This window comes from Janthinobacterium sp. JC611 (assembly GCF_018682595.1).
GTDB lineage: Bacteria > Pseudomonadota > Gammaproteobacteria > Burkholderiales > Burkholderiaceae_D > Janthinobacterium.
On the sequence record NZ_JAFLJN010000020.1, the window covers coordinates 282,268 to 339,362 of the forward strand.

Sequence of the window (57,095 nt, forward strand, 5' to 3'; positions counted from 1 at the left end):
CGCGCGCGCTGGGCACCACCCAGTTCGTCCAGTTCCGCGTCGATACGCTCGATTCGCCCGGTTTCCCCACGCGCGGCGCACTGCTCGACGCCACCTGGACGCGCGCCTCGACCACGGGTTCGGGCGAAGCGGCGCTGGGCCGCTCTTCGCTGACGGCATTGAAGGCCTTCGGTTATGGCAACTGGGCCGGCCACGTGTATGGCGAATGGGCGCGCGCGCAGCGCGGCGAGGCGCCGCTCAGCCTGGGCGGCTTCCTGCGCCTGTCCGGCACGGATTTCGAATCCGTGAGCGGGCGCAGCATCGCCCTGGCGCGGGTGGTGATGGCGCGCCGCATCGCGTCCCTGCCCAGCACCCTGGGCGGCGCCGTGCGGGCCGGCTTTTCGCTGGAAATGGGTGGCGGCTTCGACCAGAACGAGCGCTGGAAGAGCAGCAAATTCACGCAGGCCAGCAGCGCCTTCATCTCGGTCGATACCCGCTTCGGCCCCGTCTACATGGCGTCGGGCGCGTCCAAGGGCGGCGAGAGCACCTTCTATCTGTTCCTCGGGCCGGTCTGGTAGGGAGGCGCCGGAGCGGCGGCCGCAGAACTGCGGCGCAAGGCCGTGAAGGCGGCAAATTCCCATGAACGGAAACCCAGCAGCAGGGTGAAACCGTCGCGCTCCTGCGGCGCAAGGCGCCGGTCGTTCTGGTGCAGCCGCGCCAGTTCCTCGGCCAGCTGGCGGATTTTCTGCACCAGTTCCTGCGCGCTCGACAGCGACAGGCGCGCCGGGATGCACATCAGGGTTTCGCCGGCGCCGTCAAAATGCCCGCTGAAATAATCGGCCACCACGTGTTCGCGGAAGTACTGCTGCACCGGACCGTCGGCCAGCCAGTGGAAGGCGTTCGAGACGCGCAGGCTGTAGCGGTTCAGCGGCTTGAGTTCGATCAAGCCCAGGCGGTCCAGCTCCGCCAGGCAGCCGATGCATTCGGCCTGCGTCAGCGCATACGTTTCCACCACCTGCTCCAGGCTCCAGTGACCGAGGCAGCAGATCGCCACTAGCAGCAGGCGCGGATGCGCCACCAGCGACTTTTCCTGCACCAGGGTGAGCGTGTCGGCATGCGGCGTGATGTCGGCCGCGCCGCGCAGCACGTCTTCCATGGCGATGCCCGAGGCCTTGCAGATCAGGGCCAGGCGCGACAGCGACATGTCGTGCTGGCCAAACATGCGCTTGACGCTCGACTCGCTCATGGCGATGCGTTCTGCCAGCACTTTGTACGTGATGCCGGCGGCGCGCAGTTGGGTGCGCAGCACGCGCAAAACCAGTTCGGGTGAACTCACGGAATATCCCTTTTGATAAGATTGGTGGCGGATGACGGTACCGAATGTATCCCTGAATGGCACTTTGCACAAGGAGATAGTACTTTTCGGCAAAAACGATGACACTCCCGCTTGTGGCTCGCACGGCGCGCTACAACCAGGCAACTCATCCACTTGTAGAGGTTATCCATGTCCTTCCAATTACGTTTCCCCGCAGCGCTGCTGGCGCTGGCCGCCATCGCCCCCTTGCATGCGTCGGCTGCCGATCCGGCCAGCCCCATCTACATGGGCGCCAGCTATGGCTTTCGCGCCAGTACCGGCCTCGATTGCATCGCCGGCCAAAGCGATTGCGACAAAAGCAGCAAGCGCAATGGCAAGGCCTACGTGGGTTACAGTTTCGACGCGCTGCCGTTTCAGGGCGGCGTGGCCCTGCCTTCGATTGAACTGGTGGGGTATATGGGCGGCGAGGTGAAGTCCGGCTTCGACACGGGCGCCGGCAAGCGTGCCGGCCGCGGCAAGTTCACGGGCCTCGGCATACAGGGCGTGCTCGGCTACCAGTTCGACGCGTTCACCCTGAGCGGCCGCGCCGGTGCGGCATACACGCAGGGCAAGGTCGATTATCTGGGCGGCGGTTCGGACAAGAAGGACAAGATCGGCCTGACCTACGGCATCGGCGCGGCGTATGCCTTGAACCAGAACTGGTCGCTGCACCTCGACTGGGACCGCGTGCCCGTCAAGTACAGCAGCAAGCAGACGACCAAGGTCGACATGTTTTCGCTGGGCGCGTCCTACCGTTTCTAAGGCGACGCTGCCGCGGCACACAGTGGCCTGATGGCGGACGCCCCATGCAAGGGGTGTCCGCGGGCGGCCTATTTGTCTATTTCAACTTTCAACAGCAATTTCGCCAGCAGGCGTTTTTCCTGCTGGCGCTGGCCTGACACGGTTTTCACATGCGCCCCGGCGGCGCGCTGCAGGGCGGCGGTGGCGACCGGGTTGCGCGGTTTTTGCGAGGGTTCGACGCGGAACTGCATTTTCTGCCGCGTCGCTAAGGCCTTGTTTGCCATCGGTTTCCCCCTTCCTGCTTACAGCACGTAGCGCGACAGGTCCTCGTTGACCGACAGCGCTTCCAGCCGTTCGTTGACGTACGCGGCATCGATCACCAGCAGGTTTTCCGTGCCGCTGCTGTTTTCGCTGGCCGTAAACGACACTTCTTCCAGCAGTTTTTCCATCACCGTGTGCAGCCGGCGCGCGCCGATGTTTTCCGTGCGCTCGTTCACCGAATAGGCGATTTCCGCCAGGCGCGTGATGCCTTCCGGTGCGAATTTCAAGGTCAGGTTTTCCGTCGCCAGCAAGGCTTCGTACTGCATCGTCAGGCAGGCGTCGGTGCTGGTGAGAATGCGCTCGAAGTCCGCAATCGACAGCGATTCCAGTTCCACGCGGATGGGGAAACGCCCCTGCAGCTCGGGAATCAGGTCCGACGGCTTCGACAGGTGGAAGGCGCCCGAGGCGATGAACAGGATGTGGTCCGTGCGGATCATGCCGTACTTGGTGTTGACGGTCGTGCCCTCGACCAGCGGCAGCAGGTCGCGCTGCACGCCGGCGCGCGAGACGTCGGCGCCGCCCGATTCCGAACGCGAAGCGATCTTGTCGATCTCGTCGAGGAAGACGATGCCGTTCTGCTCGACGTTCTGGATGGCCTTCTGTTTCAGTTCATCCTCGTTGAGCAGCTTGGCCGCTTCCTCCTCGACCAGCAGTTTGAGCGCTTCGCGGATCTTGACCTTGCGCGCCTTCTTGCGCTGTCCGCCCACGCCCGAGAACATGGACTTGATCTGTTCCGTCATTTCCTCCATGCCCGGCGGCGCCATGATTTCCATCTGCGGGCCCGCCTCGGCCAGTTCGATCTCGATTTCCTTGTCATCGAGCTCGCCCTGGCGCAGACGCTTGCGGAAGGTCTGGCGCGTGCTGTCGCCGCCGCCGCTGTCGACGGACGCTGGCGTATTCGGCGTGAAGCCGAAGTCGCGCGCCGGCGGCACGAGGATGTCGATCACGCGGTCTTCCGCCGCGTCTTCGGCGCGCGCGCGCACCTTCTTCATTTCCAGCGCGCGCGTCTGCTTGATGCCGATGTCGATCAGGTCGCGGATGATGGTGTCGACGTCGCGCCCCACATAGCCCACTTCCGTAAACTTGGTCGCCTCGATCTTGATGAACGGCGCCTCGGCCAGCTTGGCCAGGCGGCGCGCGATTTCCGTCTTGCCGACGCCCGTGGGGCCGATCATGAGGATATTCTTGGGCGTGATTTCATGGCGCAGGGGCTCGGCCACCTGCTGGCGGCGCCAGCGGTTGCGCAGGGCGATGGCGACGGCGCGCTTGGCCTTGGCCTGGCCCACCACGTGTTTGTCGAGTTCGGTGACGATTTCCGACGGGGTCATGTTCATGATCATAATGGCTTTCTATCTTTCTTTTGCGTAGAGTGCCCGAAAAACGTTCAGGGCAAGGCGCTTGGCTTTTTGTATGCCCAGGCCAGGCAACGCAGCCATGGGCGTTTTCTCGGGGCCTCTTAGTCCAGGGTCTCGATGATGTGGGACATATTCGTGTAGATGCAGAGTTCCGCGGCGATGGTCAGCGATTTCTTGACCACGTCTGCCGGCGAGAGGTCCGTGTTTTCCTGCAGCGCCTTGGCGGCGGACTGGGCGTAGGTGCCGCCCGAGCCGATGGCGCCGATGCCGTCTTCCGGTTCCAGCACGTCGCCGTTGCCCGTGATCACCAGGGTCGACTCGCTGTCGGCCACCAGCAGCATCGCTTCCAGGCGGCGCAGCACGCGGTCCGTGCGCCAGTCCTTGGCCAGTTCGACGGAGGCGCGCAGCAAATTGCCCTGGTGTTTTTCCAGCTTGCCTTCGAAGCGGTCGAGCAGGGTGAAGGCGTCGGCGGTGCCGCCGGCAAAGCCGACCAGGACCTTGCCCTGATACAACTTACGCACTTTGCGGGCCGTGCCCTTCATGACGATGTTGCCCAGCGTGACCTGGCCGTCGCCGCCCAGGGCGACTTGCTTGCCGCGCCGGACGCAGAGGATGGTGGTGCCGTGAAATTGTTCCATAGTGACCTCAAAAAATTCGTGCCGATGCGTGCAAGGTCATGCGATTGCGCGCCCATGGCTCAAAAGTGGGGATGGAAAAGACAATTGCAAGCGGCAACTCCGCTGCCGCGTCTGCTTCAGTGTAGTCGGCGCGGGACGAAAAAAAAGCACGCAACCGCAGTTGTGTGCTTTTTTTTCGCCATCGCGGTGCCGCCGGGGCGGCCGCGCAAGGGGAGGGAGATCAGTCGCCGTACAGCTTTTGCTTCAGTTCGCGCCGTTGCTGGGCTTCCAGCGACAGGGTGGCGGTCGGACGGGCGATCAGGCGCGGGATGCCGATAGGCTCGCCCGTTTCTTCGCACCAGCCATAGTCGCCGGCGTCGATGCTGGCGATCGATTGCTGCACTTTCTTCAGCAATTTGCGCTCGCGGTCGCGCGTGCGCAGTTCCAGCGCATGCTCTTCCTCGATGGTGGCGCGGTCGGCAGGGTCCGGTACGAGCACGGTTTCACGCAAGTGTTCCGTGGTTTCGCCGGCGTTTTTCAGCAGGTCTTTTTCGAGCTGCTGCAGGCGCGCCTTGAAGAATGCCAGTTGTGCCGGATTCATGTAGTCATCTTCGCTCATGGCGCGAATTTGCTCTTCGCTGATGAGAGGGATGTCTTGGTTGGCGGCCGGGGTCGATTTATTAGTTTTGGTCATAACTTCGCTTACCTTCGATACGACAGAGTTTTCAAATTGATCAGTTGATGCGGCGATACCGAGCAACTGTACAGGTTCCGCTTGGCATTGCTGTCCCGCTGTACTGCGTGCGACCTTGGCTTGCCGGCGAAAGCCAGGACTACCGGCCGCTAAGGTGCCATGTTGATAACTTTTTACCGCTCTATGCCAGTCGCGCTATGCGCGCGTCAACGGGCGTGTTGGGTGGATCGCTTGCATGCCTGGCATGTGGCCAGCGGCAGTTTGCCAGCATTTCATGACAGGCGAACGACATGGGCCGTTTTCGTCGCTGATTTTGGCACGCTTTGCTTTATATTGCCATCCCGATTTGTTGACTAGCCGATCAGAGACGGCTACTTGTTGGTTTATGCCAGCAAGTTGGGTGTCGGACAGCGGGAAAGCGTGCTTAACTTTCCCTTTTGTTTCTGCTTTGCAAAGGATACTTTGCAAAACCCGGCTAGTTTATACCAAACATTGTTCGAGTCCGCGAATAAAAATGTCTTTTGGTAGATTCTTGCCAATAAACACCATTTTGCTGCCGCGCACTTCGTTTTCGTCCCATTTGGCGCCCAGGTCGCTGCCCATCAGCTGGTGCACGCCCTGGAACACCACCTTGCGTTCGGCGCCCTGCATCAGCAGCACGCCCTTGTAGCGCAGCATGCGCGGGCCATACACTTGCACCAGGCCGCCAAGGAACTCGTCGAGCTTGGCGCTGTCGAACGGTTGCGTGCTCTTGAAAACAAAGGCGGCGATATCGTCGCTGTGCCGCGCATGGTGGTGGTCGGCATGGCCGCAGTCGGTGGCGCAGGCATCGCTGTGCTCGTGTGCGTGCGCGTGCTCATGCGCATGGTCGTGCGCATGGTCATGATCATGCACGTGCGCCGTTTCGGTCGCCAGGAAATCCGGGTCCAGTTCCAGCTTTTCATTCAGGTTGAAGCCGCGGATGTCGAGCACCTCGGCCAGCGGCGCGCGGCCGAAATCGACCTTGGCGATGGGCGCGCGCGGGTTGATGCGTTTCAGGCGGCGCGTCAGCGTGGCCACGTCTTCTTCACTGACGAGGTCGGTTTTCGACAGCAGCAGCTTGTCGGCAAAGCCCACTTGCCGCTGGGCTTCCTCGTATTCATCGAGTTGCTTCATCGCGTGACGGGCATCGACCACCGTGAGAATGGCGTCGAGCATGTAGTGGCTGCCCACTTCCTCGTCGACAAAGAAGGTTTGCGCCACGGGGCCGGGATTGGCCAGGCCCGTCGTTTCGATGACGACGCGGTCGAACGCCAGCAGGCCGGCGTCGCGCTTGCGCGCCAGTTCCGTGAGGCCCACGATCAGGTCGCCGCGCACGGTGCAGCAGATGCAGCCGTTGTTCATCTCGATGATGTGCTCGTTGCTGTCCTGCACCAGGATTTCATTGTCGATGTTTTCCTGGCCAAACTCGTTTTCGATCACGGCGATGCGCATGCCATGCTCTTCCTGCAGTATGCGGTTGAGCAAGGTGGTTTTGCCGGCGCCGAGGAAACCGGTGAGGATGGTGGTGGGAATCAGTGCCATGAAGGATGCCTATGCTGTAATCGGTGGTGCCGCCGCGCAAGCGGAAGAATGCGGACGATTATGCCGGAATTTTGCAAAAGCTTGCAAATGCGCGCCCATCCGCTTGATATGGATCAGGCTGGCCCACTTACTTCACCTTGGCGCGCGGGTGCGCCTGGTCGTACACCTGGGCCAGGTGCTGGAAATCGAGGGCCGTGTAGACCTGGGTCGAGGTGATGCTGGAGTGGCCCAGCATTTCCTGCACGGCGCGCAGGTCGCCCGACGATTGCAGCACGTGCGAAGCGAACGAGTGGCGCAGCACGTGCGGGTGCACGTTGGCGGGAATCGCCGTCGCCAGCGCGTGCGCCTTCAGGCGCAGCTGCAGCACGCGGGGCGAGATGCGCGTGCCGCGCGTGCTGAGAAACAGGGCGGCGCTGCCATCGGCCGCCGGCGGGCGCACGGCCAGCCAGCTGGCCAGCGCCACGAGGGCCGCCTTGCCGACCGGCACCTTGCGCATCTTGCTGCCCTTGCCCGTGACGATGACTTCGAAGCTGGCCATGTCGAGCCAGCCCAGCGAGGCTTCCCGGCCGTCCTCGGCCTTGCAGTAATGGGTGTCCAGGCTGGTCAGTTCGGAGACGCGCAAGCCGCTCGAATACAGCAGCTCGAACATGGCGCGGTTGCACAGCTGCTCCGGTTCGGCGGCGCCTTGCTGGTGTTGCGCGGGCGCCACGAGGCGCACGGCGTCGTCCACCGACAGGGCTTTGGGTAAGGTCTTGGCCCGCTTGGGGGCGCGGATGCCGTCGACGGGATTGGCGTCGACGGCCGTTTCACCGCTGAGCCAATTGTAAAAGCCGCGCCACGACGACAGCTTGCGGGCGATCGAACGCGGGTCGAGGCCGCCGGCATGCAGCTTGGCCGTGTAGCGGCGCACGTCGTTGTGCGCCAGCGCCGTCCAGGGCGTATCGCCGCTCAGTTCCAGCAAGGCGCGCAGGTCGCGCCCGTAGGCGTCCAGCGTATGCGGCGACAGCTTGCGCTGCGTGGCCAGCTGCGCCAGGTAGGCGTCCAGCCACTCGGCCTTGCCGCGCGCCGCAGTCATGGCGTGTTCAGGCAGGCGAGCCGGCGCGCAGCGCGGCCAGGGCGGCGCTGGCCGTGGCGCCGATGTGCACGAGGAAGTCGGTGCCCATGCTCGAGGTAAAGCGTTCGCTGTCGGGCGAGCCGAGCACCAGCAAGCCGAAGGTACCCGTGGTGTTCGGCGCGCGCAGGGCGATCATGACGGTCGATTCGATCTTGTCGGCCTGCAGCCAGTGCACGGCTTCGAAATCGCGGTTGCTGCCGCAGTATGGCGCTTGCAGGCTGTTGGCGAACATGCGCACGTCGGCCGTGACATCTTCCGTGAACCAGCCGTCGGCGTGTTCCGGCAGCATTTGCCACAGGCGCAGGCTGACATAGGGCACGTCGAAATTGCTTTGCAAGGCGTCGACCAGCACGCGCGGCATGTCCGCATCGTTGCGCACTTGCAGCATGGCCTGGTTCCAGCCGTGGAATTTGCTGGCGATATCGCCATTTTCCTCGGCCAGGCGGCTCAGCTTGGACATGCGCAATTCCAGCGCCTTGTACTTGTCGCGCATCACTTCCATCTGCCGCTCCTGCAGCGAGATGGTGCGCCCCGTCAGCGGGCTGCTCAGCTTGACCTCACCGAGCAGGGCGGTATGCTCTTCGAAGAAATTCGGATGCTCGCTCAGGTACTGGGCGACGGTGCTGGAATCGAGTGTGGCGGTCATTGAGAATATCTGTCAGTGAAGGATGAACGCTTCATTCTAACCGAGAGTGCGGCGGCATAGGCGCAAAGGGAGGGGCGCCTATGCATTTTCCGCGCGCCCATGAAAAAAGCGGCATGGTTGCCCATGCCGCCTTGCATTTCTTGCTCAGCAATCACCCGTGGCGGGTGATTTGCGGGGCATTAGAAGTTGTGGTGTACGCCCAGACCGATGTAGTTGACCGAGGTGGTGTTGTTGTAGTTGGTGCTGCTGGCCGATTTCTTGTTCGAGATATCCGCGTACAGGTAGGTACGCTTCGACAGATTGTAGTCGTAGCCCAGCGATGCTTGCTTGGTCTTGGCGACGCCGTCCGGCGTTTTTTGACCGTAGCCGGCGCGGATTTTGCCTGGGCCGACGTCATAGTTGGCGCCCAGCACCCACGATTTGGTGTCCGTATTGACGATTTTGAAATCGCCGTCATCCTGGTGCTGGTACGTTGCCATCAGTTTCAATTCCGCGATCGGATTGAACGATGCGCCGACCGACCACAGCTTGGCTTGCAGGCCGTTACGCTCGTAGGCAGCCATGGCGGCGAACTGGGCGTTGTTGTACGTGGCCGATACCGAGTACGGGTTCGATGCTGGCGCCACGTTCGCTGGCACGGCGAAGTTGCCGGTGGCATTCGTCGTCAGGTTGCGCACGGTGGCTGCGACGGCCGCGTTGTTGTTCGCTTCCTTGGCGGCCACGGTGGCGTTGAACTGGAAGCCGCTGATGACTGGCGAGTTGTAGAACACGGCGTTCGAGAAGCGGTTACGCGAGTTGCCTGGCGCGCTCAACGGATCGCTGGTGTAGCCGGCGACGGTCAGGTCGGTCTGGAAACCGGCTGGTGTAGGCATGCCCGACCATGGTTCGAAACCGGTGCTCGTTTCCTGGAAGGCGGTCAGGCCACGGCCCAGGCGGACGGTACCGAAGTCGCCTTGCAGGCCGACGCGGCTTTGACCCTGGAACAGCGGACGCGAATTGGCGCCCGACGTGTTCTCGACGGTGCCCGTGTCGGATTCATAGCGAATTTCCAGTTGGAAAATAGCTTTCAAGCCATTACCCAGATCTTCCGTGCCCTTGAAGCCCAGTTTGTTGTTGTCGCGCTTGGTAACGGCGGTGGTCGAACCCGTCGTTTTGCCCAGACCTGCATCGATCGTGCCGTAGATTTGGACGGACGACTGCGCTTGTGCTGTGGCGGCAAAGGCGCCGAAGAGTGCGAGGGCAACGAGTGATTTTTTCATGTCTTATTCCCTATTAAAAGTGAGTTCCGTCCGAGATCCGAGCAGATTGAAATGCGCCAACTGCCGCGTTTCGATGAATGAACCTTAATTGTTCGGCGTGCCGGGCGCGTGGGATTGGTCAAATATGCGTGAAAAGATTGGTGAAAAGCGGCATAACCGCATGCCCCTGTTGTATTTTTGTAACGCGCGGTTTCTGCCGATCCCGCGCCGATGGCACGCTTTCTCCCATCGCCACGCCAGCGGCGCCTCGCCATCTTGGCGTGTCCGGGCCAGGACATTGTTGCGTTGAATCAAGTTCTTCAGCCGGCTTAGTCGGATTTATGACACAAGGACGTTACACTAAGGGAGGGCCTGCATGGATGAGCCTGGAGACGGCTCACTATTATTAGAATCATTGACTCAATATCGAGAATCGATGGCAAATCGCGAAACATTAGGATTGATCAAGGGCGCACGCGCGGGCGACGTCGCTTGCCAGCTGGCCTTGGGACGGCTGTATCTGTTTGGACAGGGCGTGCCGCAAAGCCTGCCGACCGCCTTGCACTGGCTGGCGCGGGCGGCCCAGGAAGATAGCGAGGAAGCGTGCTTGCTGATCGGTAGGCATGTGCCGTTCGAAGTGGCGCAACCGGCAGCCAAGGCGCTGATTCCCTATTACGCGCAGGCGTTCGATGCGGGCCTGGTACAGGCGGGCCTGGTGCTGGCGCAACTGGTGCTCGGTAATGCGGCCAGCCATGGTGAAGCCTTGCGCGCCAAGGCGCGCGTGGCGCTGGATGCGGCCGTAGGGGCCGGCTTGCCCGATGCACAATGGTTGTTGTCCATGCAAGAGGGATCGCCTGCCGCTGCCGGGCCGGATACCAGCCTTGCTGGCGAGCATGTTCTCGATGGCGATGCGCCGCTGTACGCCTGGCTGGAGCAGGCATGGAGCCAGGGCAACCATGCGGGCTTCCTGTCGCAAGGCTTGCCGCTGGCGCGCGAGTTGCTGCAGCGCCAGGCGGCGGCCGGGGCGCGCACGATCGCCCTCGAGGCGCAGCAGGTGCTGTTGCTGTCGCGTTGCGCCCAGGCCTTGGCGCCTGGCGGCGATGCCGAAGGATGGCAGTGTTGCGAACTGGCCGCGCATGGCGGCGACCGCACGGCGCAGCTGGAGCTGGGGCTGGGTTATGCGCGCATGGATGCGCAGGGCCAGCGGCTGGCCACGCGCACCGGCGCGGCCAATTTCAAGCGGGCCGTGCGCTGGCTGACGCAGGCTGGCGAGCAGGGACTGGCCGAAGCCTGGTTCGTGCTGTCGCGCATCTATACGAAACCGGAATTTTCCCAGCGCAATGTGGTCGAAGCCCATTCCTGCCTGGAGCGTGCCGCCGACCTGGGGCATGGCCCGGCCCAGCTCGAGTGCGGCATGCATGCCTGGCGCAATCGCCGCGACGGTGTCAACAACGACGTGCGGGCCGCGTACTGGCTGCTGCAGGCGTACGGGCAAGGCAGCCGTGAAGCGGAGGCGGCCCTGGCGAAGATCGCGCCGCAAGGCGAACCCGGCGACTGGGGCCAGTGCGCCGCGCTGCAGGCCGATGGGCATTTGCGGCAAGTGGGCCAGAGCCACCCCTTGCTGGCCGCGCGCCTGGCGCTGGCGCGCTGCTTTCACCTGTCGCGTGCCGAGGCGCTGCTGCTCGATATCCACGCGGCCGACCAGGGACATTGTCTGTTGATCGACATCAGCGCCACGCATGGGCGCGGCAAGCGGCGGCTCGTGCTGATCCGCACGGCGCAGGAGCGCCAGCTGCTCGATCAGGTCGTGCGCCTGTTCGAGCGCGTCGATTGCGGCGTGGCGGGGCCGGAAGGCAATTACCGGCAGCGCCTGTACCGCCTGAAGTGCTACCTGGCCGAACTTGATGTCGCGCAGGAACAGCAGTTCCTGGCGGCCTGACTTTGCATCGCTTACAGCTCGATCGTGCCTTCGAACACGGTCACGGCCGGGCCCGTCATCAGGACCGGGTGGCCCGGGCCTTGCCAGGCGATCGACAGTTCGCCGCCGCGCGCACTGATGCGCACGGGAGAATCGAGCAAGCCGCGCCGGATGCCGGCCACGGCGGCCGCGCAGGCGCCCGTGCCGCAGGCCAGGGTTTCGCCCGCGCCCCGTTCAAACACGCGCAGTTTCACGTGCTGGCGGTCGACGACCTGCATGTAGCCGGCGTTGACCCGGCGGGGAAAGCGCGGGTGATGCTCGATCAGCGGGCCCGAGGTTTCCAGGTCTTGCGCCTCGACATCGTCGACCACTTGCACGGCGTGCGGATTGCCCATCGAGACGACGGACACCAGCAGCGTGGCTGCCTGGCCCGGCAAGGCCAGGTCCAGCGGCCACAGCACATCGTTGCCCTCGGCCACGCCATCGAGGCCATGCGCATCGAACGGCACCAGCGCGGGTTCCAGCACGGGCGCGCCCATGTCGACCGTGATGCTGCCGTCGCGTTCGAGGCGCGGCGAAATAACGCCGGCCATGGTTTCCACGCGGATGCTGTCCTTGTTCGACAGCCCTTTTTCGCTGACGAACTTGACGAAGGCGCGCGCGCCGTTGCCGCATTGCTCGACTTCGCCGCCATCGTTGTTATAGATGCGGTAGCGGAAGTCGCAGCCGGGCAGGCGCGGCTTTTCCACCACGAGGATCTGGTCGGCGCCGATGCCGAAACGGCGGTCGGCCAGGCGCTGCCACTGGGCCGGCGTGAAGTCGATCTCTTGATGGATGGCGTCGATGACGATGAAGTCATTGCCGGCGCCATGCATTTTGGTAAATTGGAGTTTCATGGTGTGCCGTATCACTTGTGCTGGTTATAGAACGACGCTTCGCCTTCCGGACGCGTCTTGAAGCGTTTATGCGTCCAGAAATACTCGGCCGGCGCTTCGCGCACGCGCTCTTCGATGAATTCGTTCATGCGGCGCGTGGCGGCCGTGATGTCGTCGCCCGGGTAATCGTCCCAGGCCGGGTAATAGGTCACTTGCCAGCCCTGGTAATTGGGCAGGAAGGTGGCGATGACGGGAATGACCTGCGCCTTGGCGGCCAGCGCCAGGCGCGCCGTGGCCGTCAGGGTGGCGGCGGGCACGCCGAAGAAGGGCACGAATTCCGCATCCTTTTCGCCGAAATCCATGTCCGGCAGCATGAAATACGGCAAGCCGTCGCGCAGCGCGCGCAGGATCGTCTTGATGCCGTCCTGGCGCGTAAACAGCTTGGGCGGCTTGAAGCGCGAACGGCCGTTGCGCAAGGCCTGGTCGAAGGCGGCGTTCTTTTGCTGCACATACATCGACGAGGCGGAAATTTCCATGGCCGTGGCGGCGCCGGCCACGTCGAGGCAGACGAAGTGCGGGCACAGCAGGATGGTCGGCTTGGCCGCGATCTGCTGGCCCGGGAAGGCGGGCACTTTTTTGATCAGGCGGTTCAGGCGTTCTTCCGACGACCACCACAGGATGCTGCGTTCCCACACGCTGCGCGAATAGGCCTGGAAATGCTGGCGCGCCAGCGCCACGCGCTCGGCTTCCGACAATTGCGGCATGCACAGGCGCAGATTCGTCAGGGCGATCTTGCGCCGCGTGGGCATGGCGATGAACAGCAGGCTGCCGACGGCCACGCCGAAACGGCCGAGGATGGGCAAGGGCAGCCAGTGCAGCAGCCACATGAAGGCGATCAGCAGTCTCATGCCTGCTCCCCGGCGGCCTCGGGCGTGGCGGGCGAGGGCGGCGGCGCGCCGCGCGGCACTTTATAGCGGTTGTAGCTCCACAGGTATTGCGCCGGGCTGCGCGCGATCAACTGTTCCATGGCCGCATTGATGGTGCGCGCCTGCTCGGCCGAGGTGCTGTCGAGCGACTCGGTAAACGGCACGAAATGCACGACATAGCCGCGTCCGCCCGGCAGGCGTTCCGCGTAGGTGATGATGACTTCGGCGCCACCCATCTGCGCCAGCTTGGCGGGCAGGGTCATGGTGTAGGCGGGGCGGCCGAAGAAATCGGCCCACACGCCTTCGCCTTCCTGCGGCACCTGATCGGGCAGCAGGCCGATGGGCTGGCCCTTTTTGAGGCATTTGGCGAAGATGCGCACGCCCGACATATTGGCTGGCGCCAGCATCAGGTTCTCGCGCGCGCGGGCCCCTTCGATCAGCGGTTTTAATGCGGCGCGCTTGGGCGGGCGGTACATCACGGTGAGCGGCGTGCGCAGCGCGATTTGCTGGGCGACGATTTCAAAGCAGCCCAGGTGCGGCGTCAGGAAGACGATGCCGCGGCCGTGCTGCAGCGCTTTTTCCACCAGCTCCCAGTTTTCCACCGTCGCATGGCGCGCCACGCGTGCGGCTGGCGCGCACCAGATGAACGGCAATTCCAGCACGCTTTTGCCCGCTTCGGCCACGGCCGTGTGCAAGTGTTGCGAAAACCCCGCACCTTGCATGTTCTCGCGCATGCGGCAACGGTAGGACGGGGAAATGGCGTAAATCACCCAGCCGAGCGCAGCGCCCAGGCCATGCAGGACGGGCAGGGGAAAGATGGATAAGAAGCGGAAAATTGGGACTAACATGTATAAGCTGTTTCCAGGAATGGCGTGTTGCCGTGCCAAAATTTTTTAAGAAGCGTAAAATACCACGTATGCAGTAACCGCTGAGTTAATAGACAACTTGCGATGCGGAATATAAATCTCGCTAAAGCGTCGCAGGCAAAATCCTCTTTACTGCGACAGAACATTCACATAGTAAACAGGAGCTTGCAATGTCAAACGACTATCTCTTCACTTCCGAATCCGTCTCGGAAGGCCATCCCGACAAGGTTGCCGATCAAATTTCCGACGCCATCCTTGACGCCATCCTGACCCAGGACCCGACCGCCCGCGTGGCAGCCGAAACCCTGTGCAACACGGGTCTGGTGGTGCTGGCTGGCGAGATCACCACCCACGCCAATGTGGATTATATTCAAGTTGCGCGCGAAACCATCAAACGTATCGGCTACGACAACACGGAATACGGCATCGACTACAAGGGTTGCGCCGTGCTGGTGGCCTACGACAAGCAGTCTCCCGACATCGCGCAAGGCGTCGATGAAGGTGCGGGCATTGACCTGGATCAAGGCGCTGGCGACCAGGGCCTGATGTTTGGCTACGCCTGCGATGAAACGGCCGAGCTGATGCCTGCCGCCATCCACTACGCGCACCGCATGGTCGAGCGCCAGTCGCAGCTGCGCAAGGATGGCCGTTTGCCATGGCTGCGTCCGGATGCGAAATCGCAAGTGACCCTGCGCTACGTCGATGGCCGCCCCGTCGGCGTGCACACCGTCGTGCTGTCGACTCAGCATGCGCCGGAAATCTCGCACGCGCAGATCAAGGAAGCCGTGATCGAAGAGATCATCAAGCCCATCCTGCCGCGCGAATGGCTGAATGACACCATTTTCCTCGTCAACCCGACGGGCCGTTTCGTCATCGGCGGTCCGCAAGGCGATTGCGGCTTGACCGGCCGCAAGATCATCGTCGACACCTACGGCGGCGCAGCCCCGCACGGCGGCGGCGCGTTCTCGGGCAAGGACCCGTCGAAGGTCGACCGTTCGGCCGCCTACGCGGCCCGCTACGTGGCGAAAAACATCGTCGCCGCCGGCCTGGCGCGCCAATGCCAGGTGCAGGTCAGCTACGCCATCGGCGTGGCCAAGCCGATCAACATCACCGTCTACACGGAAGGCACGGGCGTCATTCCCGATGAGCAAATCGCCAAGCTGGTGCTGGAACACTTCGACCTGCGTCCGAAGGGCATCGTGCAAATGCTCGACCTGCTGCGTCCGATTTACCAGAAGAGCGCCGCCTACGGCCATTTCGGCCGCGAAGAGCCGGAATTCACGTGGGAACGCACGGACAAGGTCGCCCTGCTGCGCGACGCCGCCGGCCTGAAGTAATCTAGTCAGACTTGCAAGAAAAGCGCCCCGGCCTGCTGGCCGTGGGCGCTTTTTTTATGTGTTGTTCCGTGGTAATGCCGTGCAAACAGGCTGGCGCGGCAGCCTTGACAATGATAAAATCCCGTGTCCGAGGAGCGTTGCGACGAAGAAATTCGCCAGGCTCGGAATATCCTGCAACCGCGCTCACGTACCTTTTTCAACAACTGAAAGGAGGGCGTGATGAACGCCGTACTCAAATCGCAACACGACTACACCATCGCCGATATCACCTTGGCCGCATGGGGCGACAAAGAAATCAAGATTGCTGAAACGGAAATGCCTGGCCTGATGGCCATCCGCGAAGAATTCGCGGCAGCGCAGCCCCTGAAAGGCGCGCGCATCACCGGTTCCATCCACATGACCATCCAGACCGCCGTGCTGATCCAGACCCTGGAAGCGCTGGGCGCGCAAGTGCGTTGGGCATCGTGCAACATCTATTCCACACAAGACCACGCCGCCGCCGCCATCGCCGCCGCCGGCACGCCCGTGTTCGCCGTCAAGGGCGAGTCGCTGGACGATTACTGGGAATACACGCACCGCATCTTCGAATGGCCGAACGTCGATGGCAAGGCCGTCTACTCGAACATGATCCTCGACGATGGCGGCGACGCCACCCTGCTGCTGCACCTGGGCGTGCGCGCGGAAACCGACCTGTCGGTGCTGGCCAACCCCGGTTCGGACGAAGAAGTCTGCTTGTTCAACTCGATCAAGAAGCACTTGCTGGCCGACCCGACCTGGTACTCGAAGCGTCTGCCGGAAATCCTCGGCGTGACGGAAGAAACCACCACCGGCGTGCACCGTTTGTATCAAATGCACAAGGAAGGCAAGCTGGCTTTCCCTGCGATCAACGTGAACGATTCCGTCACGAAATCGAAGTTCGACAACCTGTATGGCTGCCGCGAATCGCTGGTCGACGGCATCAAGCGCGCCACCGACGTGATGATCGCCGGTAAAGTGGCCGTCATCGCCGGTTACGGTGACGTGGGCAAAGGTTCGGCGCAAGCCATGCGCGCCCTGTCGGCGCAAGTGTGGGTGACGGAAGTCGACCCGATCTGCGCACTGCAGGCGGCGATGGAAGGCTACCGCGTCGTGACCATGGATTACGCCTGCGAACACGGCGACATTTTCGTCACGTGCACCGGCAACTACCACATCCTCACGCACGATCACCTGACGCGCATGAAAGACCAGGCCATCGTCTGCAACATTGGTCACTTCGACAATGAAATCGACGTCGCTTCGCTGAAGCAATACGAGTGGGAAAACATCAAGCCGCAAGTCGACCACATCATCTTCCCGTCGGGCCGCCGCATCATCCTGCTGGCCGAAGGCCGCCTGGTCAACCTCGGCTGCGGCACGGGCCACCCGTCGTACGTGATGAGCTCGTCGTTCGCCAACCAGACGATCGCGCAGATCGAACTGTACGCGAACACGGCCAACTACCCGGTCGGCGTGTACACCCTGCCTAAACACCTGGACGAAAAAGTCGCCCGCCTGCAACTCAAAAAGTTGAATGCGCAGCTGACGGAACTGACGCAAGAGCAAGCCGACTACATTGGCGTGCGCACGGAAGGTCCATACAAGCCCGAGCACTACCGCTATTAATCGGTTGCTTGCCTCGGGAACCTACTGCGCGGCGCGGGGCGCGGCCGGCGATGCTCGCTGTACATAACGTACAGCTGCGCTTCTCGGCCACGCCGCGCATCCGCTCGCTACGGTTCGCGAGGCAAGGAGGCTCACTTGTGTAATCTGAACAGTCCGGCCGTCGCCGGTCTATTATCATTTTTGACAGGCTAGAGAAATGCGCTTGCTACTGATTTGGTTTATCAATGCGGCAGCCCTGTTTGCCGTTCCCTATTTGATGCACTCGGTGACGATGAGCAGCGGCTGGACCGCGCTGCTGGCCGCAGCCGTGCTGGGGCTGGTCAATGCGCTGATCCGTCCTTTGCTGATCCTGCTGACCCTGCCCGTGACGTTCTTGTCGCTGGGCCTGTTCATCCTGATCATCAACGGCTTCATGTTCTGGCTGGTGGCGCAGATGATCGACGGTTTCCATGTCGCCAGTTTCTGGTCGGCTGTCGGCGGTGCCATTCTGTACAGCATCATTTCCTGGGCCCTGTCGACCTTACTTTTGAGTAATGACGATGGAAAAGCATAATTTCAGTATTGAGTTTTTCCCGCCGAAAACCCCGGAAGGGGCGGAAAAGCTGCGCGCCACGCGTGTCAAATTGTCCGAGTTGCATCCAAAGTATTTCTCGGTGACCTTTGGCGCCGGCGGCACCACGCAGCAAGGCACGCTGGACACCGTACGCGAGATCCTGGCGGCCGGCGAACAGGCCGCGCCCCACCTGTCTTGCGTGGGCGGCTCGCGCGCATCGATCCGCGCCGTGCTGGCCGACTTCAAGGCGGCCGGCGTGAAGCGCATCGTGGCCTTGCGCGGCGACTTGCCGAGCGGCTACGGCGCCTCGGGCGAGTTCCGCTATGCCAACGAGCTGGTGGAATTCATCCGCGCCGAGACGGGCGACCATTTCCATATCGAAGTGGCAGCCTATCCGGAAGTGCACCCGCAAGCCCGTTCGCCGCAGGACGACTTGAACGCGTTCGCGCGCAAGGTGCAGGCTGGCGCCGATGCGGCCATCACGCAGTACTTCTACAATGCCGACGCGTATTTCCAGTTTGTCGAGCAGACGCAGAAGATGGGCATCAATGTGCCCATCGTGGCCGGCATCATGCCGATCACGAACTACACGCAGCTGATGCGCTTTTCGGACATGTGCGGCGCGGAAATTCCACGCTGGGTGCGTTTGAAACTGGCCAGCTTCGGCGACGACAGCGCGTCCATCAAGGCCTTCGGCCTGGACGTGGTGACGGGCTTGTGCGAACGCCTGCTGGAAGGCGGCGCACCGGGCTTGCATTTCTATAGCATGAACCAGGCGGCGCCCACGACGGCTTTGTGGCAGCGCCTGGTCAAGTAATCCCCATCTGATCCGTCAGAGCAGATCGCCCTCGGTCACGATGTGATCGAGGGCGATGTCGTATGTGCCGCTGGCAAATGACGCCTTCAGACAGCCGTATGCCACACCCACGGTGCGGGGGCGTGGCGCGTGTTCCAGGGTGCGGTCGTAATAGCCGCCGCCATAGCCGAGCCGGTAGCGTTCCTCGTTAAACCCCAGGCAGGGCACCAGCAGGGTGGCGGGCGCCGGGCGCAGGCGCAATTGGGCCGGCACGGCCACGCCCATGCCATCCTTGAGCATGGGCTCACCGGGCGTCCAGGATGAGAAGGCCAGCGGCGCATGCTTTTCCAGCACCACCGGCAAGCTCAATTGCACGCCGCGCGCCGCCAGCTGCGCATACGCGCCGTGCAAGTCCGGCTCGCCATGCAGGGGCCAGTACACGCCCAGTTCCCCGACGTTTTCCTGCGCGCACCAGTCCAGCAGGCGCTGCGCGATGGCCGCATCCCACTCCGCGCGCGTGGCGTCGGGCAGGGCGCGCCGGGCCGCCAGCAAGGCTTTGCGCAAGCCGGCTTTTTCCGCTGGCGCAATGGGTGGCCGTGTAGCCGGATCGCATGTTATTCTAGGGTCGCTATTCATATCACCATCAAGTTAAGATTGAGAGTCGTACATTGATTTCCCCACTGAAATGGATTGCCGGCACGATGCTGTGTGTTGCATCGGCCTTGTCTCCCCTGGCCGCCCTGGCCCAGGTGTCCGCCGCCGCAACGCCTGCCGCGCCCGATACGCGCAGCGAGGACGATGCCTTCCTGCTGCTGCGCGACGCCGCGCGCAAGGATGACGTCGAGAAAGCCGATTTCTATGCGGGGCGCCTGACGAATTACCAGATTCCCTCGTATGTTGACTATTATCGGCTGAAACCGCGCATCAAACAGTTGACCGAGGCGCAATTTCGCGATTACCTGAACCGCTACAAGGGCAGCGCCATCGCCGACCGCTTCCGCAACGACTGGCTGCTGGAGCTGGGCCGCAAGCGCGACTGGGTCGTGTTCGACGAGCAATACCCGCAATTCGCGCTCGACGACGATACCCAGCTCAAGTGCTACGCGCTGATGTCGCGCGCCGCCAAGGGCCAGAATGTGGCGGCCGAGGCGCGCAACCTGCTCGTCTCGCCGCCTGGCTATGGCGAAGCGTGCGGCAGCCTGATCGCCGTATTGGCGCAAAACGGCCAGTTCGACACGAATGAGCTGTGGGCGCAGATCCGCCTGGCGGGCCAGACCAACGCCACCGGCCCGGCGCGCCGCATCGCGCTGCTGCTGGGCGCGTCCGACGCGAAGATGGCGCAAGCGATCGACTTGCCCGCGCTGGTGCTGGCCAAGGGCGCCGGTGCCAGCCGTGCCGACCATGAGATGTACCTGGTGGCCGTCGGCCGCATGGCGAAAAGCACCCTGAAACTGGGCGTGGTGGCGCTGCAAAAGGCCAGCGCGCAACTGACGCCGCAGGAACAGGCCATCGGCTGGGCCAGCCTGGCCCTGCAAGCGTCGTATGCGCTGGCGCCGGAAGCGTTCGAATATTGGCAAAAAACCAATGGCGCGCCCTTGACGCAGGAGCAGATGCAGTGGAAAACGCGTATCGCCTTGCGTGAAGGCAACTGGCCACTGGTGAAGGCGGCCATCCAGTCCATGCCAGCCTCGTTGCGCGCGGACCCCACCTGGGTGTACTGGCTGGCGCGCGCGCAGCAGGCGGAAACGCCGGGCCGCCCGAATGCGCAGGCGGACGCCCTCTACCGCAGTATCAGCGAGCAATCGAATTTCTACGGCTTGCTGGCCAATGAAGAACTGGGCAACCATCTGGTCTTGCCGCCGCCGGGCCAGCCCGTCAGCCCGACGGAAATTGCCGCCATGGCCGCCAATCCGGGCTTGCAGCGCGCCTTGAAATTTTTCAGCATGCGTTTGCGCTTCGAAGGCACGCGCGAGTGGAACTGGGAATTGCGTTCGATGACGGATCGCCAGCATCTGGCGGCCGCGGAATTTGCGCGCCAGAACAATGTGCTCGACCGCATGGTCAACACCTCGGACCGCACGCGCCTGGAGGTGGACTACACGCAGCGCTATCCGACGCCGCACGACGACGTCATGCATCCGGCCACGCAAACCCTGGGCCTGGACAAGGCCTGGGTGTATGGCCTGATCCGCCAGGAATCGCGTTTCATCATGGATGCGCAGTCGCACGTGGGCGCGTCCGGCCTGATGCAGGTGATGCCGTCGACGGCCCGTTATGTGGCCAAGAAGATCGGCCTGACCGATTTCGTCACGGAAACCTTGAGCGACGTGCGCACCAACGTCATGCTGGGCACGAATTACCTGAACATGGTGCTCGGCGGCCTGGACGGTTCGCAAGTGCTGGCCAGCGCCGCCTACAACGCGGGGCCGGGGCGCTTGCGCATCTGGCGCGCCACCATGACGCGTCCGCTGGAAGGCGCCGTCTTTGCCGAGATCATTCCGTACACGGAAACGCGCGGCTACGTGAAGAACGTGATGGCCAACGCCACCTATTACGCGGCCCTGTTCGAGAAGCGCCCGCAGTCGCTGAAGGCGCGCCTGGGCACCGTGGGACCGAAAAACAGCGCCGTTTCCGCCGATTTGCCATCATCCAACTAAAGTTAACCGAGCATGCAAACGACCATCCTTGATCCCAGCCTGACGCAAACCCTGGCCAGCGCCCGCGAGCCGGGCCTGACCCTCATCATCGGCAACAAGAATTATTCATCGTGGTCGATGCGCCCGTGGGTGGCCATGACGGCCTTCGGCATCCCGTTCCAGGAAGTACGCGTGCTGCTCGACCAGAGCGACACGGCCAGCAAAATCGCCGAGTATTCGGCCTGCGGCCGGGTCCCCGTGCTGCTGGCGGGCGAGATCACGATCTGGGACAGCCTGGCCATCTGCGAATACCTGGCCGAGCAGTTTCCCGATAAACACATGTGGCCGCAAGACGTGGCCGCGCGCGCCATGGCGCGCTGTGTCTGCGCGGAAATGCATTCCGGTTTCACCGGCTTGCGCACGGACATGTCGATGAATATCAAGGCGACGTTGCCGGGACGGGGCCGCACGGCCGCCGCACAGGCCGACATCGGCCGCATCAGCGAAATATGGGAAGAGTGCCTGTCGCGCTTTGGCCACCACCAGTTCCTGTTTGGCGACTTTTCCATCGCCGACGCGTATTTCGCCCCCGTCGTCATGCGTTTCCGCACCTATGGCGTGCGCCTGGCGCCGGCGCTGAACGCGTATTGCGAGCGCGTGCAGGCGCACCCGGCCGTGGCGCGCTGGATCACGGAAGCGCTGGCGGAGACGGAAACGGCGCCCAAGCACGACGCGGAATTACCTGATTAAGAAAAGAGCAACATGAAGATATACACGGTCGGTGGCGCGGTGCGCGACCAACTGCTGGGCTTGCCCGTGAAAGACCACGACCACGTCGTTGTCGGCGCCACGCCGGAGGACATGCTGCGCCAGGGCTTCCGGCCCGTCGGCAAGGATTTCCCCGTCTTCCTGCACCCGAAGACGCAGGAAGAATACGCCTTGGCCCGCACGGAGCGCAAGACGGCGCCCGGCTACCGGGGCTTCGTCTTCCACACGGCGCCCGACGTCACCCTGGAAGACGACCTGGTGCGGCGCGATCTCACCATCAACGCCATCGCCCGGGCCGAGGACGGTACCTTGACCGATCCGTTCGGCGGCATCGCGGATATCCGGAACAAGATCTTCCGCCATGTCTCCGACGCGTTCGGCGAAGACCCCGTGCGCATCCTGCGCCTGGCCCGCTTTGCCGCCCGCTTCGACACTTTTACGGTGGCACCGGCCACCATGGCGCTGATGCGCCGGATGGTGGACGAAGGCGAAGTCGACGCCCTCGTGGCCGAGCGCGTGTGGCAGGAAGTGGCCAAGGGGCTGATGGAAAGCCATCCTTCGCGCATGCTGACGGTGCTGCAGGAGTGTGGCGCGCTGGCGCGCATCATGGGCGAAATTGCCATCAGCGAGCGCTTGCTGCAGGTGATCGACCATGCCGCCGCGCAAGATTTTGACTTGCCCGTGCGCTTCGCCGCCCTGTTGCTGCGCCTGCCGAAAGATGCCATTGAACAACTGAGCGAGCGCCTGCGCGTACCCAACGAGTGCCGCGAGCTGGCCGTCATGGCGGCGCGCGAGCGGGAGCATATCAATGGCGCGCTGGCCTTGAGCGCCGAAGCCATCGTCAGTCTGTGCGAACGCTGCGACGGCTTGCGCAAGCCGCAGCGCTTTGCGCAACTGTTGCAGGCCGTGGCCTGCGACGGGCTGGTCGCCGGCGATTTCCCTCAGGCGGCGCGATTGCAGGGCGGGCTGGACGCGGCGCGCGGCGTGAATGCGGGCGCGCTGGCGCAAGGCTGCGCGGAGCCGAAACAGATTCCCGAAGTCATCCATGCGGCGCGGGTGGCGGCCGTGCAGGCATTCCTGGCCCAGGCTTGAATGGCGGGAATAGGCTACAATGGCGCTACAATGTTGCACTGCACAATGCCGGCCTGACGTGCCGCAGCACCGCCCCCAGGAGTCGTCGTGACCTTACCCAAGCTGTTTCAAAACCCGTTTCGCCGCTGGCTCAGCCGTAGCGGCGGCGGGCGCCCGACCGTGCTCGTCAAGCAGTTGCATGAGCGCGACCGGCGCCGCATGATGAAGCATTTTCTGTCGCTCGAGAAAAGCGACCGTTTGCTGCGCTTCGGCAGCGCCTTGCCCGATGAGCTGGTGGCCCAGTACGTGCAGAAGATGGATTTCTCGCGCGATATGATTTACGGCGTCTATAACAGCCTGTTCAAGCTGGTGGGCGTGGGGCACCTGGCGTTCGCGCCGAAGGACAAATCGCCGGCGAAAAGCGTCGTGACGGACAAGGAGCAGGTGGCCGAGTTTGGCGTGTCCGTGTCGAAATCCATGCGCGGCATGGGCGTCGGGTCGAAACTGTTCGAGCGGGCGGCGATTCACTGCCGCAACAACGATGTCGATACCCTGTACATGCATTGTTTGTCGTCGAACAAGACGATGATGCATATCGCCAAGAAGGCGGGCATGGAAATCCAGCGCGACTATGGCGAAGCTGATGCTTATCTGAAACTGTTGCCGCCGAACCCGACCAGCATGCTGCAGGAAGCCGTGCAGGAACAGTTCGCCATGTTCGACTACACGTTTAAGGCCAATGCGCGCGCCGCCTATAAACTGTTCGAGCGCTTGCCGGGGCGCAAGAAGCCGGCGCCGCCGGCACCCCCGCCGGCCGATTGATTACAGCAGCGGCAGGGCCGTCGTATCCTTGATGCGCTGCAAGGCGAAGCTCGATTTGACGTCCAGCACGGCCGGGTGGCGCAGCAGGGTCGCCATCATGAAGCGCGAAAAGTGTTCCATGTCTTCCACGTGCACGCGCAACAGATAATCCATTTCGCCCGTCATCGCATAGCAGGCCACCACTTCCGGCCATTGCGCCACGGCCACGGCGAAGTCGGCGCGCGGCGAGGTATTCGTCACCAGGTTGGGCGCCAGCACGCGCGCCGTGCTGTGCGCGGTGGCGTCGCTGTGCTTTTCCAGCCGCACATTGACGTAAGCCAGCAAGCCCAGGCCGATCTTTTCCGGGTCCAGCAGGGCCACGTACTGGCGGATCACGCCCGCTTCTTCCAGCCGTTTGACGCGGCGCAAGCATGGCGACGGCGACAGGCTGACCTGCTCGGCCACGTCCTGATTCGACAGGCGGCCATCGGCCTGCAGGACGGCGAGGATCTTGCGATCCGTTTTATCCAGCGTAATTTTGCTCATGCTTCCTCCGGTGGTTCTCGTTTCACGCAATATTATTGCGCAAATCATGATTGTTCGGGAGATCTTTGGCATTTAATGCCCACAGACCGCGCCTATACTGTGCGCTACTTCTTGGAGGAGACATCATGCAATTTCAGCCTTGGGATAACCCGATGGGTACCGATGGTTTCGAGTTCGTCGAGTATGCAGCACCAGACCCAAAAGCATTGGGCAAGCTGTTCGAGAACATGGGCTTCACGGCCATCGCGCGCCACCGCCACAAGGATGTGACCCTGTACCGTCAGGGCGACATCAATTTCATCATCAATGCCGAACAAGATTCGTTCGCGCAGCGTTTTGCCCGCCATCACGGCCCGTCCGTGTGCGCCATCGCCATCCGCGTCGACGACGCGGCCTTCGTGTACCGCCGCGCGCTGGAACTGGGCGCCTGGGGTTTCGACAATAAAACGGGCCCGATGGAGCTGAACATTCCCGCCATCAAGGGCGTGGGCGATTCGCTGCTGTACTTCGTCGACCGCTGGCGCGGCAAGGGCGCCGACAAGCCGGACGCGGCCGCACCGGGCGGCATCGGCGACATCAGCATCTATGACGTCGATTTCGTCGCCATTCCCGGCGCCGTCGCCAACCCCGTCGGCCATGGCCTCACGTATATCGACCACCTGACGCACAATGTGCACCGTGGCCGCATGAAGGAATGGGCGAGCTTCTATGAAAACCTGTTCAATTTCCGCGAAGTGCGCTACTTCGACATCGAAGGCAAGCTGACGGGCCTCAAATCGAAGGCCATGACCTCGCCTTGCGGCAAGATCCGCATCCCGATCAACGAATCGTCGGACGACAAGTCGCAGATCGCCGAATACCTGGACCAGTACCACGGCGAAGGCATCCAGCACATCGCGCTGGGCACGGACAATATCTACGCCTCCGTGCAAGGCATGCGCGATACGGGTATCGATTTCCAGGACACGATTGAAACTTACTATGAGCTGGTCAACCGCCGCCTGCCGAACCATGGCGAGCAGCTGGAAGAACTGCGCCGCCTGCGCATCCTGATCGATGGCCACAGCACGGAAAACGAACGCGAACTGCTGCTGCAGATCTTCACGCAGACGGTGATCGGCCCGATCTTCTTCGAGATCATCCAGCGCAAGGGCGACCAGGGCTTCGGCGAAGGCAATTTCCGCGCGCTGTTCGAGTCGATCGAGCTGGACCAGATCAAGCGCGGCGTGCTGAAAGATACGAACGCGGCGTAAAGTTGCTCTGTAGCAGATAGTAGTGAAAATGGCAGCAGCCCGGGAGTGCAGCGCAGCAAAGAACTGCGCGCCTTCCTGTGGTAGTCTACGACAAACAAGTCATTTTTCCGCACCGGCATGGTCCACAAGGCACAGCCGGTACGTGTGAGTTCAAGCGACTTTGCACGCGTAGCACAGAGAATAATGGAGACAAGTAATGAATGCACCAATCAAGGGCTCGAGTCTTGAGCCGGGCGCGCACGCGTCCGAAATTTCCCTGAACGACAAATATACGCTCGAGCGTGGCCGCGCCTTCATGACGGGCACGCAGGCGCTGATCCGCCTGCCGATGCTGCAGCGCGAGCGCGATTTGAAGGCGGGCCTGAATACGGCCGGCTACATCACCGGTTACCGCGGTTCGCCTGTGACGTCCGTCGACATGACGGCGATCAAGGCCAAGAAATACCTCGATGAACACCACGTCAAATTCCACCCGGGCCTGAACGAAGACCTGGCCGCCACGGCCGTCTGGGGCACGCAGCAAACGAATCTGTTCGAAGACGCGAAATACGACGGCGTGTTCGGCATGTGGTACGGCAAGGGCCCGGGCGTCGACCGCTGCGGCGACGTCTTCAAGCACGCGAATAACGCCGGTTCCGCCAAGCATGGCGGCGTGCTGGTACTGGCCGGCGACGACCATGCGGCGAAATCCTCGTCCACGGCGCACCAGTCCGACCATATCCTGAACGCCTGCGGCATCCCCGTGCTGTACCCGTCGTCGGTGCAGGAGTATATCGACTACGGCTTGCACGCCTGGGCCATGAGCCGCTACACGGGGCTATGGGTGTCGATGAAATGCGTGACCGACATCATCGAGTCGGGCGCCGCCGTCGACTTCGACCCGGACCGCGTGCAGATCGTGCTGCCGACCGACTTCGAGATGCCGGCCGGTGGCTTGAACATCCGCTGGCCCGACACGGTGCTGGAACAAGAAGTGCGCATGAACAGCTACAAATGGTACGCGGCGCTGGCGTATGCGCGTGCCAACAAGCTCAACAAAATCATCTGGGACAGCCCGAAGGCGCGCATCGGCATCATCACGGCCGGCAAATCCTACCTCGACACGCGCCAGGCGCTGGCCGACCTGGGCATCGACGAACAGACGGCGTCCGACATCGGCATCCGCCTGTACAAGATCGGCATGACCTGGCCACTGGAAGCGGACGGCGTGCACGAATTCGCCAAGGGCCTGGACGAAATCCTCGTGGTGGAAGAAAAGCGCCAAATCCTCGAATACGCGCTGAAGGAAGAACTGTACAACCTGAAGGACGGCGAGCGTCCGCGCGTGGTCGGCAAGTTCGACGACACGGGCGAGTGGAGCAACCAGAAGGGCACCGGTCACGGCGACTGGCTGCTGCCGGCCACGTATGAACTGAACCCGGCCATGATCGCCCGGGCCATTGCCAGCCGCATCTCGCGCTACTACGCGGGCCACCCCGTGGAGCAGCGCGTGAAGGAACGCATCGCCTACCTGGAAGCCAAAGAGAATGTGCTCAAGGCGATCAGCGTGAAACCCGATCCGCAAAAGGACCGCACGCCGTTCTTCTGCTCCGGTTGCCCGCACAACAGCTCGACCAAGGTGCCGGAAGGCTCGCGCGCGCTGGCCGGCATCGGCTGCCACTACATGGTGCTGTGGATGGACCGCGAAACGTCGACGTTTACCCACATGGGCGCCGAAGGCGTCACGTGGGTGGGGCAGGCGCCGTTCACGAATGAAAAACACGTGTTTACCAACCTCGGCGACGGCACGTATTTCCACTCGGGCATCCTGGCCATCCGCGCCGCCGTCTCGGCCAAGGTGAACATCACCTACAAGATTCTGTTCAACGATGCGGTGGCCATGACGGGCGGCCAGGAATTCGACGGGCCATTGTCGCCGGCCATCATTTCGCGCCAGATCGCCGCCGAAGGCGTCGGTCCCATCATCGTCGTCACGGACGAACCGGAAAAATACCCGGACGATTACGCCTGGGCCGCAGGCGTCACCGTGCGCCACCGTTCGGAACTGATGGACGTGCAGCGCGAACTGCGCGACATGCCCGGCGTGTCGGCCATGATCTACGACCAGACCTGTGCTTCGGAAAAACGCCGCCGCCGGAAACGCAATGAATACCCGGACCCGGCCAAGCGCGCCGTCATCAACGAAGCCGTCTGCGAAGGCTGCGGCGACTGTTCCGTGCAGTCGAACTGCCTGTCGGTGGAACCTCTGGAAACGGAACTGGGGCGCAAGCGCCAGATCAACCAGTCGTCCTGCAACAAGGATTTCTCGTGCACGACGGGTTTCTGCCCCAGCTTCGTGACGGTGGAAGGCGGCGGCTTGAAAAAGCCGAAGAAAGCGGCCAGCGCCGACAAGGATGCGCCAGCCGTGCCAGCCTTGCCGACACCGCAGATTCCCTCGACGGCGGAGCCGTTCGGCATCCTCGTCACCGGCATCGGCGGCACGGGCGTCGTCACCGTCGGCCAGATCCTGGCCATGGCGGCCCACGTGGAAGGCAAGGGCTGTTCCGTGCTGGACATGAGCGGCCTGGCGCAAAAGGGCGGCCCCGTGATGTCGCACGTGCGCCTGGCGGACCGCCAGGAAGACATCCACTCGACCCGCGTCGGCACCGGTGCGGCCGATCTGGTGATCGGTTGCGACCTGATCGTCACTGCCAGCCGCGACGCCCTGTCGCGCATGGGGGAGGGCCGCAGCTGGGCCATGATCAACTCGACCAGCTCGTCGACGGCCGCGTTCGTGAAAAACCCGGACTGGCAATTCCCCGGCGCTTCCGCGCGCATGGAAATCGAAAAGGCCTGCGGCAGCGACCATGTGGACTTCATCGACGCGGGGCAGATCGCCACGGCGCTGATGGGCGACTCCATCGCCACGAACATGTTCATGCTGGGCTACGCCTGGCAAAAGGGCAAGGTGCCGCTCACCGAAGCGTCCATCATGAAGGCCATCGACTTGAACAACGTCTCGGTGGCGTTCAACAAGGCCGCCTTCAACTGGGGCCGCGCGGGCGCCCACGATGCGGCCAGCCTGGTGCGCATGACGACGCCAGCCAAGGTGGTGGAATTCAAGCGCATCGACACGCTCGACGACCTGATCGAAAAGCGCGTGGCCCTGCTGACGGCCTACCAGGACCGCGCATATGCGCAGCAATACCTGGACTTTGTCGGCCAGGTGCGCGCCGCCGAAAGCGCCCTGAATGGCCCGCACCTGCGCCTGACGGAAGCCGTGGCCCGCTACTTCTACAAGCTGATGGCCTACAAGGACGAATACGAGGTGGCGCGCCTGTACACGGACGGCGCCTTCCAGGCGAAGATCGCGTCCATGTTCGACGGTGACATCAAGCTCAAGTTCCACCTGGCGCCGCCGATCATGGCGAAAACCGACGCCCAGGGCCACCTGGTCAAAAAGGAATTCGGCCCATGGATGATGAAGGCGTTTGGCGTGCTGGCCAAGTTGAAGGGCTTGCGCGGCACGGCCTTCGACGTGTTCGGCCATACGGCCGAGCGCAAGATGGAGCGCGCGCTGATCCTGGAATACCGCGCGACGGTGGGCGGCTTGCTGCCCAAGCTGACGACGGCCAAGCTGGCGCAAGCCGTGGCGATCGCCAGCATTCCCGAAGACATCCGCGGCTATGGCCACGTGAAGGAGCGTCATTTGAAGGCGGCGAAAGAGAAGGAAGCCAGTTTGCTGATCGCCTTCAACGCGCCGACACCGCTGCCGCCCGTCGTGGCGGCGCCCGTGGCGGCCAGCGTGGCGTGATGGGCTGAACTGCATGCTGTAGCAATGGCGCCTGCGGGCGCCATTTTTTTTGTCAAAGAAAAACAGGCTTGTCTGTAAAACGTCTTATAATTTTTCGATAATTTCTTTTTGGAAAGTTTGCCATGCCTTCCCTGCGCTTTTCCGCCCTGGCGGTTCCTCTTGTATTGTTGTTGAGTGCCTGCGGCGGCGGCGGCGACAGCACGGCCGTCGTCCCGCCCTTGACGCCAATCGGGCCGACGGGGCCGACGGCGCTGGTCGCGTCATCCACGGTGGCGAACCGCTGCGAGGCGCCGCGCAGCGGCAGCGGCATCGACAAGCCGGGCACCTTGCTCGATGAACAGACGTGGGTGCGCAGCTGGATCGATGAAACGTATCTGTGGTACCGCGAAGTGCCGACCACCTACCAGCCGCAAAGTTTCAGCACGGCCAAGGCCTATTTCGACGTGCTGAAAACCACGGCCACCACGGCGTCCGGCAAGCCCAAGGACCAGTTCCATTTCACGTACCCGACGGCGGAATGGGAGGCATCGCAGAACGGCGTCGAACTGGGTTATGGCATGCTGCTGGCAGTGGCGCAGGCCACGCCGCCGCGCAAGGCCGTGATCACGATCGTCGAGCCAGGTTCGCCGGCGGCGCTGGCGGGCCTGCAGCGTGGTGACGTGCTGCAAGCGGTCGACGGCGTCGATTTCGTCAATGCACCGGACGACGCCAGCGTGGCCATCCTCAACGCGGGCCTGTCCCCGAAAGCGCAAGCCTCGCACACGCTGGCCTTCAGCCGCGGCGGGACGGTGCTCAATGCCACGCTGCAGGCCATCGAGGTCAACACGAGTGCCGTGCAAAACGAGCGCATCATCGACACGCCCACGGGCAAGGTGGGCTACCTGACCTTCAACACGCACAACAACGTGGCCGAGCGCCAGCTGGTCGAGACCATGCGCCGCTTCCAGGCGGCCGGCATCAGCGACCTGGTGCTCGACGTGCGCTACAACGGCGGCGGTTACCTCGATGTCGCCAGCGAGCTCGCCTACATGATCGCCGGTCCGCAAGTCACCACCGGCAAGACCTTCGAGCAGGTGCTGGCCAATGACAAGACGCGGCCGGAAGCGCCCGTGCCCTTCCATGCGCAAAGCCGGGGCTTTCCCGCGCCCAACCCACTGCCCAAGGGCACGCCGCTGCCCTCGCTGGGCCTCAAGCGGGTGACCTTGCTAACCACGGGCAATACCTGCTCGGCCAGCGAATCCATCATCAACGGCTTGCGTGGCGTCGACGTGCAGGTCAACCTGATCGGTGGCACGACGTGCGGCAAGCCCTACGGTTTCTATCCCGAGCCGAACTGCGGCACCACGTATTTTGCCGTGCAGTTCCAGGGCGTCAACGCCAAGGGCTTTGGCGACTTTGCCGATGGCATGGCGCCGACCTGCGACGTGGCGGACGATTACCAGCACCAGCTGGGGGACGCGGCGGAAGGCATGCTGGCGGCGGCGCTGCGCTACCGCGGCAGCGGCAGCTGCGTCCCGGCCGCGGGCGCGACCAGACTGTTGAGTTCGATGCAGAGTCCGGCCGACACGGCCACGCGCCTGTTGCGGCCGTCTTACAAGGAAATTGCCATCATGCGCCGTTAAGGCGCATGTTTCTGCCGCGACCTTGCCATGGCGATTGGCGTTTTCCTGCTCATAAATCTTTCTATATAACAATTTTGATATATAGAAAGATGAATCCATTCGTTCTGGAATGACTGGCATTTTGCTATCTTCCCGCTTTTCTCCCACCTTGAGAAGCGCAACGATGTCGAAACAGTTCAAGTTAACCCCGCTCAGCCTTGGCGTACTGGCCATCCTGGGCGGCACCGCATGGCAGGCGCACGCGCAAACGCAAGCGCCCGCAGCGGATCAGCAGCCGGCGGCCACCCCACCGGCCGTCGTGGTCACCGGTTCGCGCATTCCCCGCGCCAGCCTGGAAGGCCCGTCTTCCGTCACCATCCTGACCGGCGATGAAATCACCAAGCAGGGCTACAAGAACGTCTTCGACGCGCTGACCAGCCAGGTGCAGAACAGCGGCTTCACGCAGGGCGAGGATTACGGCAACACCTTCACGCCATCGGCCAATACCATCAGCCTGCGCGGCCTGGGACCGAACCATACCTTGATCCTGCTGAACGGCCGCCGCCTGGCCGACTTCCCCATCGCCTATGATGGCGCCGTCAACTTCACCAACCTGGCGAACATCCCGTCGAGCATTGTCGATCGCATCGAGATTCTCAATGGCGGCGCCTCGGCCATCTATGGTTCGGACGCGATCGCCGGCGTGGTCAACGTGATCCTGAAAAAACAGGCGGAAGGCTTCGATATCAACGTCAAGGTCGGCGGCACTTCGCGCGGCGGCGCCGGCAACCAGCGCGTGCAGCTGACGGGCGGCGGCAGTTTCGACAAGCTGCATACCCTGTTCAGCGTGGAACTGAGCGAGCGCGATCCGCTGTGGAGCATGGACCGCGACTTCATGAGCAGCCGCTCCGGCGTGCCGACGACGGTTGCTTCGCGCCGCACGCTGGCTTCCGGCACGTCCGGGCGCTATGTCGACCTGGGCGACACCTGCAGCCAGTTCGGCGACATGTTCGGCGGCAGCGTCAGCAAGTACACGGCGAAAAACGGCAGCTATTGCGCCAGCCCGAAAACCCGTCCCACCTACTGGACCACGCAGACCAAGAACAGCAGCCAGAACGTGTTTGGCAGCGCCAACTACGAGCTCGATGCGGAGACCACGCTGTTTGCCGATTTCCTGCTCGGCAAGAACAAGACCGTCAACAATACGCGCGGCCCGTCGTGGACCTCGGCTTCGCTGGGCGGCGGCTCCTTCCTGAACCGCAACAGCGGCGCCTACGAAGAGTGGACGCGCTACATCTCGCCCGAGGAAATCGGCGGCGTGCAGCGCTACAACCGCAGCTGGAACGACCTGGCCACGGCCATCTCGCTGGGCGCCAAGGGGCGCATTCCCGGCACCGCCTGGCAGTATGAGGCCAACTACAACGCGTCCATCTACAAGAGCGAGGGCCATACGCCGCGCCTGCGCTCGAACATCGACAGCTTCTTCCTGGGCCCGAGGCTGGGCACGGATGCGAATGGCGTGGCGATCTACGCGCCCGATCCCGCGCGCCTGTCGCGCCGCCTGACTCCGGAAGAATTCAACGGCATCACCGACTACACCAACAGCGACGACAAGGCGTGGACGAATACCCTGAGCCTGGCCACGAACGGCGACCTGTTCCAGCTGCCGGCCGGCATGGCGAAAATCGCCACGATTGCCGAACTGGGCAAGCAGGGCTTCCGTAACGCGCCCGATGCGCGCATCAACGAGGGCTATTTCAATATCGCCACCGGTTCGGGCGTCACGGCCGGCACGCGTTCGCGCTCGGCGCTGGGTGCGGAAGTCAATCTGCCGCTGCATGAAAAGCTGACGGGCACCCTGGCCGGCCGCTATGACCGCTACAGCTTTGCCGGCCGCAAGGAAGGCAAGTTCACCTACAACGGCGGACTGGAATTGCGCCCGGCGCCGGAGCTGCTGTTCCGCGCCAACTACGCCACCAGCTTCCGCGCGCCGGACATGAACTATATCTACCAGGCGCGCGGCACCGGTTATTATTCGAGCACCACCGATTACTACCGTTGCGGCGCAGCCGGACAAGCCATCGAAAACTGCGAGTACGCCAACAAGTCGCCCGGTGCCGATTATGTACAGAACGGCAGCCGCGACCTGCAGTCGGAAAAAGGCAAGTCCTTCGGCGTGGGCGCCGTCTGGTCGCCGAGTGCCAATTTCGACGTCTCGGTCGACTACTGGAACATCAAGATCGACGACCTGGTGACGAACCTGAGCGACGACAAGCTGCTGCGCGACGAAGCCGATTGCCGCCTGGGCAAGACGGACATCGGCTCGCCGACCTGCATCGATACCCTGGGCCGCATCGAGCGTTACGCGGCCAATGCATTGAACAAGGCGGGCGAGATCAAGACCATCACCGTCAACCCGATCAACGCGGCCAAGCAAAGCAGCAGCGGCATCGATATCAGCCTGAAGTATTTGCTGCGCACGGCAAATTATGGCCGCTTCGCCTTCAAGGCCAATTACGCCAAGGTGCTGAGCAAGAAATCGCAGCAATTCGCCGGCGACGAAGAGATCGACGAAACCAAATCGCTGACCAACATGGATTGGCCCGACAAATTGAACCTGAGCGTCAACTGGGGCGCGGGCGACTGGTCGAATACCTTGCTCGTCAGCCGCTACGGCAAGGTGCCGAATGGCGCCGGCACGGGCTACCTGACGCCGACGGCGCTGGCCAACATCAGCACCGTGTACCGCATCAACGAGCGCGCCACCGTTTCGCTGATCGTCAACAATGTGTTCGACAAGATCAAGCGCGACAACAGTGGCGGCTGGCCGTACTACCCGATCGGCAACTACAGCCCGCAAGGCCGTCAGGGGTGGATCGAGTTCAACTACCATTTTGGCTCGTAATCCACGCTTGCCGAAGCAAGGCCGGAGCAGCTGACGCTGTTCCGGCTTTTTTATTTTCCGCGGCGTTTTTTATGTGGCCGCCCCCTATAATTGCCCGCTTGTCCCTCTTGATGGAGCCAGTCCGATGCTACGCCACACCCTGCTGTCCGCCGCCGTGTTTTCCCTGTTTGCCGCCAGCGCGCAAGCCGCTCCCGTCCTGACGACGGTGGCCGAGCGCTCGGCCTTTTTGAATACGGGCCGCTACGCGGAGGTGGAGGTCCTGTGCCGCCAGTTCCAGGCGCGCTATCCGAAGCAGGTGCGCTGCGTGGAATTCGGCCGCACGCCGGAAAACCGCCCCATGCTGGCGCTGGCCGTGACGAATACAGGCGCGCTGACGCCGGCCGAGGCGGCGCGCCGCAAGCTGCCCGTGCTGCTGGTGCAGGGCGGCATCCATGCGGGCGAGATCGACGGCAAGGATGCGGGCTTCCTGGCCTTGCGCGAAGTCCTGGAAGGCAAGGCGGCGCCCGGCGCGCTGGACAAGCAGGTGCTGCTGTTCGTGCCCGTCTTCAATGTCGACGGCCATGAGCGCTTTGGGGCGTGGAACCGTCCGAACCAGCGCGGTCCCGTGGAAATGGGCTGGCGCAGCACGGCGCAAAACTACAATCTGAACCGCGAATACATGAAGGCCGATACGCCCGAGATGCAGCACATGCTGGCGCTGGTGAACGCCTGGGACCCGCTGGCGTATGTCGACCTGCACGTGACCGACGGCGCGCAGTTCGAACCCGATATCTCGATCCAGGTCGAACCCGTGCATGCGGGTGATGCGGCCCTGCGCGTGGCCGGCACGGCCCTGCGCGACAACGTCCTGGCCGACCTGGCGAAGCAGGGATCGGACCCGAAGCCGTTCTACATCTCGTTCGCGGAAGAAGACAACCCGCAGTCGGGCTTTGTCGATTCGGCGCCGAACCCGCGCTTCTCGCACGGCTATTTCCTGTTGCGCAACCGCTTCGGCATGCTGGTGGAAACCCATTCGTGGAAGGACTATCCGACCCGCGTGCGCATCACGCGCAACACCATCGTCTCGCTGCTGTCGCAGGTGGCGCAGCATGGCGCGCAGTGGCGGCAAACGGCGCTCGAGGCGGACGCGCGCGCCGCCAGGCTGGCAGGCAGCACCCTGCCGCTCACGTATAAAACGACGGACAAGAGCCGCATGATCGCCTTCCGCGGCTACGCCTACACGCGCACGCCATCCGACATTTCCGGCGCGCTGATGACGCGCTATGACGAGACCACGCCGCAGATCTGGAACGTGCCGCTGCGCGACGAGATCGTGCCCGACCTGCAGCAGGCCGCGCCGCAGGCCGGTTACCTGGTGCCCGCCGCGCAGGCGGCCATGGTGGCGGCCAAGCTGCGCCAGCATGGCGTGTCGTACCAGGTGCTGGCCGCGGCGCCCGGCACGCTGCCGGTCGAAACCTTCCGCGCCACGCAGGTGAAATTCGGCGCGCAGTCGTTCGAGGGACGCCAGACGGCGGCCGTGCAGGGCGAGTGGCGGAAAGAGCAGCGCCTGGTCGGTGCGGGCGCCTTGTACGTGCCCGTCAACCAGGCCAAGGCGCGCCTGGTCGTGGCCCTGCTGGAGCCGCGCGCGCCCGATTCCCTGCTGGCCTGGGGCAGTTTCAATACGGCCTTCGAGCGCAAGGAGTACATGGAGGCCTATGTGGCCGAAGACGTGGCGCGCGCGCAACTGGCGGCCGACCCGGCGCTGGCCGCGCAGTTCCAGCAGAAGCTGGCCAGCGATCCCGCGTTTGCCAGGAACCCGGCCGCGCGCCTGGAGTTCTTCGCCCGCCGCCACGCCTCGTGGGATGAGCGGCTGAATCTGTATCCAGTGCTGCGCACGGATGTGGCGCCCGCCGGCGTCGCGCAATAAGCGACACTTCCCGGCCCGGGGCAAACCGGGGCCGGGCATTTCAGGCATGATGTCGCTTCATCCACACCTCTGCCTGGAATCCGCATGGAACACCACAGCTTTCTCATCAACATACTGTTTTACCTGGTCGCCGCCATCATCATGGTGCCGCTGGCCAAGCGCCTGGGCATGGGCGCCGTGCTGGGCTACCTGGTGGCCGGCGTCGTCATCGGGCCGTGGGGCCTGGGCCTGATCAAGAATGTCGAGGTGATCCTCAGCTTTTCCGAATTCGGCGTGGTGCTGCTGCTGTTCCTGATCGGCCTGGAGCTCGAACCGAAGCGCTTGTGGCTGCTGCGCCGCCCGATTTTCGGCTGGGGCGGGGCGCAGGTGGGCGTCGTCAGCGCGGGGCTGTGCGCCGTGGCCATGGCCTTCGGCGTGGACTGGCGCACGGCGCTGGTGGGCGCGCTGGGGCTGTCGCTGTCGTCGACGGCCATCGTGCTGGCCACACTGGGCGAGCGCAAGCTGATGAGCACGCCGGCCGGTTCCGCCGGCTTTTCGATTTTGCTGTTCCAGGATATCGCCGCCATTCCCATGATCGCGCTGGTGCCGCTGCTGGGCGGCCTGGTCACGCACAGCGGGGAGCCGGGCTGGCTGCGCGTGGCCAAGCTGGCCGCCGTGCTGGCGGCGCTGGTGATCGGCGGGCGCTTCCTCGTCAACCCCATCCTGCGCTTCATCGCCAAAACGGACTTGCGCGAAATCTTCACGGCCTTCGCCCTGCTGCTGGTGATCGCCATTTGCGTGCTGATGGAATCGGTGGGCCTGTCGATGGCGCTGGGCACCTTCATGGCGGGCGTGCTGCTGGCCGATTCCGAATACCGCCATGAACTCATTTCCGACCTGGAGCCGTTCAAGGGTCTGCTGCTGGGTCTGTTCTTCATCGCGGTCGGCATGTCCGTCGATTTCGGCGTGCTGCGCGCCCAGCCCTTGCTGATCCTGGGCCTGGTGGCCGGTCTGCTGGTGGTCAAGATCGCCTTGCTGTACCTGCTGTCGAAATTCTTCGACATTCCCCGCGGCCAGCAGCTGTTCTTCGCGCTGCTGCTGTCGCAGGGCGGCGAATTCGCCTTCGTCGTGTTTGCCGCCGCCGAGGCCGCGCACGTGTTCGCGCCGCAGACGGCCGCGCTGCTGGTCGTGGTGGTGACCCTGTCGATGGTGGCCACGCCCTTGCTGCTGCTGGCGCACGATAAATTTGTCGCACCGCGCCTGCAAGGCGACAAGAAGCGCCGTCCCGACGACCATATCGAGGCGCAGGACAACCCCATCGTCATCGCCGGCTTTGGCCGTTTCGGCCAGATCATCGGCCGCCTGCTGGCGGCGAACAAGATCGGCGTGACGGTGCTCGACCACGACCCGGACCAGATCGAGCTGCTGCGCAAGTTCGGCTTCAAGGTGTTTTATGGCGACGCCACGCGCGTGGATCTGCTGGTGGCGGCCGGCATCGAGAAGGCGAAGGCGCTGGTGATCGCCATCGACAACGTGGACGACAGCCTGGCCCTGGTCGACGCCGTGCGCCTGCGCCTGCCCGAACTGACGATCCTGGCGCGCGCGCGCAACGTCACGCATTACTATGAATTGATGAAGCGCGGCGTGACCCTGATCGAGCGCGAGACCTTTGCCGCGGCTCTGCTGCTGGGCGAGCAGACCTTGCGGCAGGTGGGCTTCAGCGCGGAGCGGGCGCAGCGCGCGGCCGGCATCTTCGGCCGGCATAACCTGAAAACCTTGCTGGAAGTGGCGCCGCACTTCCAGGACCAGCAAAAAGTCATGTCGCTCACGCGCCAGGCGCGCGAGGAACTGGAAGACATGTTCGAAAGCGATGCGGCCGCGTTCGCCTCGGAGCAAGCGGCAGAACCGGGGTCAGACCCTCGGGGCTGACCCCAGCCGTTCAGACGTTGGGTTTTACTTCCCCCGGCGGCTCTCAATCGCCTCGATCTGGTCCATGATGCCATTCATGCGCGCCGCCAGCGCCTGGTACGGTTTTGGCGAGGCCAGGTCGACACCGGCCGCCTTCACCAGGTCGTACGGATAGGCCGAGCCGCCCGCGCCGAGCATTTTCAGGTAGGCGGCCAGGGCGCCCGGTTCCTTGTCGAGGATGCGCTGCGCGAAATCCTGCGCCGCCGCGATCGAGGTGGCGTACTGGAACACATAGAAGCCGTGATAAAAATGCGGCACGTAGGCCCATTCCAGCGCATAGGCGGGGTCGATGGTCATGACGCCTTGCGCTTCGCCGTGGTAGCGCTTGAGGATGCCGGCATAGATGGCCGTGATCTCCTCGCCCGTCAGCGATTCCCCTTGATCGACCTTGGCGTGGATGGCCGCCTCGAATTCGGCGAACATGGCCTGGCGGAAGTAGGTGCCGCGCAGGTTTTCCAGCGCCGCGCCCAGGTACAGCAGGCGCTCGTCGTCATCCTTGGCCTGCTTCAGGCGCGCGTCGAGCAGCAGCGCCTCGTTCGTCGTCGAGGCGATTTCCGCGACAAAGATACTGTACGGCGCATAGATCGATGGCTGCGCCTTGTTGGCCAGCACCGAGTGCATGGCGTGGCCCCATTCGTGCGTCAGGGTGCTGACGGCTTCGTAATTGTCCGTGTAGTTGAGCAGCACGAAGGGGTGCACGTCGTAGGCGTCGCCATTCATGTAGGCGCCCGCCACCTTGCGCGGGCGCGGATACACGTCCATCCAGCGCGCGTCCACGGCGGCAGTGAGCGCCTTGACGTAGTCGGGGCCCAGCGGCGCGACCGAATCGAGCATCATCTGCTTGCCGTCGGCCAGCGGGAAGGTGCGCTCGCTTTTCAGCAGCGGCGCATAGATGTCGTAGTACGCCAGGTCCTTGACGCCCAGCATGCGCGCGCGCAGCTTGAAGTAGCGGTGCAGGGTGGGCAGGTTGGCATTGGTTTGCGCGATCAGGGTCTGGTAGACGGCCGGCGGCAAATTGTCGGCGTCCAGCGCCGCGCTTTGCGAATCGGCATAGCGGCGCACCTTCGCATACGCGGCGTCCGTCTTCAGCTGGCCGTACAGGGTTTCGCCGAACGTGCGTTCATACTCTTTCCACTTGCCGAAGAAGGCGTCGAACACCAGCTTGCGGTCGGCGCGCTTGTCGTCGCCGCGGTACTTCGTGTAGGCCGCCTGGTCGAGCCGCACTTCCTTGCCATCCGATAATGTGACGGTCGGCCACGGAATTTCCGCATTGGCCAAGGTGCGGTAGACGCTGGCGGCCGAAGCGGTCGCCAGGCCGAACTGCGCCACCAGCTGTTCGCCTGCCGCGTCGAGCGTGTGCGGCGCGCTGCGCAGCATGTTGTTCAACTGGAAGCGGTACAGCTGCAAGCCCTGGTCTTGCGCCAGCATGGCGTCGATGCGCTTGCTGCCCAGGGCGAGGATTTCCGGCTGCAGGAAGGTCGTCGCCTGGGTGAAGTCGTTGCCCAGCAGGGCGGCGCGCTGGTTCAGCTGGTTGCCCTTGCCGTCGCCCGTATCCTGGTCGTAATACTGCGCCGCATAGGTGCTGAGCGTGTTGACGCGCTTGCGCGCCTCCGCGTACAGGTCGAGGCAGCTTTTCAGGCGGGCTGGCGACGCTTTCAACTGCCCCTTGCAGGCGCCCAGTTGCCGCAGCTGGGCCGACAGCTTTTTCGCATCGGCGTCGAAGGCGGCATCGTTTTGATACAGCGCCGTCAGATCCCAGCGGTCGGCCTGGCGGTCGGTGGGCGCTGCGGCAAAGGCGGTGGAGAGGGCGAAGCTGAAGGCCAGCAGGGTCAGTACGGGGCGTTTGAGCGCGGTGGTCGGCATACGGTGTCCGTTCATGGTCTGGTTGCAAGGGACGCCAGCTCAGGCGTGGCGGCAGACACCGAGCTTATCGCAGCATGGGGGCGAAGGAAAGCATTTCGGCGAGGAGGGGAGAGCGGGGAAGGCCGGCCTCCCCCGCGTACTGCTTGCTTACTGCTTCTTGCCCAGCAAATCGAGCAGGATCGACGTTTCCGCCGTGATCGCCGCCTTGATGGTCGGCTGGTACTCGGGCGCCCATTGCGGCGAGTGCGGGCCGGCCAGCGGTTTGCCGCTGGCCTTGGCCGCCGCCAGCTTGCCTGGCTCCACCGCGCCGATATGCAGCAGCACGGCTTTCACGCCGGCCTGGCCGTAATTGGCGAAGTCTTCCGACGTCATCTTGGCCGGCATTTCCGTCACGTTGGCCGCGCCCAGCGATTTTTGCAAGGTCGACACCATGCGCAGGGTCAGGTCCGGGTCGTTGTAGACGGCGTCCGTGCCGGGACGGATCTCCACCAGCGGCTCCTTCGGCGCGCCGGCGGCAAATGCCTCGCCCTTGACTTCACGCGCGATGCTGGCCAGCACGCGCTTGCGCACGGCGTCCTTGAAGGTGCGCACCGTCAGCTGCATGGTGACCTGGTCGGGCACGATGTTGGCCTGGGTGCCGCCATGGATGCTGCCCACCGTGATGACGACGGGGTCCATCGGATTGTTTTCGCGCGAGACCAGGGTTTGCAATGCCAGCACGATGCGCGCGGCCATCACCACGGGGTCGCGCGTGTCGTGCGGCGCGGCGCCGTGGCCACCCTGGCCATATACGGTGATGCCGATGGTGTCGGCGGCGGCGCGGAAGTAGCCGGCGTGGTAGCCGACCGTGCCCGATGGCAGCGTCGCTTCGTCGTGGAAGGACAGCGCGTAGTCCGGTTTCGGGAAGCGCGTAAACAGGCCGTCCTTCAGCATGGCGGCCGCGCCCAGCAGCGGCTCTTCGGCCGGCTGGCCCACCAGCATCAGGGTGCCGCTCCAGTGCTGGCGGTTGTCGGCCATCAGCTTGGCGCTGCCATACCAGGCCGACATGTGCACGTCGTGGCCGCAGGCATGCATCACGGGAACGGTCTCGCCGGCCGCGTTTTTCGTCACGGCGCTGCTGGCAAACGGCAGGCCGGTTTTTTCCAGCACGGGCAGGGCGTCGATTTCCGTGCGCAGCATGACGACGGGGCCGGGACCGTTGCGCAGGATGGCGACGACGCCCGTGCCGCCGACGCCGGTGGTCACATCAAAACCGAGCGCCTTGACCTTGGCGGCCAGCTTCTTGGCCGTTTCGACTTCCTGGAACGCCAGTTCCGGGTGGCGGTGCAGGTCCAGGTACAGGCTTTCCACGGCCGGGTAATTGGCCGCGAGCTGGGCCGCGATGGCGGGCGGCAGGGCCGCGCCGTGGGCGAGACCGGCACCGGCGAGGGCGGCGGCGGCGGTGATGTGTTTCAGGGGCAAGGCGGAAAATTTCATGGGTTTCTTTGAGAAGCAGGTGGCCGGACGTGCGTGGCGCGCCTGTGGTTGCTGAGGAGACTTTTAACTTAACAGAAACATTTCTCAAAATCAATAAATCATCTGCAAATATTTCAACAATGTATAATCTGCAATAAATTCCATATGGAATTAAATATATCTTCGATGCACTTATTTAGAGAAAAGACACCATGGGCTTTATCGCAAATATCAAGATCGGCAAGCGCCTGAGCATCGGCTTTGTCCTGATCCTGGCAATGACCGTTCTGATCGCTACAGTGGGCGTGTGGCGCCTCAATGAGGTGGCGACGTCCACGCGCGCCATGATGGCCGAACCGCTGACCAAGGAACGCCTGATTACCGACTGGTATGGCTTGAACTTCGCCTCGATCCGCCGCACGGCCGCCATCGTCAAGAGCAGCGACCCGGCGCTGGGACCGTATTTCAAGGAAGACTCGGCCGCGTCCGTGAAGAAGGCGGCCGAATTGCTCAAGCAGATCGAACCGCTGGTCGCGGGCGAGAGGGAAAAAGCCCTGTTCGCCAAGATCCTCGAGCAGCGCAAGGTCTACAGCGCCTCGCGTGATGGCGCCGTCAAGGCCAAGGCCGATGGCGACGTGGAAGGCGCGGCGAAAATCCTCGACACCGCGTTCACGCCGGCCGCCAAGGTCTACCAGGATTTGCTGCAGGAACTGGTGACCTTGCAGCGCGAAAGCATCGATGCGACGGCCAAGCAGATCGACGCCTCCGCCGTGCACGACACCACCGTCATCAGCCTGCTGACCCTGTTCGCCGTGGCCTTCGGCGTGTTGTGCTCGTGGCTGCTGACGACGGGCATCACGCGTCCGCTGCGCCAGGCGCTGGCGCTGGCCGAAACGGTGGCCGCCGGCGACCTGACGCAGACCGTCGCCACGACGGCGAAGGATGAAACGGGGGCGCTGCTGACGGCCCTGGGCAATATGAACAACAACCTGGTCAGCATCGTCAGCCAGGTGCGCAGCGGCACGGACAGCATCGCCACGGCCTCGTCGGAAATCGCCGCCGGCAACCTGGACCTGTCATCGCGCACGGAACAGCAGGCCGGTTCGCTGGAAGAAACGGCGTCGTCGATGGAAGAATTGACCAGCACCGTCAGGCAGAACGCCGACAATGCGCGCCAGGCCAACCAGCTGGCCATCGCCGCGGCGGGCATCGCCGGCCGCGGCGGCTCGGTGGTGGCCGAAGTGGTGGCGACCATGGGCTCGATCAACGAGTCGTCGCGCAAGATCGTCGACATCATCAGCGTGATCGACGGCATCGCCTTCCAGACGAATATCCTGGCCTTGAATGCGGCCGTGGAAGCTGCGCGCGCCGGCGAACAGGGGCGCGGTTTCGCGGTCGTGGCGAGCGAAGTGCGCAACCTGGCGCAGAGGTCCAGCCAGGCGGCCAAGGAAATCAAGGGCTTGATCGACGATTCCGTCAGCAAGGTGGGCGCGGGCGCCAGGCTGGTCGACCAGGCCGGCGCGACGATGGATGAAGTGGTCTCCAGCGTCAAGCGCGTGACCGACATCATCGGCGAGATTTCCAGCGCCAGTCAGGAGCAGACGCACGGCATCGGGCAAGTCAACCAGGCGATTACCCAGATGGACCAGGTGACCCAGCAGAATGCGGCCCTGGTGGAAGAGGCGGCGGCAGCGGCCGGTTCGCTGCAAGAGCAGGCGCACGGCCTGGCGCAAGTGGTCAGCGTCTTCAAGTTGCGCGAGCACGATGGCTTGCTGCGCCGCCCGGCGCCGCAGCCGGCAGCCGCGCGTCCTGCGCCAGTGGCGCATGTTGCCGCGCGCAGCATTGCCGTCAGGGCGAGGCCGCCAGCGCCCGCAAAAGCGCTGTCCGGCGACGACTGGGAAGCGTTTTAATCAAGACAGACGGCGGCGCCATCGCGATGATGGCGCCCTGCGTCAGGATCAGGCTTGCTGCAGCGGAATGGTGCCGAAGGTGGTCGGCGTCGAGCACGGCTCTTCGTCGAAGGCGATGTCGCCCATGGGATTGGCCACGCCATCGGCCTTCAAGTCCTTGAAACCGAACAGGCTCGCGTCCATCAGGTGCGACGGCGCCACGTTCGACAGGGCCGAGAAGATGCTTTCCACGCGGCCGGGGAATTTCTTGTCCCATTCGCGCATCAGACCCTTGATCTGCTTGCGCTGCAGGTTTTCCTGCGAACCGCACAGATCGCATGGAATGATGGGGAAGCCCTTGACTTCCGCATAGCGCTGCGTGTCTTCTTCCTTCACGTAGGCCATCGGGCGGATGACGATGTGCTTGCCGTCGTCCGATTGCAGCTTGGCCGGCATGCCTTTCAGTTTGCCACCGAAGAACATATTCAGGAAGAAGGTTTCCAGGATGTCGTCGCGGTGGTGGCCCAGGGCGATCTTGTTGGCGCCCAGCTCGTCGGCCACGCGGTACAGGATGCCGCGGCGCAGGCGCGAGCACAGCGAGCAGGTGGTCTTGCCTTCCGGGATCAGGCGCTTGACGATGCTGTAGGTATCCTGGTTTTCGATGTGGAAGGCCACGCCCAGTTCCGTCAGGTAGGCGGGCAGGATTTCCGGCGGGAAGTTCGGCTGCTTCTGGTCCAGGTTGACGGCGACGATGTCGAAGTGAATCGGCGCGCGCTCGCGCAAGGTCATCAGGATGTCCAGCAGCGCGTAGCTATCCTTGCCGCCAGACAAGCACACCATCACCTTGTCGCCGTCTTCGATCATATTGAAATCGCCGATGGCTTGCCCCACCAGGCGGCACAAGCGCTTGTGCAGCTTGTTGTTTTCCAGGGCGATCTTTTCCGCCTTCTTGCGCGCCAGTTTCTGCGCTTCCACGTTGGCCGGCACTTCCACGGCGCTTGTCATCGGTTCCATCACTGCGGCATTGTTCATGTTGCTCATGCTTCATCCTTGATCTTGAATACTTCCACGCCCACGCCTTCGCAGTCGGGATACACGTCCGGTTTCATGCTCGACACGCGCGCGGCGCGCACGCGCGGGTGCGCCAGCATGGCGGCGAGCACGTCGTCGACCAGGCTTTCCTGCAGCTGCACGTGGCCTTGCGCCATACGTTTGGCGATGGTTTCGCGCATGAAGTCGTAGTCGACCACTTCTTCCAGCTGGTCATCCTTGGGCGTCGACAGGGCCAGGGGAATGTACAGGTCGACGTTGATGAGGACGCGCTGCTCGCCCTTTTTCTCGAAGTCGTAGACGCCGATGTTGATGAGGACTTCGTAATTGCGCAGGAACAGCCGGCGGCAATCGGCCAGGCGAGGGTGGGACAGGGCGGACGACATAGTTTTACCTTTTAGGGGATGCTGGAATGCTGGTTGTTTGGTAGGGCTGTTGATTATTTGGTCAAAAACATGACGTCGCGCGGCAAGCCGATCAAATGCTGGCCGCCATCGACCAGCAGGGTCGTGCCCGTGAGCGCGCGCGCGCCGGCCACGTAACAGACGCAGCCGGCCACATCCTCGGGCGTGCTGGAACGGCCCAGCGGCGTGTTTTCATGCGCCTTGGCAAAGTTCGCTTCCGTCTGCTCGCCGGAGACCAGGGTGATGCCGGGGGCGATGCCCACCACGCGCACTTTCGGCGCCAGCGCCTGGGCCAGCATGGTGGTCGCCGACAGCAGCGCCGCCTTGGACAGGGTGTACGACAAAAAATCAGGATTGAGATTGTACAGTTTTTGGTCCAGCAAGTTGATGACCACGGCTTGCCCGCCTGCCGGGGTGGCCTGGTACAGCGCTTGCGCCAGCAGGATGGGGGCGGCCAGGTTGGCGTGCATGTGGGCATCGAGCGCGCCCATCGAGAAATCGCCCGCATTGTCGTATGCAAACAACGAGGCGTTGTTGACCACGCAAGTGACGGGGCCCAGCGCCGCCTGCGCCTGCGGCAGCAATTGGCGCACGGCGTCTTCCTGCGCCAGGTCGCAGGGGAATGCTTGCGCGCGGCGGCCCAGCGCCGTGATTTCTTCCACCAGGCTGAGCGCTTCATCGCGCGAGTCGCGGTAATGGACGGCGATATCCCAGCCGTCGCGCGCCAGGCCCAGCGCGATGGCGCGGCCGATGCGGCGCGCCGCGCCCGTGACGAGGGCGACGCGGGGAGTGCTGTCGAATGGCGTTGTCGTTGCTTCTGTCATGTCTTTGCTATGGTTGAGATATTCGGTGGACGCCACACTGGCGGCATGCGCCGCCGATTCGCTACAATGCGGGTATGTCTCTTCCCGCACCCGATAGCGACGCGCTGGCCGCGTCCCATGCCTTGCAGCACCAGATTGCCGCCGAAATCGCGCGCAATGACGGCGCCATTCCCTTTGTCCGTTTCATGGAGCTGGCGCTGTATGCGCCTGACCTCGGCTATTACAGCGGCGGCGCCGCCAAGCTGGGCAAAGATGGCGATTTTACAACCGCACCGGAGATATCTCCCCTGTTCGGCGCCACGCTGGCCCATGTGGCAGCCGCTATTATGGCGCAAACGGCCCCGCGCATCCTCGAATTCGGCGCCGGCACGGGCAAGCTGGCCTTCGATATCCTGACGGAAGCGGCGCAGGCCGGCATCCCCGTGGAACAGTATGCGATCGTGGAATTGTCCGGCGAATTGCGCGCGCGCCAGGAACGGGCCCTGGCCGCTTTCCCGCAAGTGGTGTGGCTCGACGGCTTTCCCGACAGTTTCGAGGGCGCCGTGTTCGGCAATGAAGTGCTCGACGCCATGCCCGTCAACCTGATCAGCAAGACGCCCGCCGGCTGGTGCGAACTCGATGTCAGCATCGCCGACGGCCAGTTCGTGTTTGTCGAACGCCCGGCCGGCGCCGACGTGGCCGCGCAGATCGCCGCCCAGGTGCCGGACGCCGATGCCTTGCCGGTCGGCTATGTCACGGAAATTCATGGCGTCGCCTGCGGCTTCATGCGCTCGCTGGCGCGCATGCTGACCAATGGCAAGGGCGGCGCGGCCGTGCTGTTCGATTATGGCTTCCCCGCGCATGAGTATTACCTGGACTTGCGCGCCACGGGCACCCTGATGTGCCATTACCGCCATCATGCCCACGCGGAACCGTTTTATCTGCCCGGCTTGCAGGACATCACGGCCCACGTCGATTTCACGGCCATGGCGGTGGCGGCGCAGGATGCGGGTCTCGATGTGCTCGCCTACATGAACCAGGCATCCTTCCTGCTGGGCTCCGGCCTTGGCGACCTGCTGCTGCGTACCGATCCGGAACACGTCAAGACCTACCTGCCGCAAGCGAGCGCCGTGCACAAGCTGGTATCGCCCGCCGAGATGGGGGAATTGTTCAAGGTGCTGGTGGTGGGTCACCAGGTGGCGTTGCCGGAAGCGTTGTTGTCCAGCGACCGCAGCCACCGCTTGTAATATCAAGGCAGGGCCGTGTCGCCCTGCAATTTCCTGTCCGCCGGTGGTTATTATCTTGTCATATCGTATATGATGACCGACACAGCACGGTTCCATTCTGCAAGAACCCGTCGCCGCGCACCGATTTCAAGATAGAACGATGGGAAAGATACATACACACTATGACAACCTGAAGGTGGCGCGCCTGGCGCCGCAGGAAGTCATACGTGCCGCGTACAAAGCCCTCAGCCAGAAATACCACCCGGACAAGAATCCCGGCGACGAAAAGGCCGCCCGCATCATGGCGATTCTCAACAGCGCCTATGGCACCTTGTCCGATCCACAACGCCGCAAGGAACACGACGAGTGGATCGCCGCCGAGGAGTGGGAAATCGAATGGCTGGAAAGCACCCACCACGAAGAAGGCAAGAGCCGCGATGGCCGCGCGAAAGGTCATGCCCAGCCGCATGAACACGGCTGGGCGCAGGATGTGCCGCCGCCGAAGGGCAAGACGCGGCGCGGCCTGCAGCCCGTCTGGCGCAACTGGCGCTGGTGGCTGAGCTTGCTTGTCTGCCTGCTGCTGGGCTGGCTGGGCGCCTTGCTGATGCTCGATACGTCCCAACCCGTGCCTGCCGCGCTGGCCTCCGCCTGGAGCGGCCTGGCCCGCGATGGCGCCAAAGCGCACCCGGAACCGGCGGCGCCAGGAGCGGGCGCCTTGCCATCCAAGGGCGAGGCGGTGGCGGTCGATAGCTGGGCCGTGGGCAAGCCGTATGCGCCCGAGCCCGCGCAAGCGAAGACGCCGGAGATCCGCGTGCTGGCCGTCGCACAGCTGAGCCTGAAGGCCAGCCAGCCCGTCTGCGATGGCGTGGGCCAGTCCGTGGCGCTGGTGGCGCCGAACGGCGAGCCTTGGCCGGCGCAGTCCGGCTATGTGGATGGCTTCCCGATCGGTAACAAGGGCGATGAACTGAGCTTGACCATCGACAACAGCAGCAACGCGGCGCCCGTCTTCGTCAAGCTGTATGACCAGGAGCGGCGCTCGAATGTGCGCTACCTGTACATCCTGGCCCATGACAAGCTGACGGTGGAGCAGCTCAGCGCGGGCAAGTATGAAGTGCGCTACCAGGCCGTCGGGCCGGGCCAGGACAATTGTGGCGGCGCCACGCGCAGCGGCGCCTCGGCGCCAGCGTCGTCGGCGCCGTCCGCCAGCGAAGGCGGTACGCAGAATCCTGTTGTAAGCAGCATCTAATCTGATTATGCTTGATATGCGTCAACGCAGCGTCCACATCGAACTTATCCCTTAGGAGTATTCATGACCGACCTCAAAGCCGATGCAGATGATAACTGGCTGCTCGACGAAGATGAGCCGGTGGCCAGTCCTGCCGGGCTGGCCGCGCCCGACCAGCGCCTGTGGCGTGTCCTGATCGTCGATGATGACGTCGATGTGCACGCGGTCACGCGGCTGGCGCTGCGCAATGTCAGCTTCAAGGGGCGCGAACTGGAACTGTTTTCCGCCTATAGCGGCCGCGAGGCGTACGAAATCCTGCGCGACACGCCCGATATCGCGCTGGTGCTGCTCGACGTGGTGATGGAAACGGATGACGCCGGCCTGATCCTCGCCAAGCGCATCCGCGCCGACCTGAACAACTCCATCGTGCGCGTCGTGCTGCGCACGGGCCAGCCGGGCCAGGCGCCCGAGCAGCGCGTCATCATCGAATACGACATCAACGATTACAAGGCGAAGACGGAACTGACGACGCAAAAGCTGTTTACCACCGTCATCTCGGCCCTGCGCGCCTACGAGAGCCTGATGATGCTCGAGCGCAGCCGTATCGGCCTGGGCAAGATTCTCGCCGGCGCCACCAATCTGTACCAGATCCATTCCTTGCGCGAATTCGCTTCCGGCGTGCTCAACCAGGTCAGCGCCATCCTCGACGTGGGCGCCGACGGCGTGCTGTGCCTGATGCAGGGCGGCGCCGGGCGGCCCGAGGTGGTCGCCGCCACGGGGACCTATGCCATGCTGGCCGAGGCGGAAGCGATGCCGGCCGACCATGCGCTCACCGCCACCATCGCCAAGGCGTTTGCGGAAAAGCGCAGCCAGTTCGAGCATCCGGCCAATGTGCTGTTCATCCATACGGAAGGCAACCGCGAGCTGGCCATCTCCGTCACGCCGCCGTGGCCGCTGGCGCAGATCCAGCGCGACCTGCTGGAAGTGTTTTGCCAGCGCATCGCCGCCGCCTTCGACAACCTGTACATGTTCGGCCAGCTGCGCAAGGCGCAGGAAGCGACCGTGGTGGCGCTGGCCGACCTGGCCGAATTCCGCGACAGCGACACGGGCGGCCACGTGCGGCGGGTGCAGCTGCTGTCCGACGCCATCGCCCGGCGCATGCAGCAGCGCGGCGTGTACCCGGACGAGCTGACGCCGCAACTGCTCGACATGATCGGCCTGGCCAGCATCCTGCACGACGTGGGCAAGGTGGCCACGCCGGACGCCGTGCTGCTCAAGCCGGGCCGGCATACGGACGAGGAGCGGGCGCAGATGCAGCTGCACGCCAGCGTCGGGCGCACCATCCTCGAGCGGGCCGCCAACATGGTCGACGGCGTCAGCTACCTGACGTATGGCGCGCAGATCGCCGGCGGCCACCACGAGCATTTCGATGGCGCCGGCTATCCGAACGGCCTGGCGGGGCGCGCCATTCCCGTGGCCGCGCGCATCGTCGCGGTGGTCGACGTCTTCGATGCCCTGCTGCACGAGCGGCCCTACAAGGAACCGTGGCCGTATCCGCAGGTGCGCGAATACATCGAACAGCGCAGCGGCAGCCAGTTCGATCCGGAAGTGGTGACGGCGCTGCTGGACCTGATCGATAATCAGCCGCAACTGTGGCATCCGGAACGCGCCCGCGCCTGAGCAGCGACTTCCCTGGCGTTTTTCGGCACGGCCCCATTCCCTTGCGCGCGGCGCCGTCATATACTCGGCTGCCTCATGCTGGCCGGCGCCACGCACCAGTGTGGCGCGCCGCGGAGTTTTCGGACATCACGACATGAAAGAACTCAAGGGCCTTAGCGCACTGATCATCGAACCGCATCCGGGCATGCGCGCCAGCCTGCACAATATGCTCAACCTGTGCGGCCTGGCGAAGATCGACGACGCGGCCAGCTCGGGCCAGGCGATCCGCATGCTGGGCAGCAAATCGTACGATTTGATCCTGTGCGAATACGATCTCGACGGCGGGCAGGATGGCCAGCAGATGCTGGAAGACCTGCGCCACCACAAATTGATGCACGCCTCGACCATGTTTTTCATGGTGACGGGCGAAGGCAGCTTCGCCAAGGTGGTCAGCGCCGTCGAACTGTTGCCCACCGATTACATCCTCAAGCCGTTTACCGCTGACAACATGCTCGAGCGCATTGGCCGCGCGCTGGACAAGCGCAATGCCTTCGTGCCCGTGTACGAATTGATCGACGTGGGCAATGAGCGCGCGGCGATTGCCGCCTGCGCCGAGGGCGCCAGCCTGTATCCCCGCTACGCCACCGATTTCCTGCGCCTGCGCGCGGAACTGCACTTGCTGCTGGGCGAGGCGGCCGACGCCGAGCCGATCTACGCCGCCCTGTACGAAGCCAAGTCCATCGGCTGGGCGCGCCTGGGGCAGGCCAAGACGCAGTTTCTGCTGGGCGAGTACGCAGCGGCGCAGGGTACGCTGGAAGGGCTGCTGGAAAACAACAAGCGTTTTCTTGACGCGTATGACTGGCTGGCGCGCACGCACCTGGCGCAAGGCAAGCCGGCACTGGCGCAGGCGGCCCTGAGCGAAGCGGTGGCGCTGTCGCCGCACGCCGTGCGCCGCTTGCGCCGCCTGGGTGAGGCGGCCCTGGCGGCCGACGATATCGAGATGGCGGAAAAATCCCTGAAATTGGTCGTCAGCAAGGCCAAGTATTCGGAGTTCCGCGATCCGGAAGACCATGTGCGCCTGGTGCAGACCCTGGTGCGCAAGGGCGATCCGCTGCAGGTGGGCGCCGTGATCCGCGACCTCGACAAGTCGATGGGCGGGCAAAAGAACGCGCAACTGTGCAGCGCCCTGTGCAGCGCCATGCTGCATGCGCATACGGGCAACGCGGAGCGCCTGCAGCAATCGCTGGACGCGGCCCTGGCCGCCAACCGCCACAGCGTGGGCGGCTCGACCATGCTGAAAACGGAACTGGCGCGCCACTGCCTGGCGCACGGGCGCGAGGATGGCGCCGCCGAGGTGATGCGCGAAGTCATGCGCAATGCGCCCGACAGCGCCGCCATGACGCGCGCCATGGCCGTGTTCGAGCAGGCCGGGCGCGAAGAGCTGGCCAAGGCGCTGGCGCGGCAAAGCCGCCAGGAAGTGGCCGACATGGTGGCCGCCGGCGCGGCCAGGGCGGGCGAAGGCGATTTCCGCGGCGCCGTCGATCTGATGGGCGAGGCCGTCACGCGCCTGCCCGACAATCCGCAAGTGGTCTTCAATGCGGCCGTGGCCGTGCTGAAATGCCTGGAGCACGAAGGCTGGGATGAGCGCATGGGCCAGCAGGCGCTGACGTTTATCGCCGGCGTGCGCCGCCTGGACCCGCGCAACCCCAAATTGCCCGTGCTGTCGGGCCTGCATCAGCAGTTGTTGCGTAAATATAAGCCCCTGGGCAAGGCCTGGATGCATCCGCCTGACGCCCGTTAAAGAGGAAGAATACGCGGCGAATGACGGGAAAATGCGGCTTGCAAGCGAGGGGGGTAAAAAAAATGCGAAAAAAGATGACTTTTTCGCGCCAACCCTTGCACATTCTCAAATCGGGAGCTTATAATCACGCCCCGAAGCAGCCAACTTCTTCTTTATAAGCAAATGCAGCAGTCAGGCATCAGTAAATAAGGTTGACAGTTGTGAGTAGATGCTTCATACTCTGCGGTTCCCGCGGAGGGGTGGCCGAGTGGTTAAAGGCGACAGACTGTAAATCTGTTCTCTATGAGTACGCTGGTTCGAATCCAGCCCCCTCCACCAAGTTTTTGCAAGGAAAACTGGGTAGTAGCAAGTAAGTGAAGATAATGTGAACGATACCTCGCGGGTGTAGCTCAATGGTAGAGCAGAAGCCTTCCAAGCTTACGACGAGGGTTCGATTCCCTTCACCCGCTCCAGTTTCCGTTCAGATGCTTGATGCATCGCATGCAACAAATTACAGCCCTTGTAGCTCAGTGGTAGAGCACTCCCTTGGTAAGGGAGAGGCCACGTGTTCGATCCACGTCAAGGGCACCAGAATTCGCAGCAGGCAGCACAGAAGCAATTCAAACCAGACCGTCGGGCGTGTGCCTGAGCAATCTAATCAAATCATTAGGAGTTCAAAATGGCAAAAGGTAAATTCGAACGGACCAAGCCGCACGTCAACGTCGGCACCATCGGCCACGTCGACCACGGTAAAACCACGCTGACCGCTGCAATCGCAACGGTTCTGTCGAAGAAATTCGGCGGCGAAGCCAAAGCATACGACCAGATCGATGCAGCTCCAGAAGAAAAAGCGCGTGGTATCACGATCAACACCGCCCACGTCGAGTACGAAACGGAAACGCGTCACTACGCGCACGTTGACTGCCCAGGCCACGCCGACTACATCAAAAACATGATTACCGGTGCCGCGCAGATGGACGGCGCGATCCTGGTGTGCTCCGCAGCTGACGGCCCAATGCCACAGACCCGCGAACACATCCTGCTGGCCCGCCAAGTTGGCGTTCCATACATCATCGTGTTCCTGAACAAGTGCGACCTGGTCGACGACGCAGAGCTGCTGGAACTGGTGGAAATGGAAGTGCGCGAGCTGTTGTCGAAGTACGAATTCCCAGGCGACGACCTGCCTATCATTAAAGGTTCGGCACGTATGGCGCTGGAAGGCAAAGAAGGCGAAATGGGCGTGGACGCAGTGCTGCGTCTGGCCGATGCGCTGGATGCTTACATCCCAACGCCAGAGCGCGCTGTTGACGGCGCCTTCCTGATGCCAGTGGAAGACGTGTTCTCGATCTCGGGTCGCGGTACCGTGGTCACCGGTCGTATCGAGCGCGGCATCATCAAGGTCGGCGAAGAGATCGAAATCGTCGGCATCACCGATACCGTCAAAACGACTTGCACCGGCGTGGAAATGTTCCGCAAACTGCTGGACCAAGGTCAGGCAGGCGACAACGTTGGTCTGCTGCTGCGCGGCACCAAGCGTGAAGACGTGCAACGTGGTCAAGTTCTGGCAAAGCCGGGCTCGATCAAGCCGCACGCCCACTTCACCGGCGAGATCTATGTTCTGTCGAAAGACGAAGGCGGCCGTCATACGCCATTCTTCAACAACTATCGTCCACAGTTCTACTTCCGCACGACGGACGTGACTGGTTCGATCGAGTTGCCAGCAGACAAAGAAATGGTCATGCCAGGCGATAACGTGTCGATCACCGTCAAGCTGATCAACCCGATCGCTATGGAAGAAGGTCTGCGCTTCGCTATCCGCGAAGGCGGCCGTACCGTCGGCGCTGGTGTTGTTGCAAAAATCCTGGCTTAATTCTTAAGCCTGCATAAAAGAAGACGCGTCGTCGCCCGGCGCCCTTCTTTTTATTCAACTGCCGGGGTTGGCAAGCATTTTGGTGCTATCATGTCGACCCTGACGGTTGTTGCGTCAGAAATTCCCGTATGACCTCATTGCCGTGCAGACCGCGCGGTTCGTTCTTTTAAGGAAATATCATGTCGGCACCAAACCAAAAAATCCGTATCCGCCTGAAGGCTTTCGATTACAAACTGATCGACCAGTCCGCTCTGGAAATCGTTGAAACCGCGAAGCGCACCGGCGCTGTCGTCAAAGGCCCAGTACCACTGCCTACCCGTATTCAACGTTTCGACGTGCTGCGTTCCCCGCACGTCAACAAAACTTCGCGCGATCAGTTCGAGATCCGTACGCACCAACGCCTGATGGACATCGTTGACCCAACGGACAAGACCGTTGACGCGCTGATGAAGCTGGACCTGCCAGCTGGTGTTGATGTCGAAATCAAACTGCAATAATCGTTGTTGACAGGCCGGCGGGGTGTCCCGCTGCCTGATGATGGGGCCGGGCCTGCTCACGATCGTGAGTGCGCCCGGCCCCATTGCTATTGGTGCCTGGCCAACTCTGGCGAGGCCTGCATACGCTTGCAAAACCGCTTTACAGTGCCGCGACCGGTCGATAAAGTTGCTGCATGCTCAATACCCTCGATACCCACCTGTTAAATGCGACTCCCCGTCTGCGCTTGCGCGGCTGGCCGCGCTTCCTGACCGAGTTCCTGTATTTCGGCGTGAAGGAGGCGAGGTCGTGCCTGTTCGTCGGGCTGTTTTTCGCCACCGTGTTCCTGGTGCCGCGCGCCGGCCTGTTCGGCCTGCCGCGCTATGACGTGCTGCTGCTGGCGGCGCTGGCGATCCAGGCGGCGATGGTCTGGCGCGGGCTGGAAACGTGGGATGAGTTGAAGGCCATCTGCCTGTTTCATGCGGTCGGCTTCGCGCTGGAAGTGTTCAAGGTATCGGGGGCGATCCAGTCGTGGAGCTATCCCGACTTCGCCTACAGCAAGGTGTTCGGCGTGCCCCTGTTTTCCGGCTTCATGTATGCGGCCGTCGGCAGCTACATCATCCAGACCTGGCGCCTGCTCGACATGCGGATTCGCCACCATCCGCCGTACTGGATGGCGGTGCTGATCGCGCTGCTGATCTACGCCAACTTCTTCACCCATCACTACATCGGCGACTACCGCTGGTATCTTGCCGCCTGCGCGCTGGGTTTGTACGCGCGTACCACCGTGGTGTTCCGTCCGCTCGACCGCGACCGCAGCATGCCCTTGCTGCTCGGTTTCGTGCTGGTCGGCTTCTTCATCTGGCTGGCCGAAAACATCAGCACCTTCTGGGGCGTGTGGCGCTATCCGAACCAGCTTGGCGCCTGGTCGGTGGTGCATGTCAGCAAATGGAGTTCATGGTCGCTGCTGGTGGTGATGACGTTTACCATCGTGGCCCACCTCAAGCACATCAAGGCCAGCATCCACGTCGCCCAGCCCTAGGCCGGGCGACGCAAGTCTCTTATTGCAGGCTGGCCGCCACCGCGTCGAAGCGTGCGCCCAGTGCCGCCTGCGGGCCGCCCTGCAGCTGTTTGGCATACTGGCGCAGCACTTGCGCCGAGTACGTGCGCGAGGCGGGCGACAGCTTCGGCAGCAGCGGCAGCACTTTCTCCAGGTATCCCGTGCCTTCCTGCCACTTGCCTTGCGCCGCCAGCGCCGACGCCAGTTCCACCATGCGCCGGCCGACGCGCGCATCGCTGCGCGGCTGCGCCGCTTCTTCCGTGGCCAGGGCCTGCCGGTACAGCTGCTCCGCTTCCGCATTCTTGCCCTGCAGGCGCTTGATGCGGCCCAGGTTGTACTGGCGCTGCGAGAGAATATCGGCGCTGGCCCCGGCCTGCTCGGCGCTGCGCAGCGCCTGTACGCAAGCCAGTTCCGCTTCGCCAAACTGGCCTTTCAGTTCGGCCGCGTTGCAGGCGTCGTGCTGTTCATTGGAGGTGGTGAGCGTCGCTGGCGCCGCGCAGGCGGCCAGCAGGCTGACGGCGCATAGCAGGCTGATGGTATGGGTCTTCATAGTCTCCTCGGACGGGTGTCGAACACGGTGTATCGGTGGAGTCATGCCGTAATAAATATACTATAAGTTTTTTGGGGAGGGTGGCTTTTCGCCGGCGCGCGCGATTGACGCCGCTTGCGTGCTTCAGGGATACTCCGGGCTTGTCCACTAATGCGTGCCGCCGCCATGTCCAAGACTGTCCTGATCGTGGAAGATGAACAGGCGATTGCCGACAGCATCGCCTATGCCTTGCGCACGGACGGCTTTACGCCGCGCCACGTGATGTTGGGCGAGCAGGCGCTGGCCGCGCTGCGCCCCATGCCCGGCGAAGCCGCGCAGGTGCCCGTTCTGGTGGTGCTCGACGTGGGCTTGCCCGACATGAGCGGGCTGGAAGTGTGCCGCCGGCTGCGCCAGTTTTCCGAGGTGCCGGTGATCTTCCTGACGGCCCGCAGCGACGAGATCGACCGTATCGTCGGCCTGGAAATCGGCGCCGATGACTACGTCACCAAACCATTTTCGCCGCGCGAACTGGTGGCGCGCATCCGCGTCATCCTGCGCCGCGCCGGTGTCGCGCAAGCGCCCCGCGAGACTGGCATGACGATAGCCGCTGCCGGCGCGCCGGCGCGCTTCGAATTGCGCGCGCCGGAGGCGAAAGTGCTGTTTCACGGCCAGCCGCTGGACCTGACCCGCTATGAATACCTGTTGCTGAAAACTTTGCTCGAGCATCCGGGCCACGTGCTGTCGCGCGCGCAGCTGATGCAGCGCGTGTGGAGCGGGGCGCCCGACACGCTCGAGCGCACCGTCGACGCGCACGTCAAATCGCTGCGCGCCAAGCTGCGTGCCATCGATGCGCAGGTCGACCCCATCCAGACCCACCGTGGCCTCGGCTACAGCCTGGCCGGCGCATGAAGATCGGCCTGCGCATCCTGTTGGGCTACTTCCTGATCGTCGGCCTGGCCGCGTGGTTCTTGCTGAATGTGTTCATGGAGCAGGTCAAGCCCGGTGTGCGCTCGACCCTGGAAGACACCCTGGTCGATACCTCGCAACTGCTGGCCAGCCTGGTGGCGCCCGACGTAAAGGCGGGCACGCTGGCGCAGTCGCCCGTGGCCGAACGCATGCAGGATTACGCGCGCCATGGCGTGGACGTCAATATCAACGGCGTGCGCAAGCGTACGCTCGATTACCGCATCACCATCACGGACCGGCACGGCATCGTGCTGTTCGATTCCAGCGGGCGCGACGTGGGGCGCGACTATTCGCGCTGGAATGACGTGTATCTGACCTTGCAGGGCAAGTATGGCGCCCGCAGCACGCGCAGCCGGCCCGACGACGAGATGTCGACGGTGATGCACGTGGCCGCGCCGATCCGCGACGGCAATGAGGTGATCGGCGTGCTGACGGTGGCCAAGCCGAACGCCAGCGTGCAGGCGTTTGTCGAACGCAGCCAGCGCAAGATCTTGCAGCGCGGCGCCGTGCTGTTGCTGCTGTCGCTGCTGATCGGCCTGGCATTCGCCTGGTGGTTGCACCATGCGTTGGGCAAGCTGATGCATTACATCGGCGAGGTGGAGGCGGGGCGCAAGGTGGCGCTGCCGGCGCTGGGCAAGAACGAGATCGGCACCCTGGGGCGGGCGCTGGAGGCGATGCGCACGCGCCTCGAGGGCAAGGAATATGTGGAGCAGCTGATGCATACCCTGGCGCATGAGCTGAAAAGCCCGATCGCCGCCATCCAGGCCTCGGCCGAGCTGCTGCAGGAAGACATGCCGCCGGCCGAGCGCCGCCAGTTCCTGGCCAGCATCCTGGAACAGAATGCGCGCCAGCGGCAGCTGATCGACAAGCTGCTGGCCCTGGTGCGCGTGGAAAAGCAGCAGCGCCTGGACAAGCCCGAGCGCATCGCGCTGGGCGCGCTGCTGGGGCAAGTGGCGCAGGACGCGGCCGCCACCCTGGCGGCGCGTGGCGTGCGCTTGCAACTCGATGCCGAGGACCTGGTGGTCGCCGGCGACGCCTTGCTGCTGCGTCAGGCGCTGGGCAATCTGCTCGACAACGC

General features: G+C 63.4%; 47 protein-coding genes, 3 tRNA genes and 1 riboswitch (2 of these 51 only partly in view). Of the genes, 30 read left to right on the forward strand and 20 right to left on the reverse strand.

The window, feature by feature from the left end:
- A protein-coding gene (locus J0O65_RS13895; RefSeq protein ID WP_215407560.1) for a patatin-like phospholipase family protein crosses the window boundary here: on the forward strand, nucleotides 1-557 show its final stretch. It extends 1,705 nt beyond the left edge of the window; the window shows 557 of its 2,262 coding nt (coding positions 1,706-2,262); its start codon lies off the left edge, out of view; the stop codon is at nucleotides 555-557.
- On the opposite strand, the gene J0O65_RS13900 is transcribed toward J0O65_RS13895, so the two are convergent.
- Nucleotides 530-1,315, reverse strand: a complete 786-nt coding sequence (locus J0O65_RS13900; protein WP_353056193.1) for a helix-turn-helix domain-containing protein — start codon at nucleotides 1,313-1,315, stop codon at nucleotides 530-532. The two genes, J0O65_RS13895 and J0O65_RS13900, sit on opposite strands and share 28 nt — an antisense overlap.
- Before the next feature lie 168 nt (nucleotides 1,316-1,483).
- On the opposite strand from J0O65_RS13900, the gene J0O65_RS13905 reads away from it, so the two are divergent.
- Complete coding sequence (locus tag J0O65_RS13905) at nucleotides 1,484-2,095, forward strand: outer membrane protein (protein WP_215407562.1); 612 nt, start codon at nucleotides 1,484-1,486, stop codon at nucleotides 2,093-2,095.
- 68 nt (nucleotides 2,096-2,163) lie between these two features.
- Here the strand turns inward: J0O65_RS13905 and J0O65_RS13910 are convergent, their stop codons facing one another.
- The 8 genes from J0O65_RS13910 to J0O65_RS13945 all read right to left on the reverse strand — a co-directional run bounded on the left by J0O65_RS13910 (nucleotide 2,164) and on the right by J0O65_RS13945 (nucleotide 9,643).
- On the reverse strand, nucleotides 2,164-2,358 hold the full coding sequence (locus tag J0O65_RS13910; protein WP_099665795.1) for a hypothetical protein: 195 nt from the start codon (nucleotides 2,356-2,358) through the stop codon (nucleotides 2,164-2,166).
- 18 nt (nucleotides 2,359-2,376) lie between these two features.
- Complete coding sequence (gene hslU, locus J0O65_RS13915) at nucleotides 2,377-3,729, reverse strand: ATP-dependent protease ATPase subunit HslU (RefSeq protein WP_285896793.1); 1,353 nt, start codon at nucleotides 3,727-3,729, stop codon at nucleotides 2,377-2,379.
- 122 nt (nucleotides 3,730-3,851) lie between these two features.
- Entirely contained in the window at nucleotides 3,852-4,388 is a 537-nt protein-coding gene (gene hslV / locus J0O65_RS13920; RefSeq protein ID WP_034753065.1) for an ATP-dependent protease subunit HslV, read from the reverse strand.
- 220 nt (nucleotides 4,389-4,608) lie between these two features.
- Nucleotides 4,609-5,061, reverse strand: a complete 453-nt coding sequence (gene dksA, locus J0O65_RS13925; RefSeq protein ID WP_076565074.1) for an RNA polymerase-binding protein DksA — start codon at nucleotides 5,059-5,061, stop codon at nucleotides 4,609-4,611.
- A 480-nt stretch (nucleotides 5,062-5,541) separates the two neighbouring features.
- Complete coding sequence (locus J0O65_RS13930) at nucleotides 5,542-6,624, reverse strand: CobW family GTP-binding protein (protein ID WP_215407566.1); 1,083 nt, start codon at nucleotides 6,622-6,624, stop codon at nucleotides 5,542-5,544.
- Nucleotides 6,625-6,751: 127 nt separating this feature from the next.
- On the reverse strand, nucleotides 6,752-7,699 hold the full coding sequence (locus tag J0O65_RS13935) for a tyrosine recombinase XerC (protein WP_215407568.1): 948 nt from the start codon (nucleotides 7,697-7,699) through the stop codon (nucleotides 6,752-6,754).
- 7 nt (nucleotides 7,700-7,706) lie between these two features.
- Nucleotides 7,707-8,384: a DUF484 family protein gene (locus J0O65_RS13940; protein ID WP_215407570.1), complete on the reverse strand. Its 678-nt coding sequence runs from the start codon at nucleotides 8,382-8,384 to the stop codon at nucleotides 7,707-7,709.
- 179 nt (nucleotides 8,385-8,563) lie between these two features.
- A complete protein-coding gene (locus J0O65_RS13945) occupies nucleotides 8,564-9,643 on the reverse strand; it encodes a porin (RefSeq protein WP_215407572.1) in 1,080 nt (359 codons plus the stop codon).
- A gap of 415 nt (nucleotides 9,644-10,058) precedes the next feature.
- On the opposite strand from J0O65_RS13945, the gene J0O65_RS13950 reads away from it, so the two are divergent.
- Nucleotides 10,059-11,561: a tetratricopeptide repeat protein gene (locus J0O65_RS13950; protein ID WP_215407574.1), complete on the forward strand. Its 1,503-nt coding sequence runs from the start codon at nucleotides 10,059-10,061 to the stop codon at nucleotides 11,559-11,561.
- Nucleotides 11,562-11,572: 11 nt separating this feature from the next.
- Here the strand turns inward: J0O65_RS13950 and dapF are convergent, their stop codons facing one another.
- From dapF to J0O65_RS13965, 3 genes are read right to left on the reverse strand one after another with little or no spacing between them, the layout of a single operon-like run.
- Entirely contained in the window at nucleotides 11,573-12,436 is an 864-nt protein-coding gene (gene dapF / locus J0O65_RS13955; protein WP_215407576.1) for a diaminopimelate epimerase, read from the reverse strand.
- A gap of 11 nt (nucleotides 12,437-12,447) precedes the next feature.
- Entirely contained in the window at nucleotides 12,448-13,323 is an 876-nt protein-coding gene (locus J0O65_RS13960) for an LpxL/LpxP family acyltransferase (RefSeq protein WP_215407578.1), read from the reverse strand.
- Complete coding sequence (locus J0O65_RS13965) at nucleotides 13,320-14,189, reverse strand: lysophospholipid acyltransferase family protein (protein ID WP_215407580.1); 870 nt, start codon at nucleotides 14,187-14,189, stop codon at nucleotides 13,320-13,322. The genes J0O65_RS13960 and J0O65_RS13965 overlap by 4 nt, the downstream gene beginning before the upstream one ends.
- 188 nt (nucleotides 14,190-14,377) lie before the next feature.
- On the opposite strand from J0O65_RS13965, the gene metK reads away from it, so the two are divergent.
- From metK to metF, 4 genes are all read left to right on the forward strand, one after another.
- On the forward strand, nucleotides 14,378-15,544 hold the full coding sequence (metK, locus tag J0O65_RS13970; RefSeq protein ID WP_215407582.1) for a methionine adenosyltransferase: 1,167 nt from the start codon (nucleotides 14,378-14,380) through the stop codon (nucleotides 15,542-15,544).
- 123 nt (nucleotides 15,545-15,667) lie between these two features.
- A riboswitch (S-adenosyl-L-homocysteine riboswitch) is annotated at nucleotides 15,668-15,736 on the forward strand.
- 27 nt (nucleotides 15,737-15,763) lie between these two features.
- Nucleotides 15,764-17,188: an adenosylhomocysteinase gene (gene ahcY / locus J0O65_RS13975; RefSeq protein ID WP_215407583.1), complete on the forward strand. Its 1,425-nt coding sequence runs from the start codon at nucleotides 15,764-15,766 to the stop codon at nucleotides 17,186-17,188.
- A gap of 196 nt (nucleotides 17,189-17,384) precedes the next feature.
- Nucleotides 17,385-17,741, forward strand: coding sequence for a phage holin family protein (locus J0O65_RS13980; RefSeq protein ID WP_077398738.1), 357 nt, complete (start codon nucleotides 17,385-17,387; stop codon nucleotides 17,739-17,741).
- The gene (metF, locus tag J0O65_RS13985) at nucleotides 17,728-18,558 is read left to right on the forward strand and encodes a methylenetetrahydrofolate reductase [NAD(P)H] (protein WP_215407585.1); all 831 of its coding nucleotides are present in this window, start codon (nucleotides 17,728-17,730) and stop codon (nucleotides 18,556-18,558) included. The genes J0O65_RS13980 and metF overlap by 14 nt, the downstream gene beginning before the upstream one ends.
- A 15-nt stretch (nucleotides 18,559-18,573) precedes the next feature.
- Here metF and J0O65_RS13990 read toward each other — a convergent pair whose 3' ends face one another.
- Nucleotides 18,574-19,173, reverse strand: a complete 600-nt coding sequence (locus J0O65_RS13990) for a 5-formyltetrahydrofolate cyclo-ligase (RefSeq protein ID WP_215407587.1) — start codon at nucleotides 19,171-19,173, stop codon at nucleotides 18,574-18,576.
- Between the two features lie 65 nt (nucleotides 19,174-19,238).
- Between J0O65_RS13990 and J0O65_RS13995 the strand changes: the two genes are divergently transcribed.
- The 4 genes from J0O65_RS13995 (at nucleotide 19,239) to J0O65_RS14010 (ending at nucleotide 23,834) form a co-directional block, all read left to right on the forward strand.
- Entirely contained in the window at nucleotides 19,239-21,194 is a 1,956-nt protein-coding gene (locus J0O65_RS13995) for a lytic transglycosylase domain-containing protein (RefSeq protein WP_251373745.1), read from the forward strand.
- Nucleotides 21,195-21,206: 12 nt separating this feature from the next.
- Nucleotides 21,207-21,923 carry a glutathione S-transferase family protein gene (locus J0O65_RS14000; RefSeq protein WP_215407591.1) on the forward strand — a complete coding sequence of 239 codons (717 nt, stop codon included), beginning with the start codon at nucleotides 21,207-21,209 and terminating at the stop codon, nucleotides 21,921-21,923.
- Between the two features lie 12 nt (nucleotides 21,924-21,935).
- Nucleotides 21,936-23,033 carry a multifunctional CCA addition/repair protein gene (locus J0O65_RS14005; RefSeq protein WP_215407593.1) on the forward strand — a complete coding sequence of 366 codons (1,098 nt, stop codon included), beginning with the start codon at nucleotides 21,936-21,938 and terminating at the stop codon, nucleotides 23,031-23,033.
- Between the two features lie 87 nt (nucleotides 23,034-23,120).
- Nucleotides 23,121-23,834, forward strand: coding sequence for a GNAT family N-acetyltransferase (locus tag J0O65_RS14010; protein ID WP_215407595.1), 714 nt, complete (start codon nucleotides 23,121-23,123; stop codon nucleotides 23,832-23,834).
- Here J0O65_RS14010 and J0O65_RS14015 read toward each other — a convergent pair whose 3' ends face one another.
- Complete coding sequence (locus tag J0O65_RS14015) at nucleotides 23,835-24,359, reverse strand: Lrp/AsnC family transcriptional regulator (protein WP_034753092.1); 525 nt, start codon at nucleotides 24,357-24,359, stop codon at nucleotides 23,835-23,837.
- Nucleotides 24,360-24,484: 125 nt separating this feature from the next.
- Between J0O65_RS14015 and hppD the strand changes: the two genes are divergently transcribed.
- The 6 genes from hppD (at nucleotide 24,485) to kefC (ending at nucleotide 37,725) form a co-directional block, all read left to right on the forward strand.
- Nucleotides 24,485-25,612, forward strand: a complete 1,128-nt coding sequence (gene hppD / locus J0O65_RS14020; RefSeq protein ID WP_070313026.1) for a 4-hydroxyphenylpyruvate dioxygenase — start codon at nucleotides 24,485-24,487, stop codon at nucleotides 25,610-25,612.
- Between the two features lie 196 nt (nucleotides 25,613-25,808).
- Nucleotides 25,809-29,405, forward strand: a complete 3,597-nt coding sequence (locus tag J0O65_RS14025; RefSeq protein WP_215407597.1) for an indolepyruvate ferredoxin oxidoreductase family protein — start codon at nucleotides 25,809-25,811, stop codon at nucleotides 29,403-29,405.
- 122 nt (nucleotides 29,406-29,527) lie between these two features.
- Nucleotides 29,528-31,027, forward strand: a complete 1,500-nt coding sequence (locus J0O65_RS14030; protein WP_215407599.1) for a S41 family peptidase — start codon at nucleotides 29,528-29,530, stop codon at nucleotides 31,025-31,027.
- Between the two features lie 163 nt (nucleotides 31,028-31,190).
- Nucleotides 31,191-33,911, forward strand: a complete 2,721-nt coding sequence (locus tag J0O65_RS14035; protein ID WP_215407602.1) for a TonB-dependent receptor plug domain-containing protein — start codon at nucleotides 31,191-31,193, stop codon at nucleotides 33,909-33,911.
- 124 nt (nucleotides 33,912-34,035) lie between these two features.
- On the forward strand, nucleotides 34,036-35,817 hold the full coding sequence (locus J0O65_RS14040) for a M14 family metallopeptidase (RefSeq protein ID WP_215407604.1): 1,782 nt from the start codon (nucleotides 34,036-34,038) through the stop codon (nucleotides 35,815-35,817).
- An 84-nt stretch (nucleotides 35,818-35,901) separates the two neighbouring features.
- A complete protein-coding gene (gene kefC, locus J0O65_RS14045) occupies nucleotides 35,902-37,725 on the forward strand; it encodes a glutathione-regulated potassium-efflux system protein KefC (RefSeq protein ID WP_215407606.1) in 1,824 nt (607 codons plus the stop codon).
- Nucleotides 37,726-37,749: 24 nt separating this feature from the next.
- On the opposite strand, the gene pepF is transcribed toward kefC, so the two are convergent.
- Nucleotides 37,750-39,642, reverse strand: a complete 1,893-nt coding sequence (gene pepF / locus J0O65_RS14050) for an oligoendopeptidase F (protein ID WP_251373746.1) — start codon at nucleotides 39,640-39,642, stop codon at nucleotides 37,750-37,752.
- A gap of 132 nt (nucleotides 39,643-39,774) precedes the next feature.
- A complete protein-coding gene (locus tag J0O65_RS27910) occupies nucleotides 39,775-41,103 on the reverse strand; it encodes an amidohydrolase (RefSeq protein ID WP_285896794.1) in 1,329 nt (442 codons plus the stop codon).
- Between the two features lie 191 nt (nucleotides 41,104-41,294).
- Between J0O65_RS27910 and J0O65_RS14060 the strand changes: the two genes are divergently transcribed.
- A complete protein-coding gene (locus J0O65_RS14060; protein WP_215407608.1) occupies nucleotides 41,295-42,992 on the forward strand; it encodes a methyl-accepting chemotaxis protein in 1,698 nt (565 codons plus the stop codon).
- A 48-nt stretch (nucleotides 42,993-43,040) separates the two neighbouring features.
- Here the strand turns inward: J0O65_RS14060 and ttcA are convergent, their stop codons facing one another.
- Genes ttcA through J0O65_RS14075 form a run of 3 tightly spaced genes read right to left on the reverse strand, consistent with a single transcriptional unit; the run spans nucleotide 43,041 to nucleotide 45,249 of the window.
- Complete coding sequence (gene ttcA / locus J0O65_RS14065) at nucleotides 43,041-43,976, reverse strand: tRNA 2-thiocytidine(32) synthetase TtcA (protein WP_215407677.1); 936 nt, start codon at nucleotides 43,974-43,976, stop codon at nucleotides 43,041-43,043.
- Nucleotides 43,977-44,008: 32 nt separating this feature from the next.
- A complete protein-coding gene (locus J0O65_RS14070) occupies nucleotides 44,009-44,407 on the reverse strand; it encodes a dihydroneopterin aldolase (protein ID WP_046682033.1) in 399 nt (132 codons plus the stop codon).
- A 53-nt stretch (nucleotides 44,408-44,460) separates the two neighbouring features.
- Complete coding sequence (locus tag J0O65_RS14075) at nucleotides 44,461-45,249, reverse strand: SDR family oxidoreductase (RefSeq protein ID WP_215407611.1); 789 nt, start codon at nucleotides 45,247-45,249, stop codon at nucleotides 44,461-44,463.
- 74 nt (nucleotides 45,250-45,323) lie between these two features.
- Here J0O65_RS14075 and J0O65_RS14080 point away from each other — a divergent pair, with 74 nt between their 5' ends.
- From J0O65_RS14080 to J0O65_RS14125, 10 genes are all read left to right on the forward strand, one after another.
- Nucleotides 45,324-46,475 (forward strand): class I SAM-dependent methyltransferase, encoded by a 1,152-nt coding sequence (locus tag J0O65_RS14080; protein ID WP_215407613.1) that lies wholly within the window; start codon nucleotides 45,324-45,326, stop codon nucleotides 46,473-46,475.
- Between the two features lie 139 nt (nucleotides 46,476-46,614).
- On the forward strand, nucleotides 46,615-47,700 hold the full coding sequence (locus tag J0O65_RS14085; RefSeq protein WP_215407615.1) for a J domain-containing protein: 1,086 nt from the start codon (nucleotides 46,615-46,617) through the stop codon (nucleotides 47,698-47,700).
- 63 nt (nucleotides 47,701-47,763) lie between these two features.
- Nucleotides 47,764-49,359, forward strand: coding sequence for a DUF3369 domain-containing protein (locus tag J0O65_RS14090; RefSeq protein WP_215407617.1), 1,596 nt, complete (start codon nucleotides 47,764-47,766; stop codon nucleotides 49,357-49,359).
- Between the two features lie 133 nt (nucleotides 49,360-49,492).
- A complete protein-coding gene (locus J0O65_RS14095) occupies nucleotides 49,493-51,139 on the forward strand; it encodes a tetratricopeptide repeat-containing response regulator (protein ID WP_215407619.1) in 1,647 nt (548 codons plus the stop codon).
- A 233-nt stretch (nucleotides 51,140-51,372) separates the two neighbouring features.
- Nucleotides 51,373-51,457, forward strand: a tRNA-Tyr gene (locus J0O65_RS14100).
- 60 nt (nucleotides 51,458-51,517) lie between these two features.
- Nucleotides 51,518-51,591, forward strand: a tRNA-Gly gene (locus tag J0O65_RS14105).
- 43 nt (nucleotides 51,592-51,634) lie between these two features.
- A tRNA-Thr gene (locus J0O65_RS14110) sits at nucleotides 51,635-51,709 on the forward strand.
- An 88-nt stretch (nucleotides 51,710-51,797) separates the two neighbouring features.
- A complete protein-coding gene (gene tuf, locus J0O65_RS14115; RefSeq protein ID WP_100428800.1) occupies nucleotides 51,798-52,988 on the forward strand; it encodes an elongation factor Tu in 1,191 nt (396 codons plus the stop codon).
- A gap of 179 nt (nucleotides 52,989-53,167) precedes the next feature.
- The gene (gene rpsJ / locus J0O65_RS14120) at nucleotides 53,168-53,485 is read left to right on the forward strand and encodes a 30S ribosomal protein S10 (RefSeq protein ID WP_010394389.1); all 318 of its coding nucleotides are present in this window, start codon (nucleotides 53,168-53,170) and stop codon (nucleotides 53,483-53,485) included.
- A gap of 173 nt (nucleotides 53,486-53,658) precedes the next feature.
- Nucleotides 53,659-54,504: a DUF817 domain-containing protein gene (locus J0O65_RS14125; RefSeq protein WP_215407621.1), complete on the forward strand. Its 846-nt coding sequence runs from the start codon at nucleotides 53,659-53,661 to the stop codon at nucleotides 54,502-54,504.
- A gap of 19 nt (nucleotides 54,505-54,523) precedes the next feature.
- On the opposite strand, the gene J0O65_RS14130 is transcribed toward J0O65_RS14125, so the two are convergent.
- Nucleotides 54,524-55,072, reverse strand: coding sequence for a tetratricopeptide repeat protein (locus J0O65_RS14130; protein WP_215407623.1), 549 nt, complete (start codon nucleotides 55,070-55,072; stop codon nucleotides 54,524-54,526).
- A 165-nt stretch (nucleotides 55,073-55,237) separates the two neighbouring features.
- Between J0O65_RS14130 and creB the strand changes: the two genes are divergently transcribed.
- Complete coding sequence (gene creB / locus J0O65_RS14135) at nucleotides 55,238-55,960, forward strand: two-component system response regulator CreB (RefSeq protein WP_215407625.1); 723 nt, start codon at nucleotides 55,238-55,240, stop codon at nucleotides 55,958-55,960.
- On the forward strand, nucleotides 55,957-57,095 hold the 5' portion of the coding sequence (creC, locus tag J0O65_RS14140) for a two-component system sensor histidine kinase CreC (protein WP_215407627.1). Its footprint extends 283 nt past the window's final position; the window shows 1,139 of its 1,422 coding nt (coding positions 1-1,139); its start codon is at nucleotides 55,957-55,959; its stop codon lies off the right edge, out of view. Before creB ends, creC begins: the two co-directional genes overlap by 4 nt.

What these genes read in the sequence shown, in the direction of transcription:
- dapF (WP_215407576.1), bottom strand. Translation starts at nt 12,436, where the DNA reads ATGAAACTCCAATTTACCAAAATGCATGGCGCCGGCAATGACTTCATC.
- creB (WP_215407625.1), top strand. Translation starts at nt 55,238, where the DNA reads ATGTCCAAGACTGTCCTGATCGTGGAAGATGAACAGGCGATTGCCGAC.
- hslU (WP_285896793.1), bottom strand. Translation starts at nt 3,729, where the DNA reads ATGAACATGACCCCGTCGGAAATCGTCACCGAACTCGACAAACACGTG.
- J0O65_RS27910 (WP_285896794.1), bottom strand. Translation starts at nt 41,103, where the DNA reads ATGAAATTTTCCGCCTTGCCCCTGAAACACATCACCGCCGCCGCCGCC.
- rpsJ (WP_010394389.1), top strand. Translation starts at nt 53,168, where the DNA reads ATGTCGGCACCAAACCAAAAAATCCGTATCCGCCTGAAGGCTTTCGAT.
- J0O65_RS14030 (WP_215407599.1), top strand. Translation starts at nt 29,528, where the DNA reads ATGCCTTCCCTGCGCTTTTCCGCCCTGGCGGTTCCTCTTGTATTGTTG.
- J0O65_RS13910 (WP_099665795.1), bottom strand. Translation starts at nt 2,358, where the DNA reads ATGGCAAACAAGGCCTTAGCGACGCGGCAGAAAATGCAGTTCCGCGTC.
- J0O65_RS13960 (WP_215407578.1), bottom strand. Translation starts at nt 13,323, where the DNA reads ATGAGACTGCTGATCGCCTTCATGTGGCTGCTGCACTGGCTGCCCTTG.
- J0O65_RS14130 (WP_215407623.1), bottom strand. Translation starts at nt 55,072, where the DNA reads ATGAAGACCCATACCATCAGCCTGCTATGCGCCGTCAGCCTGCTGGCC.
- J0O65_RS13990 (WP_215407587.1), bottom strand. Translation starts at nt 19,173, where the DNA reads ATGAATAGCGACCCTAGAATAACATGCGATCCGGCTACACGGCCACCC.
- hppD (WP_070313026.1), top strand. Translation starts at nt 24,485, where the DNA reads ATGCAATTTCAGCCTTGGGATAACCCGATGGGTACCGATGGTTTCGAG.
- J0O65_RS13965 (WP_215407580.1), bottom strand. Translation starts at nt 14,189, where the DNA reads ATGTTAGTCCCAATTTTCCGCTTCTTATCCATCTTTCCCCTGCCCGTC.
- dksA (WP_076565074.1), bottom strand. Translation starts at nt 5,061, where the DNA reads ATGACCAAAACTAATAAATCGACCCCGGCCGCCAACCAAGACATCCCT.
- metF (WP_215407585.1), top strand. Translation starts at nt 17,728, where the DNA reads ATGGAAAAGCATAATTTCAGTATTGAGTTTTTCCCGCCGAAAACCCCG.
- J0O65_RS13905 (WP_215407562.1), top strand. Translation starts at nt 1,484, where the DNA reads ATGTCCTTCCAATTACGTTTCCCCGCAGCGCTGCTGGCGCTGGCCGCC.
- J0O65_RS13980 (WP_077398738.1), top strand. Translation starts at nt 17,385, where the DNA reads ATGCGCTTGCTACTGATTTGGTTTATCAATGCGGCAGCCCTGTTTGCC.
- J0O65_RS14025 (WP_215407597.1), top strand. Translation starts at nt 25,809, where the DNA reads ATGAATGCACCAATCAAGGGCTCGAGTCTTGAGCCGGGCGCGCACGCG.
- J0O65_RS13950 (WP_215407574.1), top strand. Translation starts at nt 10,059, where the DNA reads ATGGCAAATCGCGAAACATTAGGATTGATCAAGGGCGCACGCGCGGGC.
- J0O65_RS14085 (WP_215407615.1), top strand. Translation starts at nt 46,615, where the DNA reads ATGGGAAAGATACATACACACTATGACAACCTGAAGGTGGCGCGCCTG.
- ahcY (WP_215407583.1), top strand. Translation starts at nt 15,764, where the DNA reads ATGAACGCCGTACTCAAATCGCAACACGACTACACCATCGCCGATATC.
- J0O65_RS14060 (WP_215407608.1), top strand. Translation starts at nt 41,295, where the DNA reads ATGGGCTTTATCGCAAATATCAAGATCGGCAAGCGCCTGAGCATCGGC.
- pepF (WP_251373746.1), bottom strand. Translation starts at nt 39,642, where the DNA reads ATGAACGGACACCGTATGCCGACCACCGCGCTCAAACGCCCCGTACTG.
- J0O65_RS14125 (WP_215407621.1), top strand. Translation starts at nt 53,659, where the DNA reads ATGCTCAATACCCTCGATACCCACCTGTTAAATGCGACTCCCCGTCTG.
- J0O65_RS13935 (WP_215407568.1), bottom strand. Translation starts at nt 7,699, where the DNA reads ATGACTGCGGCGCGCGGCAAGGCCGAGTGGCTGGACGCCTACCTGGCG.
- J0O65_RS14080 (WP_215407613.1), top strand. Translation starts at nt 45,324, where the DNA reads ATGTCTCTTCCCGCACCCGATAGCGACGCGCTGGCCGCGTCCCATGCC.
- J0O65_RS14040 (WP_215407604.1), top strand. Translation starts at nt 34,036, where the DNA reads ATGCTACGCCACACCCTGCTGTCCGCCGCCGTGTTTTCCCTGTTTGCC.
- kefC (WP_215407606.1), top strand. Translation starts at nt 35,902, where the DNA reads ATGGAACACCACAGCTTTCTCATCAACATACTGTTTTACCTGGTCGCC.
- J0O65_RS14095 (WP_215407619.1), top strand. Translation starts at nt 49,493, where the DNA reads ATGAAAGAACTCAAGGGCCTTAGCGCACTGATCATCGAACCGCATCCG.
- J0O65_RS14090 (WP_215407617.1), top strand. Translation starts at nt 47,764, where the DNA reads ATGACCGACCTCAAAGCCGATGCAGATGATAACTGGCTGCTCGACGAA.
- J0O65_RS14070 (WP_046682033.1), bottom strand. Translation starts at nt 44,407, where the DNA reads ATGTCGTCCGCCCTGTCCCACCCTCGCCTGGCCGATTGCCGCCGGCTG.
- J0O65_RS13945 (WP_215407572.1), bottom strand. Translation starts at nt 9,643, where the DNA reads ATGAAAAAATCACTCGTTGCCCTCGCACTCTTCGGCGCCTTTGCCGCC.
- J0O65_RS13930 (WP_215407566.1), bottom strand. Translation starts at nt 6,624, where the DNA reads ATGGCACTGATTCCCACCACCATCCTCACCGGTTTCCTCGGCGCCGGC.
- J0O65_RS14075 (WP_215407611.1), bottom strand. Translation starts at nt 45,249, where the DNA reads ATGACAGAAGCAACGACAACGCCATTCGACAGCACTCCCCGCGTCGCC.
- J0O65_RS14000 (WP_215407591.1), top strand. Translation starts at nt 21,207, where the DNA reads ATGCAAACGACCATCCTTGATCCCAGCCTGACGCAAACCCTGGCCAGC.
- metK (WP_215407582.1), top strand. Translation starts at nt 14,378, where the DNA reads ATGTCAAACGACTATCTCTTCACTTCCGAATCCGTCTCGGAAGGCCAT.
- ttcA (WP_215407677.1), bottom strand. Translation starts at nt 43,976, where the DNA reads ATGACAAGCGCCGTGGAAGTGCCGGCCAACGTGGAAGCGCAGAAACTG.
- J0O65_RS14035 (WP_215407602.1), top strand. Translation starts at nt 31,191, where the DNA reads ATGTCGAAACAGTTCAAGTTAACCCCGCTCAGCCTTGGCGTACTGGCC.
- hslV (WP_034753065.1), bottom strand. Translation starts at nt 4,388, where the DNA reads ATGGAACAATTTCACGGCACCACCATCCTCTGCGTCCGGCGCGGCAAG.
- J0O65_RS13995 (WP_251373745.1), top strand. Translation starts at nt 19,239, where the DNA reads ATGCTGTGTGTTGCATCGGCCTTGTCTCCCCTGGCCGCCCTGGCCCAG.
- J0O65_RS13940 (WP_215407570.1), bottom strand. Translation starts at nt 8,384, where the DNA reads ATGACCGCCACACTCGATTCCAGCACCGTCGCCCAGTACCTGAGCGAG.
- J0O65_RS14005 (WP_215407593.1), top strand. Translation starts at nt 21,936, where the DNA reads ATGAAGATATACACGGTCGGTGGCGCGGTGCGCGACCAACTGCTGGGC.
- J0O65_RS14015 (WP_034753092.1), bottom strand. Translation starts at nt 24,359, where the DNA reads ATGAGCAAAATTACGCTGGATAAAACGGATCGCAAGATCCTCGCCGTC.
- tuf (WP_100428800.1), top strand. Translation starts at nt 51,798, where the DNA reads ATGGCAAAAGGTAAATTCGAACGGACCAAGCCGCACGTCAACGTCGGC.